Here is a 57,671-nt window from a genome sequence, read left to right as displayed (position 1 = left end):
TAAGCAAATATTAATTAAAATTCAAAAATTTTTAAAAGAAGAGTCAAAAAATATTTTTATGAGTCGCTTACAATATTGATCAGAAATTATGAATATTGAGTTTTCAGTACTAAAAATTCGTTCGATGTTAAATAAATGAGGTGTTTGTCAACCAAATACTAAAATCATTACACTTAATTATAAATTAATTCATTTTGATTATGCTGTAATTGATTATGTTATAATTCATGAGTTAACGCATATAATTCATGCTCATCATAAAAAAACATTTTGAAATTTTGTTGCTCAATATTGTCCAGATTTTCAAGATTGTCAAAAAATATTAAAACAAGGAGTTATGGATGAAACAAATAACCTCACTTAAAAATCCAATAATTCAAGAATTAGTTTTATTACATGAAAGAAAACATCGCAATGTTAAAAAAATGTTTTTAATTGAAGGAGAACATTTAATTAGTATTGCATTATTAAAAAAAAGATTACTTGCAGTATATGTTGATGAGAAGTATTTAGACAAATATGCAAATTTATTAAAAGCTTGTAATAATATTGAAGTTATTGTTGTAAATAGTATGATTATTAAAAAAATTTCACAACAAAAAACACCACAACCAATAATTGGCGTTTGTAATATTGTTAAACCTTTAAATTATTTTTATTCTTCTCATATTATTCTAATTGATACAATTCAAGATCCAGGTAATTTAGGAAATATTTTACGCAGTGTTACTGCTTTTAATATTTCTGAAGTATATTTATCAAATGAAAGCGTTGATTTATATAATCACAAAGTAATTAGTGCAAGTCAAGGAGCTATTTTTTATACTAATGTGTATTATGAAAATTTTGATCAATTTTTATTAAAAGTAAAAAATGCAAATTATATGATTTATGGTACATTTCTACATGAAGATAATAGTACTAATTTATCTGAAATTACCTTTAAGCAAAAGAATGCTTTTTTATTTGGCAATGAAGGACAAGGTATTAATAAAAAGTATAAAGATAAAATTAATAGTAATATTTTTATTCCAACTTCTTTTAATGTTGAATCATTAAATTTAGCAACAAGTGTAGCAATAGTAACGTATTGCTTATTTACTAGTAATATATTAAAATAAATTATACTTATTTTGAATTATAAAATTTAATTATACATATTAACAAATTAATGGAGGAATAGAATGTTAGCGGTTAACGATTTAAAAAAAAGATTAGAAATTATTAGACAGCAAGCATTTAATAATATTGATGAAGTTGCTGATTTACATAAATTGCAAGTTTTAAAATCACAATATTTAGGTAAAAATTCGGATATTAATAATATATTAAAATCTTTAGAAAAGTTTCCTCATAATTTTAGAATTGAAATTGGTCAAGCAGCTAATAAATTAAAAAAAGAAATTAATGAATATATAATAAAAAAATTTAATGAAATTGAGAAAGATAACATTAATGAGCGTCTTAAATCTTCAGAAATTGATTTAACACTACCGGGTATTGATTTTAATATTGGTCACATCAATCCTTTATTAAAAACTGTTACCGAAATATCTGAAATTTTTAAAAATTTGGGTTATCAAATCATTAGTGGTAATGAAGTAGAAAATGAAGAATATAATTTTAATCGCTTAAATTTACCATTTGATCATCCAGCAAGAGATATGCAAGATACTTTTTATCTTGAAAATAATAATGACAAACTTAATCGTTGATTATTAAGAACACACGCTACAAATATGACTGCACGCATTCTTAGCGAGCAAGATAAAAATTCAAAAGAAACCACAGCTATTATTAGTTTAGGAAATGTTTATCGAAAAGATGATGATGATGTTACTCATTCTCACCAATTTATGCAAGTTGATGCGTTTTTAGTTGGATCTAATATTACTTTTGCAAATTTAAAATGAACATTAAATTATTTTTGTCAGCAATTTTTTGGCATGGAAACTAAAACAAGATTACGTCCTAGTTATTTCCCATTTACGGAGCCTTCAGTTGAAGTAGATGTAAGTTGCCCAAAATGTAATACAGAAGGTTGTTCATTATGTAAGTATACTGGTTGAATTGAAGTTTTAGGTGCTGGTATGATTCATCCAAATGTTTTTATTGCTGCTGGTTTAGATGAAACAACAGCAGGTTTTGCCTTTGGTGTAGGCATTGAAAGAATTACTATGATTAAATATGGTATTGACGATATCAGATTATTTTATAATAATGATTTTCGATTCTTAAAACAATTTTAAAAATTAAAAGGAGTATAAAATAAAATGATAGTTTCACGTAAAATCATTTCGCAGTGATTGAATATTAATAGCATTAAAGATTATGAAATCGTTGATGCTTTAAATAGTTTAGGTTTTGAGGTTGATCAAGTAAAAAATTTAATGTTGAGTAATACAAACTTAGTTGTTGGTCAAATTACTAAAATTACTAAACATCCTAAATCAAATAAATTAAATATTTGTGAAGTAACAGTAGGCACTGAAATGTTAACTATAGTTTGTGGTGCAGCAAATGTAGTTATTGGTATTAAAGTTGTTGTAGCAAGGATAGGAAGTACTTTAGGTAATGGTCTTACTATTGTTGAAAGAACAATTCAAGACGTTGTTTCTTCAGGAATGCTTTGTTCATTAACAGAATTAGGATTAAGCGGTATTGTTCAGAATAAAGAAGAATTAAGTGGTATTATTCATTTACCAGATGATGCAATGGTTGGTAATATTAATCCATTACAATATTTAAATTTAGATGATACAATTTTTTTTATTGATTTAACAGTAAATCGTAGTGATTGTTTGGGGATTTATAGTATTGCTAGAGAATTAAGCGGTTATTTTAAAATTCCTTTAAAAAACATGGAAGTTAGTAGTATAGGAAAATTTGATAATAAAAGTCAAGTTAGTGTTCTTAATGGTAAAATTCAAGCTTTAGCAACATTAAAGATTGAATTTGATGATAAATCTGTAATAACACCAATTTGAATTAGAAGAACACTACAACTTGCAAATATTGTACCCAAAACTTTATCAGAAGATATTATTCATTTAGTAATGTTAGAATTGGGTCAACCCTTAATTACTTTTAGTGCCGATGTTTTAAAAAAACCATCTTTAAATATTTCACCTAAATCATACCCAGAAGGTAATTTGCAAATTAAAGAGGGTGATATTTTATTACACGATAAATATTTGGCTTTTAGTGTTTTAGGAGTTAGTCATAATATTGAATATGAAGTTAAACCAAGTTCCAAAGAAGTTTTTATATTTTCAATTAATCCTGATGTTACCTTAATGAGTAAACAAGCAAAGCGACATGGTGCTCTTATTAATACATTATTAGAACGTTTAACAAGACCAGTTGTTCCTGATTATTATTTAATTGCTTTACAACGTTATTTGTTTATTTTAGGACAATTACAAGTTAAATATGAAATTACTGGTTTTAGTAATGATGTTCCTTATCAAGTTAAAACAAAAGTGATCAATTTTAATTTTAATTTTATTAATAAAATTTTAGGTACAAATTTTGGGGTTAATGAAATAATTAATTATTTGACTATTATTGGTTGTCAAATTGAAATTGATGCAAAAAATCAAGAAATTTTAAAAGTAACAGTTCCTAATCATCGTAGTGATTTAAATAATGCTAATGATTTTAGTGAAGAAGTTGCAAGAGTATTTGGATATGATAAATTACCAGTTATTAAACCACAATTTAATGTATCATTTAAGTCACCAACGGCAATGGAAAATTTAATGATGAAGTGAAGACAACATTTAACAAGTTATGGTTTTAATCAAGTAAAAACATATAGCTTAACAAGTATGCAGAGATTAAATGATTTTAATTTTTTTAAATATAAAATACCTGTAAAATTAGAAGCACCTTTGACATTAACAAGAGAAGTTATGCGTTTTAGTTTGACAGATAGTTTATTAAGAATTTGTCAATATAATTATGCACGTAAAGAAACACAATTAAAAATTTTTACTGATGAAACTATTTATACAGGTGATGAAACTGATGATAATCATCATTTAGCTTTTATGATTATGGATAATTTTTGACCAAAAATTAATACTAATAAAATTACTAATAGTACGTATTATTTTATTAAAGGTTTTTTAGATGGTTTTTTAGCAAAAGTTATGCCAAATTTATTTAACTCTATTGTTTATAAAACAAATAATAATTCTTTAATGCATCCGTATTTAAGCGCAGATATTTTTTATGAGCAAGAACATATTGCTACTATTGGCGCACTGCATCCACAAACTGAAAAAATAATGAATGTTGAAAAAATATTCTTAGCAGAAATTAATTGTAGTAAGTTAGTTAAAATCATAGAAGAACAACAAAAAGTAGTTTCTAAATTTAAGCTTTGATCAAAATTTAATGCTTTAAGTCGTGATATATCAATTATTGTTAATAGCGATATTCAATTTTCTGATGTAAAAAATGCTATAATATTTGCAAATATTGATTTTTTAGAACAAATATCTTTGGTAGATTTTTATAATGATGAAAAATTAAAATCACAACATCAACACTCATTAACTTTTAATTTGAAATTTAATAGTCAAGAAGAACAATTAGATGAAACAAAAGTAAGTGGACAAATAAGTATTATTCAAGAAATATTAAAGAAAAAATTTCAAGCAATTATTCGTTAAAAATATAACAAAATATTAAATAATAACATTAATATATTTTTTTATTATATTAAATTTTTAAATTGGGTGAGATAATATGAAAACATTAAACAAAGATAATTTAAACTTTTATAAAATGGCGTTATTATTTATGATTCCAATTTGTGCACAATCTTTAATTGAAACATTAATAAACTTAATGAATAATTTTGTGGTTGGTCAATTTGGAAATGATGATGCTATTGCTGGAGTTGCATCATCAAGTAATATTTATGATATGGTTTGATATATCTTTTTTGCTATCGTTGCTACCGGTAATATTTTTACTGCTCAATATTTAGGTATTAAAGATAAGAAGAAAATTCAAGAAACTACTAATATAAAATTATTTTATACTTTAATTTTTTCAATATTTTTTGTTGTAATATTAGAATTATTTAGCAAACAAATTATGGGAGTAATTCTTGGTGCTGAAGATAATTTTCATCAAAATTCTATTGGTATTGCTGAAGAATATAGTAAATTAATTGCTTGAAATTACCCATTGTTAGGTTTTGCTTTTATTATGTCAATTACTATGAATACATGTGGTAATGTTAAAACACCATTGATAACTTCTATTTGCTCATTACTCTTAAATACATTTTTAGTTTGTATTTTATCATTACCATATAGTGGGGGACCACAATTAGGTATTGAAGGATTAGCAATAAGTTTAATTATTTCAAGAGCAGTAGAATGTTTTATATTGTTAGGTTATTTAATTTATAAAAAACCAATTTATGCTCCTAATTGAAATATTTTTAAATTTACAAAAGATTTACATAAAAAATATATTATTACTTTTATTCCTTTATTTGCTAGTCAAGTATTATTTGGTGTTTCAGTAGTAATGTTAACGGCTTTATATTCTCATTTTGGTGATACTGAAGTTGTTGCCGCTGTGCAAATTGTTGGTAGTGTTGTTGCTATTTTTTATTCTACTTTTAGGGGATATAATGCTTTAGTTGGATATGCTGTTGGTAGCAAGTTAGGTTCAGGAGAACTAGTACTGGCTAAAGAAAATGCTAACAAGATATTAAAATTGAGTTTTGCTATTTCAACTGTTATTGCTTTAATTATTTTGGGTAGTGCTTTTTGAGTTCCAAAAGTATTATTTCCAAATTTATCTAATAATGCTATGAAACTTGCAGTTTGATATATGGCTTTTTCAGCAGTAACTTATTTTTTCATTAATATGATGCAACCATTATTTAGTTTTCTTTATGCTGGTGGCTATACTTTAATTATTAGTATTGCTGATCTATTTTTAATTTGATTTATTGATATTTTTATTACTTTTGCTTTATTGCAGTGAACTGACTTAAGTATTAAAATGGTAATTATGATTTCGTGTTTAAGTAAATCAGCTGATTTTATTTGTGCTTATGTATTTTATAAAGTAATTCCTTGAAATAAAAATATTATTAATTCTAAAGTAGAAAATGTACCTCATCCGACATTTGAACCACATGGATAATATAAAAATCCCTTTTTAATAATAGATTTTATTTTAATAAATTTTGTTTAAAAAATGTTAAAAAAATTCTATTATATTTTAGCAAATAAATTCATATTTATCGTTTTATTTTTATTGTATTTAATATACAATTATTATAGTTACTGGTGTGATTTTAGAGGATGGTAGAAGTAATGCTTTTTTTATTTTTAGTTATAATTAAACTTTTATAATAATTAAATTTTAATTATAACTAAATAAATACGGACATTAAAAATTTTGACATACCTTTATTATAAGAAATTTTTATTTTTTGAAAGAATTTTAAAAATAAGTTTAAGTAAATATATAAAAATAGTAATAACACCAGAACTAATAAAATCATTTTGGAATTAAAAAAGAAATTAAGAAATAATAAAAAAATAAAAAAAGCATGATTGTTTTAAAATTTTTTTATTATTTTATAAAAAGGAGAAAGAAAATGTTAAAGTTTATAAGAAAATTTTATAATAAGTATAGACATATTCCGTAATTAAATTTTTTAAAAGTCAATTAATAATTTTAAAATTTATTTTATAATTTTGTTATTAACAATAAATTTAGAAAAGTGTTGATAAAAATGATTTTTGAAAATTTAAAAAAATTAAAAAATGAAGAATTTTATAGATATTTTGGTATAAAACGTTTTCATTTTAATGAAATGTTAGAAAAATTAATTGAAATAGAAAAATTAGAAAAAAATAAAGGTCGAAAAAATAAACTTTCAGTAGAAGAAAGATTAATGATGACTTTATTATACTGAAAAGAATATTATACTTTTTTTCAAATGAGTATTAAATCTAAAATGAGCCCATCAAGTTGTTTTCGAAATATTACTTGAGTAGAAAATAAACTTAGTAACCACAAAGATTACCAATTTTTAAAAGAAAGATATAAATTAAAAATTGATAAAAAACAAGAAAATTCAAATGAATTTCAATTTTATTTAATTGATTCAACTGAGATTGAAATTGAAAGACCAACTAAAAAAAACTACAGTTAGAATATTTTTCTGGTAAAAGTTGAATGTATTCTATAAAATTTCAAATTGTATATGATTTTTTTAATAAAAAAATTGTTGATATTTTTGCTGATAATGGTAAAGTGCATGATTTTCAAATATTAAAAAATTCAAATCTTGAATTTTCAGAAAAAACAATAATTATTGGTGATTTAGGATATCAAGGTATACAAAATATTTATAAAAATACAATAATACCAATTAAAAGAACTAAAAATAAAAAATTAACTAAACAAGAAAGAAAATACAATAAGATTGTATCTAAAATTAGAATTAAAGTTGAACATGTCTTTGCTTGATTGAAAAGATTCAAAATTTTAGTAAATAAATGTAGAAAATCTAAATTTAGACTTATGTACTTAAGATTTAACTTACTTTGTGAAATTTTTAATAAAATAAAACCATTAAAATAAAAAAAATATTAAAAATATTTTTTTAAAATTTAAATTTTTATCGAGTTAATATAAAAATATTATTAACAATTTTTTGTTTAAAATGTAAACTCATTTTTTAAACTATTTTTTCAAAAAATATTTATTTCTATATTCAATAACACTAAATAGTTTTAAAACAATTTTATTGACAATTAATTAAATTTAATTACGGAATATGTCCTATCTTAAAAAGTACTTTAAAAAGAAAAATAAAGAATTACAAAAATTAAGAAAAGAAATTCTTGATATAGAAGAAGAGATGAAAAAACTAAAAGAAGACAATATTTTTTTATTTAAGACTATTAAAATGTTTTTAAATTATCAAAATAGTTCAATTGATAATCCTTTATATTTTAATCAAGATGATCATATTTATGAAGAAATAAAAGAAAAAACTATTTTTGAAAAATTTATTTATGAAAATGTAAAAGATGAAACAACTTCATTAAGTTCAGTTGGTAATAATGTTCCTCCACAATTACCACCAAGAAATAAAACAAGTGAAAATAATATGAAAGTAACGACCGAAGAAACTAATGAAATTAAACCATCAAATATTACAAAAAAAGTAGAAGAACAACCTATTTATGAAAAAATAAATACGGTAATGTTTAGTAATCTGTGTAACTTACAAAAATAACTATGTTTAATTAGTTCTAGTAAATATAATTAATTTTCTAGAAAGAGTGAGTTACAGATGGCTAAAAAGCAAAATATTAATAAAAATGATCCAATATCAAAAGCAGTAGATTTATTATTAGAAAATACTGAAGATTTAACAACAGTTTTTAAAGAGGGAGGATTGTATAAAGAATTAACAAAAAGATTAGTAGAAAAAATGTTGAATTCTGAGATGCAAAATTATTTGGGATATGAAAAGAATCAACATAGTAATAGTGACAATGCTCGTAATGGTATAAGTTCAAAAAAATTAATAACCCAACAAGGTAAAATTGAAATTGATGTACCAAGAGATCGTAATAGTAATTTTAATCCTGTAATAGTTGCAAAAAGACAAAGAAGATTTGATGGTTTTGATCAACAAGTTCTTTCTTTATATGCAAAAGGTATGACATTATCAGATATTAGAATGCAATTACAAGAGTTATATCATGGTGCTGATATTAGTGAAAGTGTTATTAGTCAAATTACTGATGATGTTATTGATGACGTCAAAGCATGGCAAAATCGACCATTAGATAGTGTTTATCCGATTGTTTATTTTGATTGTATAGTAGTTAAAGTACGACAAGATAAACGGATTATTAATAAATCAGTTTATATAGCTTTAGGAGTTGATTTAGAAGGTAAAAAAGATGTTTTAGGTTTATGAATTAGTGAAAATGAAGGTGCTAAATTTTGATTAGCCAATTTCACAGAAATGAAAAATCGTGGCTTAAATGATATTCTTATTGCTTGTAGTGATAATTTAACAGGCATGTCAGAAGCAATACAATCAGTTTATCCTAAAACCGAACATCAATTATGCATCGTTCATCAAATTAGAAATAGTTTGAAATATGTCTCATATAAGCATAGAAAATCTCTAGTTGCAGATTTAAAACCAATTTATACTGCATGTAGTGAAGAACAAGCAATGCAAGCTTTAGAATCATTTGAAAATAAATGAACTAAACAATATCCACAAATTGCTAAATCTTGATATAAAAATTGAGATAATTTAATGGTTTTTATTAGTTATCCTGCAGAAATAAAAAGGGTAATTTATACCACAAATGCTATTGAATCTGTTAATAGTCAATTACGAAAAGTCATCAGAAATAAAAAAGTTTTTCCTAACGATATGTCAGTTTTTAAAATATTTTATTTAGCAATTGACAATATAACAAAAAAATGAACAATGCCCATTCAAAATTGAAATATAGCAATTGCTCATTTTATGATAAAATTTGAAGATAGAATTAATCTAAACTAGTACTTTGTAAAACAAAGAAACACAGATTATTAAAAAGCCTCATAAATACCGATCCAATTTATGATGAAGTTAAATCAAATGTTAAACCATTTTGTTGTTCTATTTCTTAGGAGGGCAAAACTATGAAAAAAATATTAAGTATATTTACAATAAGTACTTTAGCATCATTACTTTTCACAAGTAACATTATTAATAGTAACATTATTAATAATGATAGTAATAAAATGGATAATAATGTTGTTAAAAAAAATTCCTTACTACCAAAAAAAAAGAATCAACAAATGAGCCCTTAACTCATTTATTTAATAATCAATATAATTATTTAACAAATAGTAATTGAATTACTAATCAATCAAATTTAGATCAAAAATTTTACAGTTATGATACAAATCATGCTAATTATAAGTTGAGCAATGATATTAATGCTAGAGAAGTTTTTTTTGTTGATAATGATGGTAATTTAAATTATGATTCTACACTTATTTTAGAAAAGGATAAGTTAAATATTGAAAATACAAAACAAGAAATGATTAACTATAAAAAAGTGACAAAAACTAAAGATAAAAAAAATATATCTAATGAAAGTATTTATGATAATAATTATTTTGAAGGTGATAATAATGATTGACAATATATTCAATTTGGAGGATTAAATAGTCATATTGATATTTCAAATCAAGTAGGTGCTGATAAAGTTGAACACAGTAATAATCTAAATGAAACATTAGGTTTATATTAGACTTCTTGCAAAACTATGATATTAATCACATTTTTTAAGTTTAAAAATTTATTTTAATAACACTTTTAATATTTTTTAAAAATTATTGTTCAAAATATGTTTTATTTTTTGTCATTAAAATACAACAAAAATTATTATTTCAAATAAAAAAATAAAATATTAAATTATCAAATATATTTAAATTAATAATTGTAAATTATAAATTGAAGCTATTAAATTAAATCTTAATGCAAATTTTTTTCTTCTATTTCGATATTTTTCACTAATAATTTTAAATTTTTTAAGAATCGCAAAAACATGTTCAATAACAACTCTCATTTTTGAAATAGCCTTATTATTTTTCTTTTCTTCTTTAGTTAAAGGGTTTTTCTTTGATTTTCGTTTAGGTAATAAGACATTTTTATGTATGTTTTGTATACCTTGATATCCTAAATCTACTAAAATAGTTGTTTCTGATAAAAATTTCGTTTTTGAATTTTTTAAAATTTTAAAATCATGATTTTTACCATAAGAAAAATAAGAACTTATAATTTTTTTACTATCTTTTTCAATTATGACTTGATTTTTTATTGTATGTTTTTTCTTTTTTTCTGAATAATATTGTTTTTGACTTTTTTTGGGCGTTGAATAGTACTTTCAGTCACATCAATGATAACTGTTTTATTTTTAAAATTATTATTTAACAGTGATTTTTGCCCATCAAGTTGTTGAAAATCAGGATGTTTTATTAAAGTATTTTCTATTCACTTGATATTCCTATAGCAACTACTTTCACTAATTCCATAACTTTTAGCAATATGAAAATAAGTTCGATACTCTCTTCAATATTCTAAAGTCATTAATAAACGATTTTCTAATGATAATTTATTAGGTGTACCACCATTTTTAAACTTTTTTACTTCTTCTGTCTTTAAAATTTTTAGAATTTTATTAAAAATAATATCATTTATACCAGTTAATCTTAATAATTCTGGATTGTTAATAGTTTTTAATTTATCAAACATCATAGATTACCTATCTTTTTTATTTTTAATTTTATTTTAAAAATTTAATTTTTAATAGATAGGTTTTGCAAGAAGTCTATTGAATATGAGCTTTAGCGGTTAATAAAAAAACCGGTATTGTTTATGTTGGGAATGATGATGGTGTGTATAGCATTGATAAAAATAGTAACGTTAATCATATGTTAGGAACACATGATTATATTAATAGTTTAGCAATAGGTGAAGATGGTTCTGTTTTTGCTGGAGCTAATAATCATGGTAAAATTTATAAAAGTAATGGTGTAAATGATTTTCAATTAATTAAAGAACAAAATGATGCTGGGTCAATAAAAAGTTTAGTCGTAGATACTATTGGAACTATTTTTGCTGGTTCTGATAATGGTAATATTTATCAAATTAATAGTGGAAGTATGTATTCTAAAATTTTAAATACAGGTCATCAAATTAAACGATTAATTATTGATAGAGATGGTGTTTTGTTCGCTGGTGTTGATTCAAATCAAATATATAAAAAAGTAAAAAAATCATCTATTTTTTGCAATATGTTAGGAATAGATAATGATAATGAACATATTCTTGCCTTAACAATTAATTCAGAAAATACTTTATATGCTGCAGGAACTGAAGGAATTTTGTATTCAAAAGACATATTCCGTAATTAAATTTTTTAAAAGTCAATTAATAATTTTAAAATTTATTTTATAATTTTGTTATTAACAATAAATTTAGAAAAGTGTTGATAAAAATGATTTTTGAAAATTTAAAAAAATTAAAAAATGAAGAATTTTATAGATATTTTGGTATAAAACGTTTTCATTTTAATGAAATGTTAGAAAAATTAATTGAAATAGAAAAATTAGAAAAAAATAAAGGTCGAAAAAATAAACTTTCAGTAGAAGAAAGATTAATGATGACTTTATTATACTGAAAAGAATATTATACTTTTTTTCAAATGAGTATTAAATCTAAAATGAGCCCATCAAGTTGTTTTCGAAATATTACTTGAGTAGAAAATAAACTTAGTAACCACAAAGATTACCAATTTTTAAAAGAAAGATATAAATTAAAAATTGATAAAAAACAAGAAAATTCAAATGAATTTCAATTTTATTTAATTGATTCAACTGAGATTGAAATTGAAAGACCAACTAAAAAAAACTACAGTTAGAATATTTTTCTGGTAAAAGTTGAATGTATTCTATAAAATTTCAAATTGTATATGATTTTTTTAATAAAAAAATTGTTGATATTTTTGCTGATAATGGTAAAGTGCATGATTTTCAAATATTAAAAAATTCAAATCTTGAATTTTCAGAAAAAACAATAATTATTGGTGATTTAGGATATCAAGGTATACAAAATATTTATAAAAATACAATAATACCAATTAAAAGAACTAAAAATAAAAAATTAACTAAACAAGAAAGAAAATACAATAAGATTGTATCTAAAATTAGAATTAAAGTTGAACATGTCTTTGCTTGATTGAAAAGATTCAAAATTTTAGTAAATAAATGTAGAAAATCTAAATTTAGACTTATGTACTTAAGATTTAACTTACTTTGTGAAATTTTTAATAAAATAAAACCATTAAAATAAAAAAAATATTTTTAATATTTTTTTAAAATTTGGTAATGTTTAGTAATCTGTGTAACTTACAAAAATAACTATGTTTAATTAATTCTAGTAAATATAATTAATTTTCTAGAAAGAGTGAGTTACAGATGGCTAAAAAGCAAAATATTAATAATAATGATCCAATATCAAAAGCAGTAGATTTATTATTAGAAAATACTGAAGATTTAACAACAGTTTTTAAAGAGGGAGGATTGTATAAAGAATTAACAAAAAGATTAGTAGAAAAAATGTTGAATTCTGAGATGCAAAATTATTTGGGATATGAAAAGAATCAACATAGTAATAGTGACAATGCTCGTAATGGTATAAGTTCAAAAAAAATAATAACTCAACAAGGTAAAATTGAGATTGATGTACCACGAGATCGCAATAGTAATTTTAATCCTATAATAGTTGCAAAAAGACAAAGAAGATTTGATGGTTTTGATCAACAAGTTCTTTCTTTATATGCAAAAGGTATGACATTATCAGATATTAGAATGCAATTACAAGAGTTATATCATGGTGCTGATATTAGTGAAAGTGTTATTAGTCAAATTACTGATGATGTTATTGATGATGTAAAAGCATGGCAAAATCGACCATTAGAAAGTGTCTATCCGATTGTTTATTTTGATTGCATAGTAGTGAAAGTACGACAAGATAAAAGGATTATTAATAAATCAGTTTATATAGCTTTAGGAGTTGATTTAGAAGGTAAAAAAGATGTTTTAGGTTTATGAATTAGTGAAAATGAAGGTGCTAAATTTTGATTAGCAAATTTAACAGAAATGAAAAATCGTGGCTTAAATGATATTCTTATTGCCTGCAGTGATAATTTAACAGGCATGTCAGAAGCAATACAATCAGTTTATCTTAAAACAGAACATCAATTATGCATAGTTCATCAAATTAGAAATAGTTTGAAATATGTCTCATATAAGCATAGAAAATCTCTAGTTGCAGATTTAAAACCAATTTATACTGCATGTAGTGAAGAACAAGCAATGCAGGCTTTAGAATCCTTTGAAAATAAGTGAAATAAACAATATCCTCAAATTGCTAAATCTTGATATAAAAATTGAGATAATTTAATGGTTTTTATTAGTTATCTTACAGAAATTAAAAGAGTTATTTATACAACAAATGCTATTGAATCTGTAAATAGTCAATTACGAAAAGGAGGCTTTTATGTAATCTGTGTATCTTTGTTTTACAAAGTACTAGTTTAGATTAATTCTATCTTCAAATTTTATCATAAAATGAGCAATTGCTGTATTTCAATTTTGAATGGGCATTGTTCATTTTTTTGTTATATTTTCAATTGCTAAATAAAATATTTTAAAAACTGCCATATCATTAGGAAAAACTTTTTTATTTCTGATAACTTTTCGTAATTGACTATTTACAGATTCAATAGCATTTGTTGTATAAATAACTCTTTTGATTTCTGTAGGATAACTAATAAAAACCATTAAATTATCTCAATTTTTATATCAAGATTTAGCAATTTGAGGATATTGTTTATTTCACTTATTTTCAAAGGATTCTAAAGCCTGCATTGCTTGTTCTTCACTACATGCAGTATAAATTGGTTTTAAATCTGCAACTAGAGATTTTCTATGCTTATATGAGACATATTTCAAACTATTTCTAATTTGATGAACTATGCATAATTGATGTTCTGTTTTAAGATAAACTGATTGTATTGCTTCTGACATGCCTGTTAAATTATCACTGCAGGCAATAAGAATATCATTTAAGCCACGATTTTTCATTTCTGTTAAATTTGCTAATCAAAATTTAGCACCTTCATTTTCACTAATTCATAAACCTAAAACATCTTTTTTACCTTCTAAATCAACTCCTAAAGCTATATAAACTGATTTATTAATAATCCTTTTATCTTGTCGTACTTTCACTACTATGCAATCAAAATAAACAATCGGATAGACACTTTCTAATGGTCGATTTTGCCATGCTTTTACATCATCAATAACATCATCAGTAATTTGACTAATAACACTTTCACTAATATCAGCACCATGATATAACTCTTGTAATTGCATTCTAATATCTGATAATGTCATACCTTTTGCATATAAAGAAAGAACTTGTTGATCAAAACCATCAAATCTTCTTTGTCTTTTTGCAACTATTATAGGATTAAAATTACTATTGCGATCTCGTGGTACATCAATCTCAATTTTACCTTGTTGAGTTATTATTTTTTTTGAACTTATACCATTACGAGCATTGTCACTATTACTATGTTGATTCTTTTCATATCCCAAATAATTTTGCATCTCAGAATTCAACATTTTTTCTACTAATCTTTTTGTTAATTCTTTATACAATCCTCCCTCTTTAAAAACTGTTGTTAAATCTTCAGTATTTTCTAATAATAAATCTACTGCTTTTGATATTGGATCATTATTATTAATATTTTGCTTTTTAGCCATCTGTAACTCACTCTTTCTAGAAAATTAATTATATTTACTAGAATTAATTAAACATAGTTATTTTTGTAAGTTACACAGATTACTAAACATTACCACGAAAAGTTATCAGAAATAAAAAAGTTTTTCCTAATGATATGGCAGTTTTTAAAATATTTTATTTAGCAATTGAAAATATAACAAAAAAATGAACAATGCCCATTCAAAATTGAAATACAGCAATTGCTCATTTTATGATAAAATTTGAAGATAGAATTAATCTAAACTAGTACTTTGTAAAACAAAGATACACAGATTACATAAAAGCCTCTACTTAACTCCAGTTAAATATCAACAACAAATGTTTACCAAAAAATAGTCCTAAAAAGTGTTGCCATTCCATGTTTTTAGTACCTCATTGTTCACTATATGGTCACCTCTATATAAACTATAACATAATTTTAATGATTCTTATTTATACGAAATAATAATACTAATTACATTGTAAATAATTTTGGTTGTAAACAAAATCCTGGTGTTAATTCATTAGCAATATGAACGTCTTCTCAATTTTCAGTTGAAACTGAAAATTGTTGACCTGTAGGTACTAAAACTGATACTGGTGCAACTACTTCCATCATTTCACTAACTACTAATGTTTTTGATACTATTTTTTTTCAATAACTGGGTTAATATGAATACAAGATTTTATATCATAACTATCAGTAAATGCCACTAAATTTTAATTATACTGTGATAACACTTGTATTTTTTTATTTAAATTTGTCAACTTCTGACTACCTTTTTTATTTAAAGTTTCTAACTTTTCTTTTTCTAAAACTAATTGTTTTTTTCTTTAAGTAGTTTTTGAACTTCTTCAGTTGTTTGATTACAAATCTTTGTTAATTTATCTTCTAGTAAAGAAATATTTTTTTCTTTCTCCTTTATTTGCATGCCATTTTCTTGTTGAATAGTTTCTAGTTTTATTTTTTCTTCCTTTAATTGATTAACTTCCGTAACCAATTTTTGATTTTTATCTTCTACTGTTATTAATGTTTGTTGTGTTTTTGATAATTCTTGATTTAATTTTTCTAAATCTTGGTTATTTTTATAATTTCTACTTTCTAATCTTTCTTTTTCTGAAACTAACGCGAACTCTTTTTTTATTAATCTTTCAATACTTTTATTTTTTTGATCACGAATATTTCTCAATTTTTTTTGCACTTTTTCTAAATTATTACCTATTTGATTTATTTTTAGACTATTTTGTTGTTTAATTTTTTCTAACTTTGTTTTCTCTCTTTCTAAAGTAGCAACTTTAGAAACTAAAAATTTAGTTTCATCAATTAATAGTTGTACTTTTTGCTTTTCTGCTATTAATTGTTGTTCTAATATTGCTGTTTCTTCTGCAGATTTAACTTTTGTTTTATCCAATTCTTCTTGTGTTTGCTTTAATTGTGCTTCTAATTGATTAATTTTTGCTTGTAAAATTTGAACTTGACTTAAAATTTCTGTTTTTTCTTCTTTTGCATCATTTTCTTGTTTTATACTTTGTTCTTTAATGTCCTTTTCTTCTAAAATAGCATTAATTTTAGTAATATCTTTTTCAAGTAAAGACGTTGAACTACTTGTTGTAGATGATTCTGAATTATCTGTTTCATTAGTATTAATAAATTTTAAATGTTCATTTTTTTTGTTGTCTTTTTTCTTATTTTTTCTTTTTTTAACATTTGTTTTCTTTGTTTCTGTTTTATGAGAATTATTAAAACTTTCTACTTGCATTAACGTTTCCTTTTTTGAAACATCATTATCGTTTAAAATTTCTTGCAATTTTTGTTTTAACTTTTTAATCATTTCAATATTACTATCAATATTTTTTCAATTTCGCTTAAATATTGCATTGAATCATTTTCATCAAAAATTTGATTTACAATTTTCGTTAAAGGCAATGAAGAAGTAACTGGTTTTTGAAACATTTCAAAAATAATTTTTGACAAATCAAAAATATTTTGAATTTTTAATTTAATTCCCTTAATTTTTAATTCATTTTTTTTAGATTTATTATTTTTAAAATCACAAATTTTATTTTCATATTCATCGAATAAATTTACAACTTCCTTTTTAAAAATTTTATCAAGTTCTTCAATATTTAATTTATATGGAATTTCAAAATTACTATCTTTAACTAAAATATCCTTAAATTTATTTTCTCTTGACATTATCTCCTTAATTTTTTCATATTCATTACTTGTTAAACTAATTTTATTATCACAATCTTCATCAGTAACAAAATATTTTGATTGATTAGCAATAAAGTTATAAATATTTAATACACCTAATTGATGATTTTCACAAATTGTTTTAAAATGTTTTAATATTTCAAAATTATTATTTAATTGCTCTCTTAATTTATTTAGCTTATTTAAGTCCTTGCACGAACTAATTTTTTTAATAAAAAAAATATTATCATTTTTCAGGATTTCTATTTTTGTTTTCATAAATTCAATATTAGTAATATCTTTTTTAATAAAATCACTAAAATCACTAAATAATAAAGGATGATTAAAAACATTAATTATTAAAATAATTGAAATCAAACTTTTCAAACTGTATAAATTGTCTTGATCAATATATTGCAAAGAACTATGCAATTTTTTTCTAAACAATTGACTATCAAATTTTTCATCTTCTTGTTGATAATATTTGGCAATATTACTAATAGAACTATCAATAGCATTATATTCTGCACAAGTTATATAGATAATATTAAGCGCAGTAATAATGTCTTCTTTAGTTAATGTTGGTACTTGTGATTTTATTTTTTGTAAAATGTTAGTAATTAAATGTTTACCTACTGCCATTATTTTTACTCCTATCTTTTTTAATCAATTAAAAGCTCATATAGCCATTAAATGGTTATATGAGCTTTAGTAGCTTTAATATTATATTGTAATAATCACTTTTAATTATAGATTAACTTTAGTTTTAATATTCAAAGTTGCTGAATTTTGTAACTGTGCCTTTATTGCATTGGCTACATGTTCAACATCGGTACCAATAACAATTTGCAAAGCTTCTTTATTCAAAATTTTAGTACCAAATGCTCCTGCGGCCTTAACTTTTGCCAAATTAACACGTGATGTATCTTTAACAATCAAACGTAACCTAGTAGCACAATTATCAATTTCAACAAAATTATCTGCACCAATTGCTTCAATTAATTTTGTTGCCATTAATGTATATTTATCACTTTTAAGATTTTTATTGCTTAACTCTGATTTTGTTGTTACTTTATTTTCTTCAACACCAAAATCTTCTTCTCTTCCTGGTGTTTCAATATTCATTTTAGTAATTAATGTATAAAATACAATAAAATAAACTCCACCAGCAGCCACAATTAATAATAATACTCATAGTGGATTTGAAGTAATATGATAAGCACCTGTAGCATGATTAGCAAATCCTCATGATTGAGCAAAAGAAATGCAATAGTCAATAATTCCAGCACTAAAACCAAAACCAACTTGAATATGTAATGCTGTCGTTATTGCAATAAATATCCCTGTTAATAAGGCATGAATTACTAATAATAATGGAGCAATAAATACAAATGAAAATTCAATTGGTTCAGTGATTCCACTAATAAAAGAAACTAAAGCAACTCCTCCTAAAAATCCTGATACCATTTTTCTATTTTCTTTTTTAGCTGCCATAATCATAGCTAAGGCAGCAGCGGGAATACCACCCATCATAATAGGAAAGAAACCTGATTGAAAAAATCCAGATCCTTCAATACCTCTAGTAAAAGCATTAATGTCTCTATTTACTCATTCCGTTGTTCCAGATGCAGCACCTGTAATTGGAGATATTATCTGACCATTAATTGGTAATTGAAATCAAAAAAAAGTATTTAAGATTTGATGTAATCCAAAAGGTAATAATAAACGATTTAATATTCCATAAACTGCTGTTCCTGGAATAGCAACTGCTGGATTATTTGGATTAGCAACTAATTGACCAAATTTCATTAATACTAATTGAATTCATGGTCAAACAATAGCAAATGCCAAAGCAGTGGGAATAGTTATTGCTAAAGCCACCATTGGTGCAAATCTTCTACCACCAAAGAATGATAATGCTTGAGGAAGTTTAATTTCTTTATATTTATATTATATAAAACTGCAGATAAACACCCCGCTACAATTACACCAAAAACACCAATGTTTAATACATAAATAACACCGATAATAGTTTTACCATCTGTTATAAATTCTTCTACATAAAATAATGACGAAAATTTTTCACCTTTACTTGATGTAAAAGTTAAAACATTTTTATATAACATTTCTGGTAATGAATGTTCAATTGACGTCATTGCAGATATTGCCAAATAAAATACTGCTCCAACTAATGCAGCTTCACCACGATGATCTTTAGCTAAACCAAATGCTAAACCTAAAGCAAATAATAATGGTAAATTATCAAATACTATTTTTCCTGGTTGTTGAATAATATATGAAATTCAATAACCCACTTCATTAGTAACATGCATAACACCAGCATCAGTTGTAGTAGTAAATGTAAGCCCTAATGCTCCAAATCTGTTTAAAATAGCAGCGAATGGTAATACTGCAATTGGAAATTGTAATGCTTTACCTAAGTCTTGTAAAAATTTTAAAACATTATTTCAAGGACTTTTTTCTTTTGAGGTTTTTAATTCAATATTACTATTTTTTGTTTGATTTTTCTCTTTGGACATATTCCGTAATTAAATTTAATTAATTGTCAATAAAATTGTTTTAAAACTATTTAGTGTTATTGAATATAGAAATAAATATTTTTTGAAAAAATAGTTTAAAAAATGAGTTTACATTTTAAACAAAAAATTGTTAATAATATTTTTATATTAACTCGATAAAAATTTAAATTTTAAAAAAATATTTTTAATATTTTTTTTATTTTAATGGTTTTATTTTATTAAAAATTTCACAAAGTAAGTTAAATCTTAAGTACATAAGTCTAAATTTAGATTTTCTACATTTATTTACTAAAATTTTGAATCTTTTCAATCAAGCAAAGACATGTTCAACTTTAATTCTAATTTTAGATACAATCTTATTGTATTTTCTTTCTTGTTTAGTTAATTTTTTATTTTTAGTTCTTTTAATTGGTATTATTGTATTTTTATAAATATTTTGTATACCTTGATATCCTAAATCACCAATAATTATTGTTTTTTCTGAAAATTCAAGATTTGAATTTTTTAATATTTGAAAATCATGCACTTTACCATTATCAGCAAAAATATCAACAATTTTTTTATTAAAAAAATCATATACAATTTGAAATTTTATAGAATACATTCAACTTTTACCAGAAAAATATTCTAACTGTAGTTTTTTTTAGTTGGTCTTTCAATTTCAATCTCAGTTGAATCAATTAAATAAAATTGAAATTCATTTGAATTTTCTTGTTTTTTATCAATTTTTAATTTATATCTTTCTTTTAAAAATTGGTAATCTTTGTGGTTACTAAGTTTATTTTCTACTCAAGTAATATTTCGAAAACAACTTGATGGGCTCATTTTAGATTTAATACTCATTTGAAAAAAAGTATAATATTCTTTTCAGTATAATAAAGTCATCATTAATCTTTCTTCTACTGAAAGTTTATTTTTTCGACCTTTATTTTTTTCTAATTTTTCTATTTCAATTAATTTTTTTAACATTTCATTAAAATGAAAACGTTTTATACCAAAATATCTATAAAATTCTTCATTTTTTAATTTTTTTAAATTTTCAAAAATCATTTTTATCAACACTTTTCTAAATTTATTGTTAATAACAAAATTATAAAATAAATTTTAAAATTATTAATTGACTTTTAAAAAATTTAATTACGGAATATGTCTTTTATGTTTTTTTCAGAAAACTAAACCCATATTTTAACCCCTTCCTAAAACTTTTTCTTAATTTTTCAAAATTAAAACATTAGACTTCTTGCAAAACTATGATATTAATCACATTTTTTAAGTTTAAAAATTTATTTTAATAACACTTTTAATATTTTTTAAAAATTATTGTTCAAAATATGTTTTATTTTTTGTCATTAAAATACAACAAAAATTATTATTTCAAATAAAAAAATAAAATATTAAATTATCAAATATATTTAAAATAATTGTAAATTATAAATTGAAGTTATTAAATTAAATCTTAATGCAAATTTTTTTTCTATTTCGATATTTTTCACTAATAATTTTAAATTTTTTAAGAATCGCAAAAACATGTTCAATAACAACTCTCATTTTTGAAATAGCCTTATTATTTTTCTTTTCTTCTTTAGTTAAAGGGTTTTTCTTTGATTTTCGTTTAGGTAATAAGACATTTTTATGTATGTTTTGTATACCTTGATATCCTAAATCTACTAAAATAGTTGTTTCTGATAAAAATTTCGTTTTTGAATTTTTTAAAATTTTAAAATCATGATTTTTACCATAAGAAAAATAAGAACTTATAATTTTTTTACTATCTTTTTCAATTATGACTTGAGTTTTTATTGTATGTTTTTTCTTTTTTCCTGAATAATATTGTTTTTGACTTTTTTTGGGCGTTGAATAGTACTTTCAGTCACATCAATGATAACTGTTTTATTTTTAAAATTATTATTTAACAGTGATTTTTGCCCATCAAGTTGTTGAAAATCAGGATGTTTTATTAAAGTATTTTCTATTCACTTGATATTCCTATAGCAACTACTTTCACTAATTCCATAACTTTTAGCAATATGAAAATAAGTTCGATACTCTCTTCAATATTCTAAAGTCATTAATAAACGATTTTCTAATGATAATTTATTAGGTGTACCACCATTTTTAAACTTTTTTACTTCTTCTGTCTTTAAAATTTCTAGAATTTTATTAAAAATAATATCATTTATACCAGTTAATCTTAATAATTCTGGATTGTTAATAGTTTTTAATTTATCAAACATCATAGATTACCTATCTTTTTTATTTTTAATTTTATTTTAAAAATTTAATTTTTAATAGATAGGTTTTGCAAGAAGTCTATTGAACTTATTGAAACTGATAATAGCACAATGGCACCAACTGTTGCACAAAACATTAAAAATATATAAAGAGCTTTATTTCAAAAATGAAAAACTTGATATGTAACTTTTTTTGGTTTAAATAAAAATTGCTCGTTAATCAGGCTCCTTTCTTTACGTAATTTTCTTTTAAATAAAAAAAACACAAGAAAAATAATACCAATACAAATCAAACCAATGATAAACATTATTCACATTGCCAATGTTGATAAACTTTTATTGTGCGACTCTAATGTTAAAAAATTTAGCATAATCATTTACACTTTCTAATCATTAGTTTTTTATCTTAATAAATATTATTATACAATAAATTTTTCTTAAATAAATATAATCACAAAATTTTACACTTTTTTATTATTTATTATACAATGACTTACGCATTCTAAATCTTAATTTAATTGGTACACCCTGAAAACCAAATCGTTCACGAATTTGATTAATTAAAAAACGTTCATAAGAAAAATGACATCGTTGTGGATCATTGACCATTAAGATAAAAGTAGGCGGATTTTTTTCAACCTGTGTTGTGTAATATATCTTTAATCTACCACCTTTAAAGTAGGGCGGCTCATTAATTAATTGAGCTTTATTAATTATTTCATTAAGAATACTTGTTTTAATTCTTAAATTCATATTAACTAATACTTCATTAATAGTAGCAAATAAAGTATGAATTCTAGTATTTTCTAAAGCAGATAAATATACAACAAAAGAATACTCAAGGTATTTAAATTTTTCTTTTATTTTTTTAGTAAACTCTTGCATTGTTTTTTCATTTTTTTTAACTAAATCTCATTTATTAACAATAATAATAACTGGCTTATCTAAATTTTTTGCCATTCCTGCTATTGTTAAATCTTGTTCTTGAATTTCAACACTACCATCTAATAAAAACAAAACAATATCACTACGTTCAATAGCATTACTAGTTCTAATTAAACTATATTTTTCTAAATCTTCAGTAATTTTTCCTTTTCTACGAATTCCAGCAGTATCAATAACACAATATTGTTTTTTATTATAAACAAAATTACTATCAATAGCATCAGTTGTTGTTCCTGCTATTGGTGAAACAATAACTCTATTCTCTTGAAGAATAGTATTAACTAAACTTGATTTACCAACATTGGGACGACCAATAATTGCTAAATTAATATGTTCTTTCTTTTCTGTATGAACCTCTTTTGGTAACTTAGTAATTATCATATCTAATAAATCACCAAAACCAACACCATGACTAGCAGATACTAAAATTGGTTCGCCAAAGCCAACTTTTAAATAATCATAAATTTTATCATTATCGTTTTGAACATTATCATATTTATTTGCAATAATAATAACCGGTTTCTTAGTTCTGTATAATAATTTGGCAATATCTTCATCTTCGTGAGTTAAACCTTCTTGATAAGAACAAACAAATAAAACAATATCAGCCTCAGCTAAAGCAATATTAACTTGTTGATTGATTTGTTGAGTAAAATTAGTAATCGTTTTAGTAATACCACCCGTATCAATAATCACAAAATTTTGTGTTAATCATTCACCAATGCCATAAATTCGATCTCTAGTTGCTCCAGGCATATCTTCAATTATTGCTACTTTTTTTTGTAATATACGATTAAAAATTGAAGATTTACCAACATTAGGGCGTCCTACAATTACTACTTTTGGTAACTTATTCATTTTATTCAAATCCTTATATTTAAAATATTATTTTTTATGACTAAAGTAATTATCATATAAAACTTTTAATTTATCAACGGTCGTTTGTAAATTATAATCACTATTATCTAAAATAACTGCATCTTCAACAATTACTAGTTGACCAGTGCTACGAGTTTTATCAACATTATCACGAATTACCATATCGTTATATACTTGTTCTTGTGTAATATTAATACCCTCTTTAATATACTGTTTATATCTTCTTTCACTACGAGCGTGTAAACTAGAAGTTAAAAAAATCTTTAATTGAGCATCAGGTAAAACAACACTACTAATATCTCTGCCAACGACAATAAAGCCTTGACTTCTAACCATTTCTTGAATTCTAGCAACCATAACTTTTCTAACTTCAGATAACGAAGCAATTATTGGTACTTTACTAGTAACATTTTTATCATAAATTTCTTCTGTTGGTGGTTGATCATTAAATAAAAAATGACCATTAACTCATCTTATATCAAAAAGTTGTAATGCTGCAAGTATTAAATCTTCACTTTCAAAAGCAATTTTATTTTTTAAACAATAATTAGTAAAGCTACGATACATAATTCCTGTATCCATAAATTGATAATCAATTTTTTTAGAAAGCAAATATGCTGCTGCTGATTTACCACTAGCTGCTGGACCATCTATTGCAATATTAATCTTTGGGTACATTGTTTTTCTCCATTCTCTACTTAATAAATAATATTAATGATAATACTAACACGACTATTAAAATTAAACAAATAATGATAATACTAAATACTGTTAAACTTCACTTATAGTTATTCTTAATTTTAACTTTTTGTAATTCATCTTGAAAATTATTATGTTCTTGATTAATTTCTTTTAGTTCTTTATTAAGATCACTATTATTTATTTTATACTTTTTATATTTAAATTCTAAATTTTTAACAAAATTTTTGACATCATGAATTTTACTTTCTAAGTCTTTTTGAAATTCATTTATTTTATTATGCATACTATTAATTAACGTTTGATATTCTAAGTTAGTACTTATTAATGGCACATCAACTATTTCAAAATCAATATTTTCACTATATTTTTTTAAAATATTATTAATATTTTCTAACATATTTTCCAATATTAATTTATCATTATCATCTAAATGTTGTTCATTATTTTTAATAAAATAATTTTCAAAATTAACTAAATTTAAATCAGAATTTAATTTTTGAAAAATTGGCTCAAAATATGATTTATCAATTTTTATTAGTTGCTGATAATAATTTTCTATTTTTTGTTCTTGTTCTCAAAGCTTACTATTTTCTTTAATTTCTTTAGCAATTTGTTCACGTAAACTTTTATATTTTTCCATTCTTGTCATTAAAGCACCCACAAATTAATATTTAAAAAATTCCAATATTGATTTATTTTTAATAGTAATGATAATTTTCTTGATTATAACATAAATATATAAAATCATTATAATATACAAATTTAACTATTGATAATATTGATAATATTTTAAAAAATAATTGTTTTTACTTAGTTTTCTTTTAAACATTATTAAAATAAAATATTAGAAAAATTTATATTTTTATGCAGGCATTATTTTTTTTATTAGACTTCTTGCAAAACCTATCTATTAAAAATTAAATTTTTAAAATAAAATTAAAAATAAAAAAGATAGGTAATCTATGATGTTTGATAAATTAAAAACTATTAACAATCCAGAATTATTAAGATTAACTGGTATAAATGATATTATTTTTAATAAAATTCTACAAATTTTAAAGACAGAAGAAGTAAAAAAGTTTAAAAATGGTGGTACACCTAATAAATTATCATTAGAAAATCGTTTATTAATGACTTTAGAATATTGAAGAGAGTATCGAACTTATTTTCATATTGCTAAAAGTTATGGAATTAGTGAAAGTAGTTGCTATAGGAATATCAAGTGAATAGAAAATACTTTAATAAAACATCCTGATTTTCAACAACTTGATGGGCAAAAATCACTGTTAAATAATAATTTTAAAGATAAAACAGTTATCATTGATGTGACTGAAAGTACTATTCAACGCCCAAAAAAAGTCAAAAACAATATTATTCAGGAAAAAAGAAAAAACATACAATAAAAACTCAAGTCATAATTGAAAAAGATAGTAAAAAAATTATAAGTTCTTATTTTTCTTAAGTAATGTTTAGTAATCTGTGTAACTTACAAAAATAACTATGTTTAATTAGTTCTAGTAAATATAATTAATTTTCTAGAAAGAGTGAGTTACAGATGGCTAAAAAGCAAAATATTAATAACAATGATCCAATATCACAAGCAGTAGATTTATTATTAGAAAATACTGAAGATTTAACAACAGTTTTTAAAGAGGGAGGATTATATAAAGAATTAACAAAAAGATTAGTAGAAAAAATGTTGAATTCTGAGATGCAAAATTATTTAGGATATGATAAGAATCAACATAGTAATAGTGACAATGCTCGTAATGGTATAAGTTCAAAAAAATTAATAACCCAACAAGGTAAAATTGAAATTGATGTACCAAGAGATCGTAATAGTAATTTTAATCCTGTAATAGTTGCAAAAAGACAAAAGACATATTCCGTAATTAAATTTTTTAAAAGTCAATTAATAATTTTAAAATTTATTTTATAATTTTGTTATTAACAATAAATTTAGAAAAGTGTTGATAAAAATGATTTTTGAAAATTTAAAAAAATTAAAAAATGAAGAATTTTATAGATATTTTGGTATAAAACGTTTTCATTTTAATGAAATGTTAGAAAAATTAATTGAAATAGAAAAATTAGAAAAAAATAAAGGTCGAAAAAATAAACTTTCAGTAGAAGAAAGATTAATGATGACTTTATTATACTGAAAAGAATATTATACTTTTTTTCAAATGAGTATTAAATCTAAAATGAGCCCATCAAGTTGTTTTCGAAATATTACTTGAGTAGAAAATAAACTTAGTAACCACAAAGATTACCAATTTTTAAAAGAAAGATATAAATTAAAAATTGATAAAAAACAAGAAAATTCAAATGAATTTCAATTTTATTTAATTGATTCAACTGAGATTGAAATTGAAAGACCAACTAAAAAAAACTACAGTTAGAATATTTTTCTGGTAAAAGTTGAATGTATTCTATAAAATTTCAAATTGTATATGATTTTTTTAATAAAAAAATTGTTGATATTTTTGCTGATAATGGTAAAGTGCATGATTTTCAAATATTAAAAAATTCAAATCTTGAATTTTCAGAAAAAACAATAATTATTGGTGATTTAGGATATCAAGGTATACAAAATATTTATAAAAATACAATAATACCAATTAAAAGAACTAAAAATAAAAAATTAACTAAACAAGAAAGAAAATACAATAAGATTGTATCTAAAATTAGAATTAAAGTTGAACATGTCTTTGCTTGATTGAAAAGATTCAAAATTTTAGTAAATAAATGTAGAAAATCTAAATTTAGACTTATGTACTTAAGATTTAACTTACTTTGTGAAATTTTTAATAAAATAAAACCATTAAAATAAAAAAAATATTAAAAATATTTTTTTAAAATTTAAATTTTTATCGAGTTAATATAAAAATATTATTAACAATTTTTTGTTTAAAATGTAAACTCATTTTTTAAACTATTTTTTCAAAAAATATTTATTTCTATATTCAATAACACTAAATAGTTTTAAAACAATTTTATTGACAATTAATTAAATTTAATTACGGAATATGTCCAAAGAAGATTTGATGGTTTTGATCAACAAGTTCTTTCTTTATATGCAAAAGGTATGACATTATCAGATATTAGAATGCAATTACAAGAGTTATATCATGGTGCTGATATTAGTGAAAGTGTTATTAGTCAAATTACTGATGATGTTATTGATGACGTCAAAGCATGGCAAAATCGACCATTAGAAAGTGTCTATCCGATTGTTTATTTTGATTGCATAGTAGTGAAAGTACGACAAGATAAAAGGATTATTAATAAATCAGTTTATATAGCTTTAGGAGTTGATTTAGAAGGTAAAAAAGATGTTTTAGGTTTATGAATTAGTGAAAATGAAGGTGCTAAATTTTGATTAGCAAATTTAACAGAAATGAAAAATCGTGGCTTAAATGATATTCTTATTGCCTGCAGTGATAATTTAACAGGCATGTCAGAAGCAATACAATCAGTTTATCTTAAAACAGAACATCAATTATGCATAGTTCATCAAATTAGAAATAGTTTGAAATATGTCTCATATAAGCATAGAAAATCTCTAGTTGCAGATTTAAAACCAATTTATACTGCATGTAGTGAAGAACAAGCAATGCAGGCTTTAGAATCCTTTGAAAATAAGTGAAATAAACAATATCCTCAAATTGCTAAATCTTGATATAAAAATTGAGATAATTTAATGGTTTTTATTAGTTATCCTACAGAAATCAAAAGAGTGATTTATACAACAAATGCTATTGAATCTGTAAATAGTCAATTACGAAAAGTTATCAGAAATAAAAAAGTTTTTCCTAATGATATGGCAGTTTTTAAAATATTTTATTTAGCAATTGAAAATATAACAATAAAATGAACAATGCCCATTCAAAATTGAAATACAGTAATTGCTCATTTTATGATAAAATTTGAAGATAGAATTAATCTAAACTAGTACTTTGTAAAACAAAGATACACAGATTACATAAAAGCCTCTATTTTTTATATAAATATAGAAATTTAATTATCAAAATATCAATCAGGATAGTTACCATCTCATTTTATATCATCTTCATGTTTTGGTTTTTTAGAAAAATATAATTCAAAATATCATTCACTGGTATGTGTATTAACTCATATAGTTGTTGTTCCATACACCATTTCCCCATTTCGTTCTTGATAATATTTAACATTATTACCTATATTATGGGTAAGCACCCCCCATGATTAATCCTATTGTTCCAGTTGTAGCACCAGTTAGTGCTAATGCTAATGTTATTTTACTTAAATTTGTTTTTATTCATGTTTTCATATTAAATTACTCCTTTTTTCCTTTATTTTACTTTAAAATTGTACTATTTTTGATTATTTTTACAAGTATGCTTTTAAATGCAAAATAACGCCTAAATGCAAGGGGTTTATTTTGTGATACCTATACTATTAATGATATTCAACTTGTTTATTATATTGCAAATGTGAAGATACTTTTTTTCACACTAGCATTATTTTTACCCCTAATTACATTTTTATATGGATACAGTGCATAAAACAGAGCATCATAAGGGTCTTGGTACATATTCTTATCAGGAATGTTAGTTTTTGTTTCATCATAACGTAATTCTTCTAAACATTGAGTAGTTTTTGGTAAATCATCTTTATTTGCATAAAAGTTTCCATAACTCATAATATTTCTCATTCAAACTACTCTATTAGTTAATCCTGCTTCTTGATTTAAATTTGAAGCATGTTTAATAGCAGTTTGTGTTATTAAAATAGTATTATATTCATCAATTAATTTTTGATTTAATCAATCAATTGCTGTTCTAGCTTTATCATCATAAAAATAAATTGCTTGGTCAAAATTTTCAAAATTATCCATTAATCCTAAAATTTCATTAACATAAGCATTAATTTTTTCATTTTCATTAATAAAATCATTTGGAGTAACTATTAATTCACAAATAACATAAGGGTCATAATATCTACTATTATTATATTCTTTAAACCCAACTACCATAAATACAGTATGGTCTTTTGGTCCCGTAGCTCAATCAATACCAACACTATAAAAATCAAATTTATACATATCTTTTTCTTGATTATAAAATTGTTTTAAATCATATGATTGTCAATATTTTACTGTTTTTTGAAATGGAAAAATTGTTGCATCACTATCTAAAAATTCAAAACCATAATAAACAGTATTATATTCATCTTCATTACTTTTTTTCATTTCCAATAATTTTCTTTGTTGGATATCCGGTAACTTATCTCAAAATGGTTTAATAGTAAATCTTAAAACAAATAAACCTAAACCACTAAACATGTCTTTATTTTCATAATAAACTTTGCCAATTTTTTTAAGATTTTTCATTACTTCATTATTTAATGGTAAAAATGGCGTACAGTATTTTAAATAAAATGGATGATATTTATCATAAGGATTGCATGTAAAAGTCATAAAAAAGTTTTTATAAAAATAACGAGTAATCTTTTTTCCAAAAGTAGGGCTATATATATTTTTATCAATAAAAGTTCAATTTCATTCTTTAATTGGTTCATTTGACACTTTAATTCTGTTACTTCTAAACATAGATATTTCTAATCGCTCATAGCGATATGTTAATTCTTTATCAGTAAGTGTTTCTTTTTCTTCTGCCATGATTATTTCATCTGTTCTTGAACCTAAAAAACTTGAACCACCTGCTTCTTTTCCAAAAATCTTATTACCATTAGCATAACCAATAAAGTCAATTTGTTGATTATTAGGAAAAATAATACAACCACCATCCTTAGTTATTTTTCATTTAATACCATGTGGATTATTAGGTAATAAATTAATATGATATGTATCTAATAAAACTTGACAAACATTCATTAAAGCACCAATTGTAGTTTCACTATGAGTATTTTCATATCTTCTTACTTCTTGGACACTACTATCACTAAAATTACAACATAGGACATATTCCGTAATTAAATTTAATTAATTGTCAATAAAATTGTTTTAAAACTATTTAGTGTTATTGAATATAGAAATAAATATTTTTTGAAAAAATAGTTTAAAAAATGAGTTTACATTTTAAACAAAAAATTGTTAATAATATTTTTATATTAACTCGATAAAAATTTAAATTTTAAAAAAATATTTTTAATATTTTTTTTATTTTAATGGTTTTATTTTATTAAAAATTTCACAAAGTAAGTTAAATCTTAAGTACATAAGTCTAAATTTAGATTTTCTACATTTATTTACTAAAATTTTGAATCTTTTCAATCAAGCAAAGACATGTTCAACTTTAATTCTAATTTTAGATACAATCTTATTGTATTTTCTTTCTTGTTTAGTTAATTTTTTATTTTTAGTTCTTTTAATTGGTATTATTGTATTTTTATAAATATTTTGTATACCTTGATATCCTAAATCACCAATAATTATTGTTTTTTCTGAAAATTCAAGATTTGAATTTTTTAATATTTGAAAATCATGCACTTTACCATTATCAGCAAAAATATCAACAATTTTTTTATTAAAAAAATCATATACAATTTGAAATTTTATAGAATACATTCAACTTTTACCAGAAAAATATTCTAACTGTAGTTTTTTTTAGTTGGTCTTTCAATTTCAATCTCAGTTGAATCAATTAAATAAAATTGAAATTCATTTGAATTTTCTTGTTTTTTATCAATTTTTAATTTATATCTTTCTTTTAAAAATTGGTAATCTTTGTGGTTACTAAGTTTATTTTCTACTCAAGTAATATTTCGAAAACAACTTGATGGGCTCATTTTAGATTTAATACTCATTTGAAAAAAAGTATAATATTCTTTTCAGTATAATAAAGTCATCATTAATCTTTCTTCTACTGAAAGTTTATTTTTTCGACCTTTATTTTTTTCTAATTTTTCTATTTCAATTAATTTTTCTAACATTTCATTAAAATGAAAACGTTTTATACCAAAATATCTATAAAATTCTTCATTTTTTAATTTTTTTAAATTTTCAAAAATCATTTTTATCAACACTTTTCTAAATTTATTGTTAATAACAAAATTATAAAATAAATTTTAAAATTATTAATTGACTTTTAAAAAATTTAATTACGGAATATGTCTATATAAATAAATCAAATGCTAAGCAGTTTCAAGTTTTTCTTGTTCCACGTGCTGTTGGTATAAAACGATAAAAACAATTAGTAGTAAAATATTCTGCTCATTCATCACCAACAAATGCTTTAAAAATATCTCAATTAAAACCATAATTATTATCACTAAAATTAAGATTATATTTTTTATTCAGTTGTGCATAACTACTAATAAAAGCCATATTTTACTCCCTAATTTTTATAAACAATACAATTAAATTATTAACAAACAAAATTTAGAAAGGAACATTAAAAATGTTTATATTACCATTTCCTAATCTTTTTGATTGAGACAAACATGATTTTAATCAAGATGAATTAAGTTTAAAACAAACAGAAGAATTATTTGCAAAAATAGATGATTATTTATGAAGTATATGTGATAAATCTGAATATAAATCATATAGATTTAGAAAAAGAAGATTAAAAGCAAAAAAAGGTTTATTAAATTATAAACGACGTATTTGTACACATTATAACCCAAAAACACAAAAAAAGGAATTTGTTTCATTGTTAGGAACGAATTAATATAACGTATAGGTTTTCTAACTTCAAACAATAAAAGTAGCAAATCTAACATTTGTTAATTAAATTATAACATAAATTTTAAAAATGTTAAAAAATATAATTATAAAATTACATTTAAATAACACAAAAATACTAATTTTAAAATTAGGTTTTAAAAATCTTAAATTGTATTATTTTAAGCACTATTAATATAACTTCTACTATTTAAATAATTAGCTCTAGCCATTAACATATTAATTAACGTTGGATAAGCATATATTTTTGCACCTTTTGTTTGAGATTTAACTAAATGTTGAATATCACTTTCAGCACTACAACCAATATTTCAACTAGCAGGTTGATTAATAATGCCCTTTTTATTATTTTCAAAAATCCTTAAAGTTTCTTTATTTACTTTGGTTTCAATTAAAAATGCTATTAATTCATCATATTGACCCTTACAAAAATATTTTCAAGCCTTTAAAAAGTTTTTTAAATTTTCTGGATTAACTTTATTTTTTCTTTTATCAGGTTTATATGCAGTTCATAAATAATAAAAAGCATGATATTTATCTAATACATAATAAGCACCCAAATATTTTGCTAAATTATATATTCATCCAGCACCATCCCCAGATACTACTAATTTAGAATTTTCAAACTCATAATATTTTTTTAATCCATTTCAAGTAAAATCAACTGTCGGATTTGCTTGTAAATAATCTTCTTTAGGACTATATTTATAATCACCCATAAAAGTATAAATTTTATTTGATAACTTATTTCTATTTTTACCTATTTGTTTTTTACCAGTATTATATGAAATACTACGAATTTTTTGCATTTCTCTTTTATGATTTTTATTTCAAACAGGAACATAACAATCATCAGCATTAATATAAATATATTCACTATTTTTTACTTTAAATTTTTGTTCTGGTAATTTTTCTTGCACTTTTGAATTTTTATGAATTTTACTAATTGTTACTTTTGAAACATAAGTATATTTAAAAATATCTTGTATATCTTGATAATGTTTCTTTCTTCCAATATATGATAATATTTCTTCTTTTAATCAACTAATAATTTTTGCTCTTTTATCAATATTAAATTCTTCATAAACTGGATAATAATATTCTTTTTTTAATTTATCTCAATAAACTCTTTGATTAAAAATCATTTTACCAAATTCAAAAATAATACTACGATTACATTTTTTAGCAACTTTATATCTATCTTTATCTCTATTTTGAAAAAAATATTCATCAAAAGCATGGATTTTATTAACATGATTTGTTATAATTTTATTAATTTCATATTCAAGATTATTTTTATAATTAAACATATTTCAACACCTTTCTATTTATTTTTTATCCTAACTATTCTAGCAAATTTATTAAAATATTGTTGAAAAAAGTTTAATTTTGAAGTATAATAATAAAGAACGATTGAAATAACTAGCAAATCTATTGCAACGTTTAAAGATAACTTTTATTAGTTATCTTTTCTTTTTTAATAAAATAATGTACAATAAAAGAAAATGTAAATAGAAAAGGAAAATAAAAATGGATATCTGAGTAATTATATTTGGTATTTGTTTACCAATTATTATTGTTTTGGGATTACTTGCTTTTGATGGTATAAAACAATGTCAAAAAAATAATATTTTTGGTATTTTAAGATTAACAATCTCTTTAAATATAATTGGTGCTTTAATTGGTTGCATTATTATATATAAAAAACAAAATCCTGAATTTAAATTTTGAAAAAGTAAATGAAAAAAAATATTTAAATTTAAGAAAAGAAATAAAAAAATAGCAGTATAATGCTATTTTTGTTATAATTATATTATAAAAATTAAAGAAATAAATATATGAAGTAATTAATAAAGTTCATAAGTTATTTTTGGTGAAACTTAACTTAAAGATTATATTAATTATATCATAATTTTTTTTGTTTTTAAAGCATATGAAAGGAGATTTTTATGTGCAAGAAGAAAAAATAAGAATTAGATACAATATTAAATCTTTAAAAGAAGAAATAAAAAAATATTTTGAATATTGTACTACTAATGAAGAAATACCAACAAAAGAAGGTATGCAAATGTTCTTAAATATTACTCAAAATACTATAAATGAGTGAAAAAAGAAACAAAAAGATACTTTTTTACAACAAATTAATTGAGCATATGCAAAAATTAAACATTTAAATCTTCAAAGATTTTTAAAAGCAAGTCCTAATTCTTCTGCTTGATATTTAGAAAGAGCATATGTAAAAGACTATAATTTATCTACAAAAATAGATATTAATACTGATAACACACACCCTATAGTAATTCAACTTGAAAATAAGAGTAAGAATAAATGTTAGAACATTTTGGTTATCTTAATGATATTTTAAAGCAAATGTATTATAAAAAACCTTTAACTGTTAAAAGAATTGACCAATTTGGATGGGTTACAATTTATTGGACACTAATTACGTAGACAAGTAAACAAATTTGTTAAAAGAAAGGAACTATAATTATGGCCAATATTAACTCATATACCGATGAATTTAAAAAACAAATAGTAGCTTTATATCAAAGTGGCAAATCAGTATCTTGCCTTGCTAAAGAATATAATGTTACAAGAGCAGCTACTTACAATTGAATTAAGCAATTTAGTAATTCAGGAAGTTTTAAAACTAAAGATAATCGTTCTTTTGAAGAAAATGAATTAATTAAATTAAGAAAAGAATTAAAGCAATTACGAATGGAAAATGATATTTTAAAGCAAGCAGCACTAATAATAGGCAGAAAATAGAAATTATTGTCAAAAATAAAGCTAAATATAAAATTCGCACAATGTGTCGTTTTTTAAAAATATCTAAATCAACATATTATTTTAATTTAAAGAAAAAAGAAAATAAAATCAAAAATAATATTTATGATGAAGCTGTTATTAGTGCTTTTAAAGAAAATAAAGAAGTTTATGGTACTAGAAGATTAAAAAAAATTCTAGAAAACCAAGAAATTTATTTATCGCGCAGAAAAATTAAAAAAATTATGAATGAACATAATTTAATATCAAAATATACTAAATTATCATTCAAAAATCATAATAACAAAGTTAACGATAGTCAAATAACTAATCTTGTTAATAGAAAATTTAAGAATAGGATTAAAAATGAAGTTATTGTTAGTGATTTAACTTATGTACAAGTTAATGGTAGGTGAAACTATATTTGCCTATTAATAGACTTATTTAACCGCGAAATTATCGGACATAGTGTTGGAGTTAAAAAAGATGCATCATTAGTACATCAAGCATTTATGCAATCAAATCGCTGTTTAAAAGATATTCAAATATTTCATAGTGATCGCGGTAATGAATTTAACAATAAAATTATTGATAAACTTTTACTAGCATTCAACATTAACCGTTCTTTAAGTAAAAAAGGTTGTCCTTATGATAATGCTGTTGCTGAAGCAACTTTTAAAACTTTTAAAACCGAATTTATTAATGATAAAAATTTTACATCATTAATCCAATTAAAATTAGAATTATTTGATTACATCAATTGATATAACAATATAAGAATTCACAGCACTTTAAACTACTTAACTCCAGTTAAATATCAACAACAAATGTTTACCAAAAAATAGTCCTAAAAAGTGTTGCCATTCCAATTAGGTAGTCGTAAATCTGGTAAAACTATTCAAGATTTTGATTTTGAATGTAAAACAACTGTATTACCTAATACAAAAGTTAAAACTTATGTTTTTAGAAATATGAGTGAACAATTATATGATACTTGAAAACAATTAAAAAATAGATGAGTATTATTTGCTATTGGTTTAGAATATACAATGTCTGAAACTCGTAAAACTATTAATTATAGAGATAGTGAAATTGAATGTCGTGCTTTATATAAACAAAATAATAGTGAAATTAAATTAACTGGTTTACCAGATAATTCAAAATATGATTATGTAATTAGACATGTTGATGAAGCACATCAAATTGCTGAAAAAGATTGACAAGATATGGCAGATGCTATTCGTGGTTGTAGTCAATTATTAGAAATTAATAGTTGTAATCCTTGAAGTATTTTAAATTATTATATTAAAAATGTAGTTACATATTGTCCTCAAAATGAAAAACAAATAATTAATGAATATGAACAATTTTATTTTAATAAAAAAGATAAAAGAATAGTTCATTATCAAAATTGAAAACTTAATTATTTATTACCAGAACATGAAGGTCAACGATTATTAGAATTAGAAAAACTTGACCCAATATCTGCAAGAGTAAGAAGTCATGGTTTAGTAGGTTATGAATCTGGTGGAATATATACTCATTTAATTCATAAAATATCACGTTTATTACAACCAAGTTATAGATTTAGTGCTGGATTAGATTATGGGTTTAAAGATGATGCTATGGCATGTTTATTAATAGGTTTTGATTATGATTTTAAATTTGTTAATGTTATTGATTGTTTAAAAATAGAAAATAAATTAATACGTTATGATAATAAACAATTAGCAAGATTAGTAGTAGAGTTTTATATTAAATTAGCAAAAGAAAATAATTTGTTATATAGACATATTCCGTAATTAAATTTTTTAAAACTCAATTAATAATTTTAAAATTTATTTTATAATTTTGTTATTAACAATAAATTTAGAAAAGTGTTGATAAAAATGATTTTTGAAAATTTAAAAAAATTAAAAAATGAAGAATTTTATAGATATTTTGGTATAAAACGTTTTCATTTTAATGAAATGTTAGAAAAATTAATTGAAATAGAAAAATTAGAAAAAAATAAAGGTCGAAAAAATAAACTTTCAGTAGAAGAAAGATTAATGATGACTTTATTATACTGAAAAGAATATTATACTTTTTTTCAAATGAGTATTAAATCTAAAATGAGCCCATCAAGTTGTTTTCGAAATATTACTTGAGTAGAAAATAAACTTAGTAACCACAAAGATTACCAATTTTTAAAAGAAAGATATAAATTAAAAATTGATAAAAAACAAGAAAATTCAAATGAATTTCAATTTTATTTAATTGATTCAACTGAGATTGAAATTGAAAGACCAACTAAAAAAAACTACAGTTAGAATATTTTTCTGGTAAAAGTTGAATGTATTCTATAAAATTTCAAATTGTATATGATTTTTTTAATAAAAAAATTGTTGATATTTTTGCTGATAATGGTAAAATGCATGATTTTCAAATATTAAAAAATTCAAATCTTGAATTTTCAGAAAAAACAATAATTATTGGTGATTTAGGATATCAAGGTATACAAAATATTTATAAAAATACAATAATACCAATTAAAAGAACTAAAAATAAAAAATTAACTAAACAAGAAAGAAAATACAATAAGATTGTATCTAAAATTAGAATTAAAGTTGAACATGTCTTTGCTTGATTGAAAAGATTCAAAATTTTAGTAAATAAATGTAGAAAATCTAAATTTAGACTTATGTACTTAAGATTTAACTTACTTTGTGAAATTTTTAATAAAATAAAACCATTAAATTTTTATCGAGTTAATATAAAAATATTATTAACAATTTTTTGTTTAAAATGTAAACTCATTTTTTAAACTATTTTTTCAAAAAATATTTATTTCTATATTCAATAACACTAAAGACATATTCCGTAATTAAATTTTTTAAAAGTCAATTAATAATTTTAAAATTTATTTTATAATTTTGTTATTAACAATAAATTTAGAAAAGTGTTGATAAAAATGATTTTTGAAAATTTAAAAAAATTAAAAAATGAAGAATTTTATAGATATTTTGGTATAAAACGTTTTCATTTTAATGAAATGTTAGAAAAATTAATTGAAATAGAAAAATTAGAAAAAAATAAAGGTCGAAAAAATAAACTTTCAGTAGAAGAAAGATTAATGATGACTTTATTATACTGAAAAGAATATTATACTTTTTTTCAAATGAGTATTAAATCTAAAATGAGCCCATCAAGTTGTTTTCGAAATATTACTTGAGTAGAAAATAAACTTAGTAACCACAAAGATTACCAATTTTTAAAAGAAAGATATAAATTAAAAATTGATAAAAAACAAGAAAATTCAAATGAATTTCAATTTTATTTAATTGATTCAACTGAGATTGAAATTGAAAGACCAACTAAAAAAAACTACAGTTAGAATATTTTTCTGGTAAAAGTTGAATGTATTCTATAAAATTTCAAATTGTATATGATTTTTTTAATAAAAAAATTGTTGATATTTTTGCTGATAATGGTAAAGTGCATGATTTTCAAATATTAAAAAATTCAAATCTTGAATTTTCAGAAAAAACAATAATTATTGGTGATTTAGGATATCAAGGTATAAAAAATATTTATAAAAATACAATAATACCAATTAAAAGAACTAAAAATAAAAAATTAACTAAACAAGAAAGAAAATACAATAAGATTGTATCTAAAATTAGAATTAAAGTTGAACATGTCTTTGCTTGATTGAAAAGATTCAAAATTTTAGTAAATAAATGTAGAAAATCTAAATTTAGACTTATGTACTTAAGATTTAACTTACTTTGTGAAATTTTTAATAAAATAAAACCATTAAAATAAAAAAAATATTAAAAATATTTTTTTAAAATTTAAATTTTTATCGAGTTAATATAAAAATATTATTAACAATTTTTTGTTTAAAATGTAAACTCATTTTTTAAACTATTTTTTCAAAAAATATTTATTTCTATATTCAATAACACTAAATAGTTTTAAAACAATTTTATTGACAATTAATTAAATTTAATTACGGAATATGTCCTAAATAGTTTTAAAACAATTTTATTGACAATTAATTAAATTTAATTACGGAATATGTCCTTTGTCTTTTTGCAACTATTATAGGATTAAAATTACTATTGCGATCTCGTGGTACATCAATCTCAATTTTACCTTGTTGAGTTATTATTTTTTTTGAACTTATACCATTACGAGCATTGTCACTATTACTATGTTGATTCTTTTCATATCCTAAATAATTTTGCATCTCAGAATTCAACATTTTTTCTACTAATCTTTTTGTTAATTCTTTATACAATCCTCCCTCTTTAAAAACTGTTGTTAAATCTTCAGTATTTTCTAATAATAAATCTACTGCTTTTGATATTGGATCATTATTATTAATATTTTGCTTTTTAGCCATCTGTAACTCACTCTTTCTAGAAAATTAATTATATTTACTAGAATTAATTAAACATAGTTATTTTTGTAAGTTACACAGATTACTAAACATTACCCATTAAAATACAACATATTTTGAACAATAATTTTTAAAAAATATTAAAAGTGTTATTAAAATAAATTTTTAAACTTAAAAAATGTGATTAATATCATAGTTTTGCAAGAAGTCTAATGAAAAAAATAATGAATTAAAAGTTTATATTCTTAAAAATGATCAACTTGCTGAAAAATATACTTTAAGTTCACATCAATTATTAGCAATGACTTTTGACAAAGAAAATAATATTTATATAGGAACAAATCAAGGGGTATATACTAATTCAAGTCCAACAACTGAATTAAAAAAAATAGATGGGGCAATAGGTAACATTACAGTTTTAAAAAAAACTAAAAATGGTTTAATTTATGCTGGTAATACAGAAGGAATGATTTTTAAAAGTATTGGGGGTAATCCTTTTAATTTAGTTGACCAACTAAAAGATGGTGGTATTACAAGTATTGCTGTTGATAATAAAGAAACAATCTTTGTTACTAACAAGAGTAAACAAGTTTATTATAAACGTATTACTATTGCTAATTTTTTACCATATAAGCAAACTTTAGAAACAATAAATACAACAGTAATAACTTTTGGAACAGGGGTTTTAGTTGGTGATAAAGATGGTAATATATGAAAAAGTTATCAAGAAAAAAACTTCACTTTATTCTATGAAAATAAACTTAATTCAATTAATCAATTGATTTATAATTCTAATAATTTTACTATTTATGCAACAACTACTGATCGAATATATAAAAATAAATAATCTAATTTAAAATAACTAATTTTAAGTTAGTTCTTTTTTTAAAAAAATTGTAATACTTATTGAAAATTTAATAGTAAAATTATAAATAATTTTAATTTTTTATAATTTTGTTTATTCATAAAACATCTCTAATAAAATATTAGAGATGTTTTTAAAGATACTTTATAAATATATTAAACTTATATATTTGCTTATAAATTTGATTTATATAAAAAACTATTACTATTTTTTAACTTTAATTTTATTTCTTTAAAAAAATCAAATTTTTCTTTTTCTTTATAATCATTAGAAAATATTTCTAAAGTTTCAGCATCAGATTTTTCATAAAAATGATATATATTATTGAATACTTCCTCTTGTGTTTCTTCTTCTTTTATTACTCGATATATAAAATTAAGAACTGAACACATTTTTCGATATTTATTATCTTTTCTTAAAGCATTATTAAATTTTTCTTTTTGTTTAGTATTCATTTTGGATATTTTAGGACTATTTTTAACGTTTGTTATATCAATTTCTTCATCCACTAAATAAACTACTTGATCTAAAAAATTTAATACTAATTCATCTACATCTTTTGATTTATATTTTTTTAAGGTTTCTAAATAAGTATCTGCTAAATTAATTGCTAATAAATTTAAAAAATTATTTAAAACTTTTGTTTTTAAATTTTTGTTGATATTTAAATCCATTATCAAAACTCCTTAAAATCACCTTCAATAGAGTGATTATATCAATTTTAACCTCATATTTTTGTAAATACAATATTACTTTATTTTTTTACCTTTAATTCGTTTTCTTTTAAGTTCCAATTCTAATTTAGGATTATTATCATGTTTTAAATAATAATTTTGTCTATTTATAATTAATTTATTTTCTAATATTAACCCTAATCTTTTAGTTTTTTCTTCAGCTAATTCTTCTTGTAATTTTCTGTCTTTTTCATTTTCAAGTGATTCATGTTTAAATCTAGAATCTTGTAAATCTTTTTCATGTTGTCTTTGCTTTTCTTTATCAATTAATTTTGCTTCAATCTTAGCTCTATTTTCTATATACTTTTTAATACTTTTAAAAATAGAAATTGGGTTCAAACAATCAATTATTTTTAATAAAATTTTCACATAACCCCCTACTCCCCATTTAAGTAATTATTATTAATATACTTATTATAAATTAAAATTTTATCAATTTCTTAGGGAATTGTTTTTTTATTATATCATTTTATTTAAACTTGCTTTTAATTTATTTTTCTATGAATACTAGATTTATTATAGAAAATTATATCATTTTATTTATAAAAATTATAAATAAAATGATATAATAAAAAATATAAATAAATTATTTATAAAACTTTGAAATGGGGAATATAAAATGATTAATAACATAAAAAATATGATTAAAAATTACTCTAGAGAAATTGAGTATCACGCAATAATAAAAAATAATTTAGAAAATAATCATTTAAAAAGTCAAGAGAATTTAATTAATATTGAAATGCAAAAAAATTACATAAAAATTAAAATGGAAATAATTGCAGAATTAAAAAAAATACTATATATTTAACATAAAATTGTGAGAAATCTCATTTTTATTTCAAAATATGCTTTATGAAAATAAAAAATTAATTGACTTAAATAGATCAATTAATTTTTTATTTTCAAATAATCCAATTTAGAAAAAAACAAATCAAATATTTATAACTTTTTTATTAATTTTCTTCATCTATTTTTAAAACAGCACGAAATGCTTCTGGTGGTAATTCAACATTACCAATCGATTTCATTTTTTTCTTTCCTTCTTTTTGTTTTTCTAAAAGTTTTCTTTTTCTTGTAATATCACCACCATAACATTTAGCAATAACATCTTTTCTAACTGCTTGCACAGTTTGACGAGCAATAATTTTATTATTAATAGCAGCCTGAATAGCAACTTCAAAATTTTGTTTTGGAATTAATTTTTTTAATTTTTCACATAAAACACGCCCACGATCATAAGCAAAATCCTTATGAACAATAACAGATAATGCATCAACAATATTACCTGCTAATAAAATATCCATTTTCACTAATTTACTTTCCTGATAACCAATTAATTCATAATCTAATGAAGCATAACCTTTTGATATTGATTTTAATTTATCAAAAAAATCAATGACAATTTCATTCAGTGGCATATTATAAATAAGAGTTCTTCGTAAATTATCAGCATATTTTAAATCTAAATAAGTTCCACGTTTATCCTGACATAATTGCATCAATGCACCAACATATTGTTCTGGTGTCATTATTGTTACTTGCACAAATGGTTCTTCTACACTTTTAATTGTCTGCACAGTTGGTCATTTTGCTGGATTATCAATTATTAACTTTTCACCATTAGTTAAATTTACTTCATAAATTACAGAAGGAGCTGTTGAAATTAAAACTAAATTATATTCACGCTCTAAACGTTCTTGAATAACATCCATATGTAATAACCCTAAAAAACCACAACGAAAACCAAAACCTAATGCTTGTGATGTTTCAGCAGTAAAAATTAATGAGGCATCCGATAATTGAATTTTATATAATCCATCCTTTAATTCTTGATATTTATTAGTATCAATTGGATATAAACCACAATAAACCATTGGTTTTAAAGTTTTATAACCCGGTAATGGTGCATCAGCAGGATTAATAACACTAGTAATCGTATCACCAACATGAATATCACTAATTATTTTAATTGCACCACTAATTCAACCAACTTCACCAGCTGTTAACATTTCTCTCTTTTCTTCTTTTGGTGTGCGTACTCCTAATTCAGTAATTTCATATTCGGCACCAGTTGACATCATTCTTACTTTATCGCCAACTTTAATTACACCAGTTTTGATTCTAATAAATGCCATCACTCCACGATATTTATCATATAATGAATCAAAAATTAAAGCACGCAATGGTTCATTATCATCAGCATCAATTGGATAAGGAATATATTTAATAACTGCTTCTAAAACATCGCGAATATTAATACCTGTTTTTGCAGAAATTAAAGGCGCATAATCAGCAGGTAAACCCAATACTTTTTCAATTTCTTCCTTAACTTTTTCTGGTTCAGCACTTGGTAAATCTATTTTATTAATAACAGGAATAATTTCTAAATCATTATCTAATGCTAAATATACATTTGCTAAAGTTTGTGCTTCAATACCCTGAGCAGCATCAACTACTAAAATGGCACCTTCACATGCTGCTAAACTACGCGATACTTCATAAGTAAAGTCAACATGACCTGGAGTATCAATTAAGTGAAGCAAATAAGTATGACCATCTAATGATTGATATTTAAGTTGTACACTATTTAATTTAATTGTAATGCCACGTTCACGTTCTAAATCTAGTGAATCTAACAATTGATTTTTCATTTCCCTTTTTGAAACAGCATTAGTTAATTCTAAAATACGATCAGCCAAAGTTGATTTACCATGATCAATATGGGCAATAATTGAAAAATTTCTAATGTATTTTTTATCGATACTCATAATATTATTTATTCACCTATCTTTTGCTTATAAACTATTTACTATGTTTTAGTATACCAAAGTTTAAATAAAATTAAATCGAAAGTTGCAGATAATGTTATAAATATATTAAACTATCACTTAACAATATATGAAAAGATATATACATAAATAACTAGTTTTTAAAATCATGTAAAATTATAATAACAAAAAATAAAGGAGGGAGGTTGTTAATAATATGAAAAAAATATTAACAACATTAAGTATTTTAGCAATTACAATTACTGTTGGAAATGTAAATAATGTTAATTTAAATAGTAGTTGGCAACAAAATGTACATATAATAATTGCATTAAGTACTTCTATAAACTTTACGGGTTAAAAAACGATAAATATAAATATTAAAACCACACAAGAGAAAAAAGACTTAAATTTACTTATAGCAAATCAAAACCTAGGATTTATTAAAATTTTAGCAAAAAATTTAATTCCAACCAAAGAGGAACTTTTAATTGGTATCAAAAGCATAAATTATGATTCTAGTATTTTAACTATTAATGATTTTAATATTAAAGGGTCTATTAATACTACAAGTGCTATAATTGAAGGAACTGGTGACTATAAAGGTTAAATTACTTTAAGTTATAGACAAGAATTTGATTTTAATATATGAAATTTTCTAAATATTCTTGTAATGGGTCATATGAAAAATAAAGGTTATTGATTGGAAAATATGAAACTTAATATTAAAAATAATGAAATTTTATCATTTGATAAAATTTCATTAATAAATTTAACTAAGACCTTTGAAACTTCTGAACAAACAGAACTTAAAAATAATACAAACTTTGAACAACAACTTAGTACACAAGAATACGATAAAGAAGTAACAAATACTTATTCTGTTACTAATACATATGATGTTGGTATAAGTGAAAAAATATCAATACCTTTTGAAGAAACAACCTTTAATTTTAACTTTGGTCATAGTACCACAAATACAAATTCTGAATCAGTAACATTAAAATATCCATCTCAAAAAATAAATAGACTTCTTGCAAAACTATGATATTAATCACATTTTTTAAGTTTAAAAATTTATTTTAATAACACTTTTAATATTTTTTAAAAATTATTGTTCAAAATATGTTTTATTTTTTGTCATTAAAATACAACAAAAATTATTATTTCAAATAAAAAAATAAAATATTAAATTATCAAATATATTTAAATTAATAATTGTAAATTATAAATTGAAGCTATTAAATTAAATCTTAATGCAAATTTTTTTCTTCTATTTCGATATTTTTCACTAATAATTTTAAATTTTTTAAGAATCGCAAAAACATGTTCAATAACAACTCTCATTTTTGAAATAGCCTTATTATTTTTCTTTTCTTCTTTAGTTAAAGGGTTTTTCTTTGATTTTCGTTTAGGTAATAAGACATTTTTATGTATGTTTTGTATACCTTGATATCCTAAATCTACTAAAATAGTTGTTTCTGATAAAAATTTCGTTTTTGAATTTTTTAAAATTTTAAAATCATGATTTTTACCATAAGAAAAATAAGAACTTATAATTTTTTTACTATCTTTTTCAATTATGACTTGAGTTTTTATTGTATGTTTTTTCTTTTTTCCTGAATAATATTGTTTTTGACTTTTTTTGGGCGTTGAATAGTACTTTCAGTCACATCAATGATAACTGTTTTATCTTTAAAATTATTATTTAACAGTGATTTTTGCCCATCAAGTTGTTGAAAATCAGGATGTTTTATTAAAGTATTTTCTATTCACTTGATATTCCTATAGCAACTACTTTCACTAATTCCATAACTTTTAGCAAATATGAAAATAAGTTCGATACTCTCTTCAATATTCTAAAGTCATTAATAAACGATTTTCTAATGATAATTTATTAGCTGTACCACCATTTTTAAACTTTTTTACTTCTTCTGTCTTTAAAATTTCTAGAATTTTATTAAAAATAATATCATTTATACCAGTTAATCTTAATAATTCTGGATTGTTAATAGTTTTTAATTTATCAAACATCATAGATTACCTATCTTTTTTATTTTTAATTTTATTTTAAAAATTTAATTTTTAATAGATAGGTTTTGCAAGAAGTCTAATGTATTACCTCATAAAAAGGTAAATATAGATTATGATATATTTTTAAATAATACTAAATCTGACTATATTCTAACTTTAAAATTAGATAAGAGTTCAACTTTTTCTGGAAATTTATATTATTGAGAAGATAATGTTAATAAAGGTTGACAAACATATAATTTCTATGAGCTTCTAACAGAATTAAATAAAAATCAATTTGCTAATAATTGTTTAATGTATGCTAACAATAACGAATTATATTATTCTATTCCATTAACCTTATATGGTAAATCTAATGAATTAGATGTTACAGTCAATCCAGAACAACCAATTTAAAGTTTATAAAAATATTTAATTCAAAAATAACATTTGGAATGGCAACACTTTTTAGGACTATTTTTTGGTAAACATTTGTTGTTGATATTTAACTGGAGTTAAGTAGTTTAAAGTGCTGTGAATTCTTATATTGTTATATCAATTGATGTAATCAAATAATTCTAATTTTAATTGGATTAATGATGTAAAATTTTTATCATTAATAAATTCGGTTTTAAAAGTTTTAAAAGTTGCTTCAGCAACAGCATTATCATAAGGACAACCTTTTTTACTTAAAGAACGGTTAATGTTGAATGCTAGTAAAAGTTTATCAATAATTTTATTGTTAAATTCATTACCGCGATCACTATGAAATATTTGAATATCTTTTAAACAGTGATTTGATTGCATAAATGCTTGATGTACTAATGATGCATCTTTTTTAACTCCAACACTATGTCCGATAATTTCGCGGTTAAATAGGTCTATTAATAGGCAAATATAGTTTCACCTACCATTAACTTGTACATAAGTTAAATCACTAACAATAACTTCATTTTTAATCCTATTCTTAAATTTTCTATTAACAAGATTAGTTATTTGACTATCGTTAACTTTGTTATTATGATTTTTGAATGATAATTTAGTATATTTTGATATTAAATTATGTTCATTCATAATTTTTTTAATTTTTCTGCGCGATAAATAAATTTCTTGGTTTTCTAGAATTTTTTTTAATCTTCTAGTACCATAAACTTCTTTATTTTCTTTAAAAGCACTAATAACAGCTTCATCATAAATATTATTTTTGATTTTATTTTCTTTTTTCTTTAAATTAAAATAATATGTTGATTTAGATATTTTTAAAAAACGACACATTGTGCGAATTTTATATTTAGCTTTATTTTTGACAATAATTTCTATTTTCTGCCTATTATTAGTGCTGCTTGCTTTAAAATATCATTTTCCATTCGTAATTGCTTTAATTCTTTTCTTAATTTAATTAATTCATTTTCTTCAAAAGAACGATTATCTTTAGTTTTAAAACTTCCTGAATTACTAAATTGCTTAATTCAATTGTAAGTAGCTGCTCTTGTAACATTATATTCTTTAGCAAGGCAAGATACTGATTTGCCACTTTGATATAAAGCTACTATTTGTTTTTTAAATTCATCGGTATATGAGTTAATATTGGCCATAATTATAATTCCTTTCTTTTAACAAATTTGTTTACTTGTCTACGTAATTAGTGTCCAATAAATTGTAACCCATCCAATTTTTTAAAATAAAACTGCTCAATTGAGCAGTTTTATTAAATATTTTTTTATTCAACTTTAAAATTATTAAAACAACACTAACAAAAGAAAATTATTTTTAATTAATTACTAAATTATTAAAAATAACTAAAATTTTTCTAGATTTAAAAGGAGAAAGAAAAAATATGAAAAATATAAAAACTTTATTTAAATTAATGACAGCAGTTATTTTAACAACAGTTAGTACAGGCTCACTCATTGCATGTCAATCAGATGATATTCTAAAAATGAATATGCAAGTACAAAAAGATTTTAATTTTTTAGATTCAAATAATAATTCAACAATCAAATTAGATATCTATCAAAATAATATAACTAAATTAACAAAATGAAACTCTATTCAACTAAACAATATTACTGCCAGCAATTTATTAGAAAATGATAGCGAAACTACTAAAGCTAAATCTGCTGATGCTGCTAACTTTTTAGTTGATATTTTAAAATTAAAAGCAGTTAGTGGTCAAGGAAAATATAGACTTTTTAAACATAGTGATACACAATCCATTAAGATGAAAGTTAAATCTTACTCACCAATAATTAATAAAAAAATAGATCATACAGATTAGACTTCTTGCAAAACCTATCTATTAAAAATTTAATTTTTAAAATAAAATTAAAAATAAAAAAGATAGGTAATCTATGATGTTTGATAAATTAAAAACTATTAACAATCCAGAATTATTAAGATTAACTGGTATAAATGATATTATTTTTAATAAAATTCTAGAAATTTTAAAGACAGAAGAAGTAAAAAAGTTTAAAAATGGTGGTACACCTAATAAATTATCATTAGAAAATCGTTTATTAATGACTTTAGAATATTGAAGAGAGTATCGAACTTATTTTCATATTGCTAAAAGTTATGGAATTAGTGAAAGTAGTTGCTATAGGAATATCAAGTGAATAGAAAATACTTTAATAAAACATCCTGATTTTCAACAACTTGATGGGCAAAAATCACTGTTAAATAATAATTTTAAAGATAAAACAGTTATCATTGATGTGACTGAAAGTACTATTCAACGCCCAAAAAAAGTCAAAAACAATATTATTCAGGAAAAAAGAAAAAACATACAATAAAAACTCAAGTCATAATTGAAAAAGATAGTAAAAAAATTATAAGTTCTTATTTTTCTTATGGTAAAAATCATGATTTTAAAATTTTAAAAAATTCAAAAACGAAATTTTTATCAGAAACAACTATTTTAGTAGATTTAGGATATCAAGGTATACAAAACATACATAAAAATGTCTTATTACCTAAACGAAAATCAAAGAAAAACCCTTTAACTAAAGAAGAAAAGAAAAATAATAAGGCTATTTCAAAAATGAGAGTTGTTATTGAACATGTTTTTGCGATTCTTAAAAAATTTAAAATTATTAGTGAAAAATATCGAAATAGAAGAAAAAAATTTGCATTAAGATTTAATTTAATAGCTTCAATTTATAATTTACAATTATTAATTTAAATATATTTGATAATTTAATATTTTATTTTTTTATTTGAAATAATAATTTTTGTTGTATTTTAATGACAAAAAATAAAACATATTTTGAACAATAATTTTTAAAAAATATTAAAAGTGTTATTAAAATAAATTTTTAAACTTAAAAAATGTGATTAATATCATAGTTTTGCAAGAAGTCTATTATATAATTACAGGTGGTACAGTAACTATATTTTTTTTAAAAAATAATAAACAATTATCTGACAATTATTTATTAAATATTTTATCCAAACCAAATGATGGTCTTGTATTACCTAAATTACCAACCACATCTAACGTATCATTAAATAATTTTAATGATATTCCAGAATTTAAAATTGGACAACCTAAATCAAAATTATTAGTTGATACAGATTTAACAAACTATCTAAAAAGTCCAATTTATTCTTTAGGAGAAAGAATTGCTGATCTTATGAAACAAGGTGACCACTTTAAAGTTAAAGTAAGTAAGTCCGTAAATGATGGAACTTATTTTGCAAAAGGTGATGTTATTAAAGTAAAATTTTCAATTGGTGAAATTCAATTTAATAGTGAATATACGCTAACTATTATTTAAAATAATATTTCATTATATTAATTTATCTATATTACTGATGTTAATCTTTTTGTTTGAGATTTACTACCTTCAATAACACTATTATTTTCTGATTCATTTATTTTTTCTACTATATATGTAATAGCAGAAACCGTTCCCACTGCAATAATACCACCAGCAAGTGCAGGAACAATAACAGGCGCACCACCAGCTCCAATCATAATACCACTAATAGCAGCAGCAGAAAGAACAGTAGTTCCAATAACTGTTTCAGATGGTGTTGGATCGATTATATGATTTTTAATTGCTTTTTTTTAACTTAGATATTTTTTTAAAACTTTTTTTAATTTTTTTATTCATAAAACCTTTTTCTCCTTATTTTAATTAAAAACCCTTTACCTTAAAACTTAAGTAAATGGGTATAAACTTATATTAAGTTTATAAAATTATACCATATTGTCTATATTAGATATAAATAATGGATAATAAGTAAACTATTCTAAAACAGTTATTTTTTTATTTTTTAAATAATCAAATTCTTGATCATTTCAAAAACTATAATTTGATCTAATTTTATTTTTACTAAGAGGATAATAAAGTGGAATAGCAACAAAATAAGCAAAGATAGCTTGAATACTATCAGTAATTAATTCATTAACTGTAATAGCATAATCTGGATAAATTACTAAATAAGACAATGGGTAAATAAGTAGTAAAATAGCAGCAAAAAAGAAAGTATAAACAGTACTTCATCAAGATTTATTAATTAATAACTTAATAACAAAAAACATTAAAATTCTAATAAAAATTGTAATAGGAATAACCACAATTTTAACACCACTAATTAAATCAAAAATGCCACCCGCAATTGGTCCTGCAAATAACAGCATTGGTCCTTCAAAAAAAGCACAAAATGGAATAAAAACAGCATCAAATAATTGCAAAGTAGAATTTCCACCAAATAAACTAGTAATTGCTCAACCAAAAAGAAAAGTTGAACAATAACCAATTGTTACTAATAAACCAGTAATAATACCAGTCATTGCTAAATATTTAATTGAGCGAAAACGATACATCTTTTCCTCCTAGATTACCAAAAAATATTAGTTATTTTTTTATTATTTAAAGATAAAACCAATTGCAATTGGATTAATTTTAGAACCATAGTAACAAGCTGCTATAATTTCTTTTTTACCTGCTGGTTGAATAACTTTAATTACTATGTTATTAGTTTTAGTGGCAACAATAATACCTAATTTATTTATTGCAACAATTGTTCCTGGCAGAGCATTTGATAATTCATTAGTTACTGCTACTTGATGAATTTTGTATATATTATCATTCAACGTAGTATAAGCAATTGGTGTATTATACAATCCACGAACATGACATGAAATTAATTGTGCTGAAAGATTTCAATTAATTTTTTCATCACTTCTTTTAATATTTAAACCAAAAGTTACTTTATTTTCATCTTGTTCTTGTTCTTCAATTTCATTATTAATGATTTTTAATAAATATTTTATTAACATATTTTGTGCTAAAGTTATCAACTTATTAACTAAAGAAGTATATGTATCCTCAATACCAATTGAAACTTGTTCTTGAACATAAATTGCTCCTGCATCCATTTTACTTACCATTTTCATTAATGTAATACCAGTAGTTTGTAATCCATTAATAATTGCTCATTGAATAGGGGCACCACCACGCAATGATGGTAATAATGAAGCATGAATATTTAAACATTTATATTTTGGTAAATTTAAAATTGCTTTTGGTAAAAATTGACCATAAGCACAAGTAAGAATAACATCAATATTTAATAATTGTAAATCTTTTAAACTGTCAATAATATTTTCGGGTTGGAAAACAGGGATTTGATATTCTTGTGCCAATTGTTTAATTGCTAAAGGAAGAACTTCTTGTTTACGACCAATTTTACGATCTGGCTGACAAACAACACCAACTATTTCAATTTCATTTTTCATTGTTAATAACAATGTTTTTAAAATATTTTCAGAAAAAAAAGAAGAACCCATAAATAAAATTTTAAATTTTTTCATAATTTTCGCCCTCAATTTTTGCTTTGTACATTTCAATAATATTTTTTACATGTCAGAATAATACTACCATACCTAAAGTATCTTGAGCACAATATTTTAACATATTTTCACGACAATTATGAATTCAATTAGTTAAACTAATGTTATTTTCAACTCTTCTACGAAAAACTTCTGATGCCATATCTCCTTTTTTAATAACTAATCCTTCATAAGAAAAGGAAGGTTCAAATGCTGGTAAAGTTTTTTTAATTGAAAGAGAACCATAAAACTGTTCTTTATAAATTTTAAATTCTTTAAAAAAATCTTGTAAATCAATAGTACCATCATGAATTAATGATAATTTATTTTTATATTGAGGGTAATAATAAGCTAATTTTTTAAGAACAGATTTCTCAAATGATTGATTATAAGCAACATACGTACCCTTACCATGAATATTAATTAAATCATGACATAATTTTTTTGTTAACATTTCTCTTGGATCATCATTGCCATCTGCTAAAAATTCATAATGTTTAATTGATTTATAAGTTTTAAAATCAAAATCTGGTGCTAATAATACATGGACAGAATATTGAAAAGGAATTTGTTGATATGGTTTACTATTTTTAAACTTAGGTATTGCAGATTTCATAGTCTCAAAATCATACATATAAATTGGATATTGGTACTTTTTGTATTCAATTTTTAAATCAACAAATTTATTGCCATCAATTAATTTTTCACCATTTTTAATTACATCATATTGTCTTAAATGTAAATTAGACTTTGTTAAAAATGGTAATAATCTTTCATCATTAATTTCTAAGAAATCTTCTTCATAATATCACAATGCTTTCTTAGTTTTTCTTAAACGATATAATTCAAAAATAGTATTATGAATAGAAAAATATTTAAAAATATGAGGACAAAATTGATTACTATGTTCATGACAATAAGGTAAAGTTAATAATTTAACTATTTCGTCAATATCACTAATCTTAATAATATTCTTAATATTTTCATATTGTAATTTCAAATTATTATTTAAAATTTCATCTTGAATTGATTCAAAAAGACTAAAACTTTTTTTAGTATTTGGACTTTTTTGCCAAGTTGATCCATTAACAATAAATAATTCATTTAAATCTATTTTTTCTTTCTTAACATAATTATTATTTAAATACATAATATAAGTATTAACTACTTTAATTCCACATTTGGTTAAAATATCATACTGATAAAGTAAATCTCACATATGTTCTTCTTTAACTCAAGTTACTGCTTTTACTTCAATTAAATCCCAACCATCATTATTTCGTTTTAAAATATCACACTTAGTAACACAGCCCTGATATTCAAATCTTGGTTCAAATAAAACATCATACTCTTTATTATTAATAATTTCTATAACATTATTACCCGGTTCAGACTCAAAATTAAAACAAGAATATTTTACTTTAAAATATTCTTGAGCATAGTGCCCAGTTTCAATACCGTCTGCAATTGTTTCACCAAGATAAAATTCAGAATCATCTTCTTCATTATAATTATTTTCAAATGTATCATCGTCTAAATCAGAAATAGTAATTAAATTAGATTTAAATTTACTACTTGTTTTAGTATGCGTTAGTTCAACAAAATTTATTATCTTTTTCTCTTCAATTAAATGCTTAGCTAAAGCATAATTTTTTGCATTTAAAAATCACGAAAGTTTTCGACAAATACGGAAATGCTTATAATCATCTTTATAAATTTTCATTACATATCACCCAATTGCCTACTTAAAAATAAAGATTTATTTATCTTTTCATCCAGAAAATTTATCATGAATTGCAATTTTAAGTTTTTCTAAATTTTTAGCACGTTTTTTATTTTCTTTATTTTGTAAACGTTCTTCTTCAATTGCAAGTTTAACGGCTTCATTTTCTTTTTTAATTGCTGCTTTTTCTTCTGCTGTCTTTCTTTTTATTTTAATTTTACCACTACGTTTTTTTGACATTTCAATTTTCTTAAGTGTTTCTTCTAAATCTAATTCACAATTTACTTTTCAAATTGTTTCAAATTCTTTCTTTGATAATTGTTTAGTAAACCCTTCTACCTCAAATGCTTTAGTTGCAAATAAATCATTTTTCTTAGAATCATATAATTTTACAATTACATCAAAAACATCACGATAGCGATATTCTTTACTACTACGTGAAACTACTTGTTCAAATTCTACTGTTTTATGTTGCAATTTTAATTCATCACGCATAAAGGATTTAATAATATTTTTTACTTCTTTTTTACGTTGTTTTTTCTCTTCTTTTTTCTTCTTTTTTGCTGAAATGGTTGTAAAAATAAAAATTATTAAAACTACTCCTATAAGCGCTAACATTCATCATTGACTAGATAAATTTCCCATTTTTTATTCCTCTTTTTTGATTTATAAATTTTCCTCGATTACTGCTAATAGTTTAGTTGGACTCATCGGTGAAATTGTTAAAATTAAATTAACATCTTTTTTAATTACAAAATAAAGATGTGTTTTATTTACTCTAATATATTTAAAACTTTTTGTCTCTTCAATATCATAAGAATCATTAATCAATTTTAAACAATATTCACGTAATTGGATATCATTTAAGTCTTGCAATTTTAATCTTGTTCTAATCCTACCAATACTATGGTAAGAAAATTGATAAGGGTTACGAAAATAGTAACTCATTTATTTACCACACCTACATTTATCATTAAAGTTTTTAAACAAATAATTTACATTAAAAGTGTAAAAAAATTAAAATATACTATTAACAAAAAGCTAACACATTAATTATACTGAAAAAATAAAAAATATTATACAACATTTATGATTTTTGTTATAATTATTTTTGTTGTAATTAATCTATAAAACATGTTCAAAACAAAAAAGGAGAAAAAATGGCTAACATTGCATCACAAATTAAAAGAATTAAAACAAACCAAAAAAGAAATGAAATTAATAAAAGTTATAAATCTAAAGTTAAAACTGCTTTAAAAAAAGCTGAAATATCAATAAAAAACAAAGCAGAAAATGCTGCAGTACTTGTTAATGAAGTATGTAGTTTAATTGATAAAGCTGTTGTTAAAGGCATTTATCACATTAATAAAGCTGCTCGTCAAAAATCTAAAATTATGACTAAATTAGCAAAAGCAAAATAACTATAATTTATTTTAAAAAGAGACACTATTAATAGTGTCTCTTTTTAAAATATAATTGATATTTTTAAACTAAATTTTTGTTTTAATAAAATACCAAATTTAAAAACTATTTAGCTAATAATGTAAAGTTAGAACTTGATGCTCTAATCTCAGCAAAAATTTTATTTTTTTGAAATTCATCTGATGTATCCATAACTATAAAAATACTAAAATTACTAATATCTAATTTATTACGATCAAATGTACTGTGAATTTTATAAATAGAGGCACCATTTTTAGTAATAATATTAATAATTTCGCTAATAGTACTATTATTAATTTTACCGTTAACTGAAAAAGGAACTCGTCGATGTGAACTAATTAAGGCGCTATTAATAATTGTTCCTAATGTAGTAATATCAACATTACCACCACTAATTACACAAACAACATTTTTATCTTTACCAATGATTTTATCTAATTTACCAGAAAGAATAGCAGCAACACTAACAGCGCCACTACCTTCAGTTACAATTTTACATTTTTCTAATAAAATAACATTGCTTGCGCAATTTCTTCTTCGCTAACAGTAACAACTTTATCAACATTTTTCTTTAAAATATTAAATGTTAATTCTCCTGTTTGTTTAACAGCAATTCCATCAGCAATTGAACTTTTACCTTGAATTTTAAATGGTTTTCCTTGTTTTAAAGCTTGATTATAAGAATCAACATTTTGTGCCTCAATCCCAATAAATTTAATATTTGGATTTTTACTTTTTAAATAAATTGAAATACCACTTAAAAGTCCTCCTCCACCAATTGGAACTAAACAATAATCAATTTCTTTACCCATTGCATTCATTTGCTCATATATGTATAAACCAATTGTACCTTGACCAGCAATAACAAAATTATCATCATATGGATGAACTAACGTTAACCCTTCTTCTTTTTCAAGTCTTAATGCTTCAGACATTGCATCATCAAACATATTACCACAAAGTTTAAGAGTACATTTAGCACCACCAAATTCTTTAGTAGCGGCAATTTTGGCTAGTGGTGCTGTTACAGGCATAACTATCTTGGATACTAAATTTAAACTTGAAGCTGCTAAAGCGACTTCTTGTGCATGATTACCAGCACTAGCAGCAATTAAACCCTTTGCTTGCTGTTCCTTTGATAAATTAAGAATTTTATTTAAAGCTCCTCTAATTTTAAAACTACCTGTTTTTTATAAATTTTCTAACTTTAAAAATATATTATTACCAGAAAATGAAGAAAGTTTATCTGCTTTTATCAAACTTGTCTTACTAATTTTATCTTTAATTTTTGAATACGTTTCTTCAATTACTTCTTCACTTACTAAATTTTCCACAATGGTTCCTCCTGAGTTTCTATCTAATTTCTCAAATATAATTAATTATAAAATAGACTTCTTGCAAAACCTATCTATTAAAAATTTAATTTTTAAAATAAAATTAAAAATAAAAAAGATAGGTAATCTATGATGTTTGATAAATTAAAAACTATTAACAATCCAGAATTATTAAGATTAACTGGTATAAATGATATTATTTTTAATAAAATTCTAGAAATTTTAAAGACAGAAGAAGTAAAAAAGTTTAAAAATGGTGGTACACCTAATAAATTATCATTAGAAAATCGTTTATTAATGACTTTAGAATATTGAAGAGAGTATCGAACTTATTTTCATATTGCTAAAAGTTATGGAATTAGTGAAAGTAGTTGCTATAGGAATATCAAGTGAATAGAAAATACTTTAATAAAACATCCTGATTTTCAACAACTTGATGGGCAAAAATCACTGTTAAATAATAATTTTAAAGATAAAACAGTTATCATTGATGTGACTGAAAGTACTATTCAACGCCCAAAAAAAGTCAAAAACAATATTATTCAGGAAAAAAGAAAAAACATACAATAAAAACTCAAGTCATAATTGAAAAAGATAGTAAAAAAATTATAAGTTCTTATTTTTCTTATGGTAAAAATCATGATTTTAAAATTTTAAAAAATTCAAAAACGAAATTTTTATCAGAAACAACTATTTTAGTAGATTTAGGATATCAAGGTATACAAAACATACATAAAAATGTCTTATTACCTAAACGAAAATCAAAGAAAAACCCTTTAACTAAAGAAGAAAAGAAAAATAATAAGGCTATTTCAAAAATGAGAGTTGTTATTGAACATGTTTTTGCGATTCTTAAAAAATTTAAAATTATTAGTGAAAAATATCGAAATAGAAGAAAAAAATTTGCATTAAGATTTAATTTAATAGCTTCAATTTATAATTTACAATTATTAATTTAAATATATTTGATAATTTAATATTTTATTTTTTTATTTGAAATAATAATTTTTGTTGTATTTTAATGACAAAAAATAAAACATATTTTGAACAATAATTTTTAAAAAATATTAAAAGTGTTATTAAAATAAATTTTTAAACTTAAAAAATGTGATTAATATCATAGTTTTGCAAGAAGTCTATTATATATACATGAAAAACAAAAATTAAAAAATATTTTTCCAAAATATTTAGAATTAATACTGTTTA

The 57,671-nt window shown here is 22.4% G+C and carries 66 protein-coding genes and 7 pseudogenes (1 of these 73 running past the window's edge); 39 read left to right on the top strand and 34 right to left on the bottom strand.

The annotated features are described in order from the left end of the window. From AACL24_RS10400 to AACL24_RS10350, 11 genes are all read left to right on the top strand, one after another. Positions 1 to 364, top strand: the 3' portion of a protein-coding gene (locus AACL24_RS10400) for a SprT family zinc-dependent metalloprotease (protein ID WP_339046671.1). 344 nt of this gene lie to the left of the window's left edge; 364 of the gene's 708 nt are visible here — the last part of the coding sequence; its start codon lies off the left edge, out of view; the stop codon is at positions 362 to 364. Continuing rightward, positions 342 to 1,121 carry a TrmH family RNA methyltransferase gene (locus AACL24_RS10395; RefSeq protein WP_338988307.1) on the top strand — a complete coding sequence of 260 codons (780 nt, stop codon included), beginning with the start codon at positions 342 to 344 and terminating at the stop codon, positions 1,119 to 1,121. The genes AACL24_RS10400 and AACL24_RS10395 overlap by 23 nt, the downstream gene beginning before the upstream one ends. 63 nt (positions 1,122 to 1,184) lie before the next feature. Beyond that, positions 1,185 to 2,249, top strand: a complete 1,065-nt coding sequence (gene pheS / locus AACL24_RS10390; RefSeq protein WP_339046669.1) for a phenylalanine--tRNA ligase subunit alpha — start codon at positions 1,185 to 1,187, stop codon at positions 2,247 to 2,249. Positions 2,250 to 2,273: 24 nt separating this feature from the next. Then, positions 2,274 to 4,679: a phenylalanine--tRNA ligase subunit beta gene (gene pheT / locus AACL24_RS10385; RefSeq protein ID WP_339046667.1), complete on the top strand. Its 2,406-nt coding sequence runs from the start codon at positions 2,274 to 2,276 to the stop codon at positions 4,677 to 4,679. A 76-nt stretch (positions 4,680 to 4,755) separates the two neighbouring features. Continuing rightward, entirely contained in the window at positions 4,756 to 6,177 is a 1,422-nt protein-coding gene (locus AACL24_RS10380) for an MATE family efflux transporter (protein WP_339046665.1), read from the top strand. A gap of 598 nt (positions 6,178 to 6,775) precedes the next feature. Beyond that, a complete protein-coding gene (locus AACL24_RS10375; RefSeq protein ID WP_339045912.1) occupies positions 6,776 to 7,198 on the top strand; it encodes a transposase family protein in 423 nt (140 codons plus the stop codon). Between the two features lie 23 nt (positions 7,199 to 7,221). Then, the gene (locus tag AACL24_RS10370; protein ID WP_339045908.1) at positions 7,222 to 7,629 is read left to right on the top strand and encodes a transposase family protein; all 408 of its coding nucleotides are present in this window, start codon (positions 7,222 to 7,224) and stop codon (positions 7,627 to 7,629) included. A 196-nt stretch (positions 7,630 to 7,825) separates the two neighbouring features. Then, entirely contained in the window at positions 7,826 to 8,290 is a 465-nt protein-coding gene (locus AACL24_RS10365; RefSeq protein ID WP_339046663.1) for a hypothetical protein, read from the top strand. A 57-nt stretch (positions 8,291 to 8,347) separates the two neighbouring features. Further along, a complete protein-coding gene (locus AACL24_RS10360; protein ID WP_339046661.1) occupies positions 8,348 to 9,586 on the top strand; it encodes an IS256 family transposase in 1,239 nt (412 codons plus the stop codon). Positions 9,587 to 9,708: 122 nt separating this feature from the next. Beyond that, positions 9,709 to 9,879: a hypothetical protein gene (locus AACL24_RS10355; protein ID WP_339046659.1), complete on the top strand. Its 171-nt coding sequence runs from the start codon at positions 9,709 to 9,711 to the stop codon at positions 9,877 to 9,879. 113 nt (positions 9,880 to 9,992) lie between these two features. Continuing rightward, on the top strand, positions 9,993 to 10,325 hold the full coding sequence (locus tag AACL24_RS10350; protein ID WP_339046657.1) for a hypothetical protein: 333 nt from the start codon (positions 9,993 to 9,995) through the stop codon (positions 10,323 to 10,325). Between the two features lie 177 nt (positions 10,326 to 10,502). Here AACL24_RS10350 and AACL24_RS10345 read toward each other — a convergent pair. Beyond that, positions 10,503 to 11,332, bottom strand: a protein-coding gene (locus AACL24_RS10345; RefSeq protein ID WP_339046656.1) for an IS5 family transposase whose coding sequence is annotated in 2 segments (ribosomal slippage) — positions 10,503 to 10,936 and positions 10,936 to 11,332 — 831 coding nt in all. Because the reading frame shifts where the segments join, the coding sequence is not laid out codon by codon here. 62 nt (positions 11,333 to 11,394) lie between these two features. Between AACL24_RS10345 and AACL24_RS10340 the strand changes: the two genes are divergently transcribed. From AACL24_RS10340 to AACL24_RS10325, 4 genes and pseudogenes are all read left to right on the top strand, one after another. After that, entirely contained in the window at positions 11,395 to 11,991 is a 597-nt protein-coding gene (locus AACL24_RS10340; protein ID WP_339046654.1) for a hypothetical protein, read from the top strand. A gap of 83 nt (positions 11,992 to 12,074) precedes the next feature. Further along, positions 12,075 to 12,497: a transposase family protein gene (locus AACL24_RS10335; protein ID WP_339045912.1), complete on the top strand. Its 423-nt coding sequence runs from the start codon at positions 12,075 to 12,077 to the stop codon at positions 12,495 to 12,497. Positions 12,498 to 12,520: 23 nt separating this feature from the next. Then, complete coding sequence (locus AACL24_RS10330) at positions 12,521 to 12,928, top strand: transposase family protein (protein ID WP_339045908.1); 408 nt, start codon at positions 12,521 to 12,523, stop codon at positions 12,926 to 12,928. 125 nt (positions 12,929 to 13,053) lie between these two features. Then, positions 13,054 to 14,127 (top strand): annotated as a pseudogene (locus AACL24_RS10325) (IS256 family transposase); the annotation flags it as partial. Between the two features lie 42 nt (positions 14,128 to 14,169). On the opposite strand, the gene AACL24_RS10320 reads toward AACL24_RS10325, so the two are convergent. After that, positions 14,170 to 15,408, bottom strand: coding sequence for an IS256 family transposase (locus tag AACL24_RS10320; RefSeq protein WP_339046650.1), 1,239 nt, complete (start codon positions 15,406 to 15,408; stop codon positions 14,170 to 14,172). Between the two features lie 95 nt (positions 15,409 to 15,503). Here AACL24_RS10320 and AACL24_RS10315 point away from each other — a divergent pair. Next, positions 15,504 to 15,674, top strand: a pseudogene (locus AACL24_RS10315) (IS256 family transposase); the annotation flags it as partial. A 207-nt stretch (positions 15,675 to 15,881) separates the two neighbouring features. Here AACL24_RS10315 and AACL24_RS10310 read toward each other — a convergent pair. From AACL24_RS10310 to AACL24_RS10260, 11 genes and pseudogenes are all read right to left on the bottom strand, one after another. Then, positions 15,882 to 16,022 carry a hypothetical protein gene (locus tag AACL24_RS10310; RefSeq protein ID WP_339046648.1) on the bottom strand — a complete coding sequence of 47 codons (141 nt, stop codon included), beginning with the start codon at positions 16,020 to 16,022 and terminating at the stop codon, positions 15,882 to 15,884. A gap of 202 nt (positions 16,023 to 16,224) precedes the next feature. Next, entirely contained in the window at positions 16,225 to 17,238 is a 1,014-nt protein-coding gene (locus tag AACL24_RS10305; protein WP_339046646.1) for a hypothetical protein, read from the bottom strand. Next, positions 17,223 to 18,293: a hypothetical protein gene (locus AACL24_RS10300; RefSeq protein WP_339046644.1), complete on the bottom strand. Its 1,071-nt coding sequence runs from the start codon at positions 18,291 to 18,293 to the stop codon at positions 17,223 to 17,225. The genes AACL24_RS10305 and AACL24_RS10300 overlap by 16 nt, the downstream gene beginning before the upstream one ends. 57 nt (positions 18,294 to 18,350) lie before the next feature. Continuing rightward, positions 18,351 to 18,728 (bottom strand): glucose PTS transporter subunit EIIB, encoded by a 378-nt coding sequence (locus tag AACL24_RS10295; protein ID WP_338988493.1) that lies wholly within the window; start codon positions 18,726 to 18,728, stop codon positions 18,351 to 18,353. Between the two features lie 276 nt (positions 18,729 to 19,004). Further along, positions 19,005 to 20,143, bottom strand: a pseudogene (locus AACL24_RS10290) (PTS transporter subunit EIIC); the annotation flags it as partial. A gap of 196 nt (positions 20,144 to 20,339) precedes the next feature. Beyond that, positions 20,340 to 20,747 carry a transposase family protein gene (locus AACL24_RS10285; RefSeq protein ID WP_339045908.1) on the bottom strand — a complete coding sequence of 136 codons (408 nt, stop codon included), beginning with the start codon at positions 20,745 to 20,747 and terminating at the stop codon, positions 20,340 to 20,342. A gap of 23 nt (positions 20,748 to 20,770) precedes the next feature. Further along, on the bottom strand, positions 20,771 to 21,193 hold the full coding sequence (locus tag AACL24_RS10280; protein ID WP_339045906.1) for a transposase family protein: 423 nt from the start codon (positions 21,191 to 21,193) through the stop codon (positions 20,771 to 20,773). Positions 21,194 to 21,555: 362 nt separating this feature from the next. After that, positions 21,556 to 22,380: pseudogene (locus AACL24_RS10275) on the bottom strand (IS5 family transposase). 468 nt (positions 22,381 to 22,848) lie between these two features. Then, the gene (gene der, locus AACL24_RS10270) at positions 22,849 to 24,177 is read right to left on the bottom strand and encodes a ribosome biogenesis GTPase Der (protein ID WP_339046642.1); all 1,329 of its coding nucleotides are present in this window, start codon (positions 24,175 to 24,177) and stop codon (positions 22,849 to 22,851) included. A gap of 27 nt (positions 24,178 to 24,204) precedes the next feature. Beyond that, a complete protein-coding gene (gene cmk / locus AACL24_RS10265) occupies positions 24,205 to 24,876 on the bottom strand; it encodes a (d)CMP kinase (protein ID WP_252320710.1) in 672 nt (223 codons plus the stop codon). A gap of 16 nt (positions 24,877 to 24,892) precedes the next feature. Next, positions 24,893 to 25,549, bottom strand: coding sequence for a hypothetical protein (locus AACL24_RS10260; RefSeq protein ID WP_252320708.1), 657 nt, complete (start codon positions 25,547 to 25,549; stop codon positions 24,893 to 24,895). A 313-nt stretch (positions 25,550 to 25,862) separates the two neighbouring features. On the opposite strand from AACL24_RS10260, the gene AACL24_RS10255 reads away from it, so the two are divergent. The 5 genes and pseudogenes from AACL24_RS10255 (at position 25,863) to AACL24_RS10235 (ending at position 28,855) form a co-directional block, all read left to right on the top strand. Then, entirely contained in the window at positions 25,863 to 26,303 is a 441-nt protein-coding gene (locus AACL24_RS10255) for a transposase family protein (protein WP_339046640.1), read from the top strand. Between the two features lie 152 nt (positions 26,304 to 26,455). Next, positions 26,456 to 26,785, top strand: a pseudogene (locus AACL24_RS10250) (transposase); the annotation flags it as partial. Positions 26,786 to 26,879: 94 nt separating this feature from the next. Continuing rightward, positions 26,880 to 27,302 (top strand): transposase family protein, encoded by a 423-nt coding sequence (locus AACL24_RS10245; RefSeq protein WP_339045912.1) that lies wholly within the window; start codon positions 26,880 to 26,882, stop codon positions 27,300 to 27,302. Between the two features lie 23 nt (positions 27,303 to 27,325). After that, positions 27,326 to 27,733 (top strand): transposase family protein, encoded by a 408-nt coding sequence (locus tag AACL24_RS10240; RefSeq protein ID WP_339045908.1) that lies wholly within the window; start codon positions 27,326 to 27,328, stop codon positions 27,731 to 27,733. 177 nt (positions 27,734 to 27,910) lie between these two features. Next, a complete protein-coding gene (locus tag AACL24_RS10235; protein ID WP_339049440.1) occupies positions 27,911 to 28,855 on the top strand; it encodes an IS256 family transposase in 945 nt (314 codons plus the stop codon). A 65-nt stretch (positions 28,856 to 28,920) separates the two neighbouring features. On the opposite strand, the gene AACL24_RS10230 is transcribed toward AACL24_RS10235, so the two are convergent. The 5 genes from AACL24_RS10230 to AACL24_RS10210 form a co-directional block, all read right to left on the bottom strand. After that, positions 28,921 to 29,118: a hypothetical protein gene (locus AACL24_RS10230; protein WP_339046636.1), complete on the bottom strand. Its 198-nt coding sequence runs from the start codon at positions 29,116 to 29,118 to the stop codon at positions 28,921 to 28,923. A 244-nt stretch (positions 29,119 to 29,362) separates the two neighbouring features. Beyond that, a complete protein-coding gene (locus AACL24_RS10225; RefSeq protein ID WP_339046634.1) occupies positions 29,363 to 30,778 on the bottom strand; it encodes a hypothetical protein in 1,416 nt (471 codons plus the stop codon). Between the two features lie 285 nt (positions 30,779 to 31,063). After that, entirely contained in the window at positions 31,064 to 31,471 is a 408-nt protein-coding gene (locus tag AACL24_RS10220) for a transposase family protein (RefSeq protein ID WP_339045908.1), read from the bottom strand. A gap of 23 nt (positions 31,472 to 31,494) precedes the next feature. Beyond that, complete coding sequence (locus AACL24_RS10215) at positions 31,495 to 31,917, bottom strand: transposase family protein (RefSeq protein WP_339045912.1); 423 nt, start codon at positions 31,915 to 31,917, stop codon at positions 31,495 to 31,497. Between the two features lie 100 nt (positions 31,918 to 32,017). Next, complete coding sequence (locus AACL24_RS10210; protein WP_339046632.1) at positions 32,018 to 32,230, bottom strand: hypothetical protein; 213 nt, start codon at positions 32,228 to 32,230, stop codon at positions 32,018 to 32,020. A gap of 73 nt (positions 32,231 to 32,303) precedes the next feature. Between AACL24_RS10210 and AACL24_RS10205 the strand changes: the two genes are divergently transcribed. Then, positions 32,304 to 32,576: a hypothetical protein gene (locus AACL24_RS10205; RefSeq protein ID WP_339046630.1), complete on the top strand. Its 273-nt coding sequence runs from the start codon at positions 32,304 to 32,306 to the stop codon at positions 32,574 to 32,576. 175 nt (positions 32,577 to 32,751) lie between these two features. Here AACL24_RS10205 and AACL24_RS10200 read toward each other — a convergent pair whose 3' ends face one another. Continuing rightward, a complete protein-coding gene (locus AACL24_RS10200; RefSeq protein WP_339046628.1) occupies positions 32,752 to 33,900 on the bottom strand; it encodes an Mbov_0401 family ICE element transposase-like protein in 1,149 nt (382 codons plus the stop codon). Between the two features lie 220 nt (positions 33,901 to 34,120). Here AACL24_RS10200 and AACL24_RS10195 point away from each other — a divergent pair, with 220 nt between their 5' ends. The 9 genes from AACL24_RS10195 to AACL24_RS10155 all read left to right on the top strand — a co-directional run bounded on the left by AACL24_RS10195 (position 34,121) and on the right by AACL24_RS10155 (position 39,163). Next, the gene (locus AACL24_RS10195; protein WP_339046626.1) at positions 34,121 to 34,381 is read left to right on the top strand and encodes a hypothetical protein; all 261 of its coding nucleotides are present in this window, start codon (positions 34,121 to 34,123) and stop codon (positions 34,379 to 34,381) included. 160 nt (positions 34,382 to 34,541) lie between these two features. Beyond that, on the top strand, positions 34,542 to 34,925 hold the full coding sequence (locus AACL24_RS10190; RefSeq protein ID WP_286640968.1) for a terminase small subunit: 384 nt from the start codon (positions 34,542 to 34,544) through the stop codon (positions 34,923 to 34,925). After that, on the top strand, positions 34,919 to 35,041 hold the full coding sequence (locus AACL24_RS10185; protein WP_339046623.1) for a hypothetical protein: 123 nt from the start codon (positions 34,919 to 34,921) through the stop codon (positions 35,039 to 35,041). The genes AACL24_RS10190 and AACL24_RS10185 overlap by 7 nt, the downstream gene beginning before the upstream one ends. A 39-nt stretch (positions 35,042 to 35,080) precedes the next feature. Then, positions 35,081 to 36,201, top strand: a protein-coding gene (locus AACL24_RS10180) for an IS3 family transposase (RefSeq protein WP_339046622.1) whose coding sequence is annotated in 2 segments (ribosomal slippage) — positions 35,081 to 35,324 and positions 35,324 to 36,201 — 1,122 coding nt in all. Because the reading frame shifts where the segments join, the coding sequence is not laid out codon by codon here. A 12-nt stretch (positions 36,202 to 36,213) separates the two neighbouring features. Continuing rightward, positions 36,214 to 37,158, top strand: a complete 945-nt coding sequence (locus AACL24_RS10175; protein WP_339046620.1) for a phage terminase large subunit — start codon at positions 36,214 to 36,216, stop codon at positions 37,156 to 37,158. Between the two features lie 87 nt (positions 37,159 to 37,245). Beyond that, positions 37,246 to 37,668, top strand: coding sequence for a transposase family protein (locus AACL24_RS10170; RefSeq protein ID WP_339045912.1), 423 nt, complete (start codon positions 37,246 to 37,248; stop codon positions 37,666 to 37,668). Between the two features lie 23 nt (positions 37,669 to 37,691). Next, positions 37,692 to 38,162 (top strand): transposase family protein, encoded by a 471-nt coding sequence (locus tag AACL24_RS10165; RefSeq protein ID WP_339046618.1) that lies wholly within the window; start codon positions 37,692 to 37,694, stop codon positions 38,160 to 38,162. 147 nt (positions 38,163 to 38,309) lie between these two features. After that, positions 38,310 to 38,732, top strand: a complete 423-nt coding sequence (locus AACL24_RS10160) for a transposase family protein (protein ID WP_339045912.1) — start codon at positions 38,310 to 38,312, stop codon at positions 38,730 to 38,732. Positions 38,733 to 38,755: 23 nt separating this feature from the next. Beyond that, positions 38,756 to 39,163, top strand: a complete 408-nt coding sequence (locus tag AACL24_RS10155) for a transposase family protein (RefSeq protein WP_339046616.1) — start codon at positions 38,756 to 38,758, stop codon at positions 39,161 to 39,163. 253 nt (positions 39,164 to 39,416) lie between these two features. Here the strand turns inward: AACL24_RS10155 and AACL24_RS10150 are convergent. After that, positions 39,417 to 39,746 (bottom strand): annotated as a pseudogene (locus tag AACL24_RS10150) (transposase); the annotation flags it as partial. Between the two features lie 298 nt (positions 39,747 to 40,044). On the opposite strand from AACL24_RS10150, the gene AACL24_RS10145 reads away from it, so the two are divergent. Beyond that, positions 40,045 to 40,590 (top strand): hypothetical protein, encoded by a 546-nt coding sequence (locus AACL24_RS10145; RefSeq protein WP_339046612.1) that lies wholly within the window; start codon positions 40,045 to 40,047, stop codon positions 40,588 to 40,590. A gap of 191 nt (positions 40,591 to 40,781) precedes the next feature. On the opposite strand, the gene AACL24_RS10140 is transcribed toward AACL24_RS10145, so the two are convergent. The 3 genes from AACL24_RS10140 to lepA all read right to left on the bottom strand — a co-directional run bounded on the left by AACL24_RS10140 (position 40,782) and on the right by lepA (position 44,107). Beyond that, positions 40,782 to 41,282 carry a hypothetical protein gene (locus tag AACL24_RS10140; protein WP_339046610.1) on the bottom strand — a complete coding sequence of 167 codons (501 nt, stop codon included), beginning with the start codon at positions 41,280 to 41,282 and terminating at the stop codon, positions 40,782 to 40,784. 75 nt (positions 41,283 to 41,357) lie between these two features. Continuing rightward, a complete protein-coding gene (locus tag AACL24_RS10135; protein WP_339046608.1) occupies positions 41,358 to 41,711 on the bottom strand; it encodes a hypothetical protein in 354 nt (117 codons plus the stop codon). 587 nt (positions 41,712 to 42,298) lie between these two features. Next, positions 42,299 to 44,107, bottom strand: a complete 1,809-nt coding sequence (lepA, locus tag AACL24_RS10130) for a translation elongation factor 4 (protein WP_422398095.1) — start codon at positions 44,105 to 44,107, stop codon at positions 42,299 to 42,301. A gap of 223 nt (positions 44,108 to 44,330) precedes the next feature. Here lepA and AACL24_RS10125 point away from each other — a divergent pair, with 223 nt between their 5' ends. Beyond that, entirely contained in the window at positions 44,331 to 44,474 is a 144-nt protein-coding gene (locus AACL24_RS10125; protein ID WP_339046604.1) for a hypothetical protein, read from the top strand. 321 nt (positions 44,475 to 44,795) lie between these two features. After that, a complete protein-coding gene (locus AACL24_RS10120; protein ID WP_339046602.1) occupies positions 44,796 to 45,167 on the top strand; it encodes an ETX/MTX2 family pore-forming toxin in 372 nt (123 codons plus the stop codon). A gap of 152 nt (positions 45,168 to 45,319) precedes the next feature. Here AACL24_RS10120 and AACL24_RS10115 read toward each other — a convergent pair. The 3 genes and pseudogenes from AACL24_RS10115 to AACL24_RS10105 form a co-directional block, all read right to left on the bottom strand. Next, positions 45,320 to 45,754, bottom strand: a pseudogene (locus AACL24_RS10115) (transposase family protein); the annotation flags it as partial. A gap of 177 nt (positions 45,755 to 45,931) precedes the next feature. Continuing rightward, complete coding sequence (locus AACL24_RS10110) at positions 45,932 to 46,150, bottom strand: transposase family protein (protein ID WP_339046600.1); 219 nt, start codon at positions 46,148 to 46,150, stop codon at positions 45,932 to 45,934. 450 nt (positions 46,151 to 46,600) lie between these two features. Next, positions 46,601 to 47,721, bottom strand: a protein-coding gene (locus tag AACL24_RS10105) for an IS3 family transposase (RefSeq protein ID WP_422398049.1) whose coding sequence is annotated in 2 segments (ribosomal slippage) — positions 46,601 to 47,478 and positions 47,478 to 47,721 — 1,122 coding nt in all. Because the reading frame shifts where the segments join, the coding sequence is not laid out codon by codon here. Positions 47,722 to 47,993: 272 nt separating this feature from the next. Between AACL24_RS10105 and AACL24_RS10100 the strand changes: the two genes are divergently transcribed. The 3 genes from AACL24_RS10100 to AACL24_RS10090 all read left to right on the top strand — a co-directional run bounded on the left by AACL24_RS10100 (position 47,994) and on the right by AACL24_RS10090 (position 49,902). Beyond that, positions 47,994 to 48,404 (top strand): hypothetical protein, encoded by a 411-nt coding sequence (locus tag AACL24_RS10100; protein WP_339046596.1) that lies wholly within the window; start codon positions 47,994 to 47,996, stop codon positions 48,402 to 48,404. 73 nt (positions 48,405 to 48,477) lie between these two features. Further along, positions 48,478 to 49,307, top strand: a protein-coding gene (locus tag AACL24_RS10095) for an IS5 family transposase (RefSeq protein ID WP_339045885.1) whose coding sequence is annotated in 2 segments (ribosomal slippage) — positions 48,478 to 48,874 and positions 48,874 to 49,307 — 831 coding nt in all. Because the reading frame shifts where the segments join, the coding sequence is not laid out codon by codon here. Between the two features lie 166 nt (positions 49,308 to 49,473). Beyond that, positions 49,474 to 49,902 carry a hypothetical protein gene (locus tag AACL24_RS10090; protein ID WP_339046594.1) on the top strand — a complete coding sequence of 143 codons (429 nt, stop codon included), beginning with the start codon at positions 49,474 to 49,476 and terminating at the stop codon, positions 49,900 to 49,902. Between the two features lie 26 nt (positions 49,903 to 49,928). On the opposite strand, the gene AACL24_RS10085 is transcribed toward AACL24_RS10090, so the two are convergent. From AACL24_RS10085 to AACL24_RS10060, 6 genes are all read right to left on the bottom strand, one after another. Beyond that, the gene (locus AACL24_RS10085) at positions 49,929 to 50,102 is read right to left on the bottom strand and encodes a hypothetical protein (protein ID WP_252320554.1); all 174 of its coding nucleotides are present in this window, start codon (positions 50,100 to 50,102) and stop codon (positions 49,929 to 49,931) included. A 273-nt stretch (positions 50,103 to 50,375) separates the two neighbouring features. Next, complete coding sequence (locus AACL24_RS10080) at positions 50,376 to 50,957, bottom strand: hypothetical protein (protein ID WP_339046592.1); 582 nt, start codon at positions 50,955 to 50,957, stop codon at positions 50,376 to 50,378. Positions 50,958 to 50,999: 42 nt separating this feature from the next. Then, positions 51,000 to 51,947 (bottom strand): methionyl-tRNA formyltransferase, encoded by a 948-nt coding sequence (fmt, locus tag AACL24_RS10075; protein ID WP_339046589.1) that lies wholly within the window; start codon positions 51,945 to 51,947, stop codon positions 51,000 to 51,002. Then, positions 51,934 to 53,688 carry a DUF2779 domain-containing protein gene (locus AACL24_RS10070; RefSeq protein ID WP_339046587.1) on the bottom strand — a complete coding sequence of 585 codons (1,755 nt, stop codon included), beginning with the start codon at positions 53,686 to 53,688 and terminating at the stop codon, positions 51,934 to 51,936. Before AACL24_RS10070 ends, fmt begins: the two co-directional genes overlap by 14 nt. A gap of 36 nt (positions 53,689 to 53,724) precedes the next feature. Continuing rightward, positions 53,725 to 54,333: a hypothetical protein gene (locus AACL24_RS10065; RefSeq protein WP_339046585.1), complete on the bottom strand. Its 609-nt coding sequence runs from the start codon at positions 54,331 to 54,333 to the stop codon at positions 53,725 to 53,727. Positions 54,334 to 54,354: 21 nt separating this feature from the next. Next, positions 54,355 to 54,564, bottom strand: coding sequence for a hypothetical protein (locus tag AACL24_RS10060; protein ID WP_339046583.1), 210 nt, complete (start codon positions 54,562 to 54,564; stop codon positions 54,355 to 54,357). Between the two features lie 284 nt (positions 54,565 to 54,848). On the opposite strand from AACL24_RS10060, the gene rpsT reads away from it, so the two are divergent. Next, positions 54,849 to 55,109 (top strand): 30S ribosomal protein S20, encoded by a 261-nt coding sequence (rpsT, locus tag AACL24_RS10055; protein WP_252320564.1) that lies wholly within the window; start codon positions 54,849 to 54,851, stop codon positions 55,107 to 55,109. A gap of 525 nt (positions 55,110 to 55,634) precedes the next feature. On the opposite strand, the gene AACL24_RS10050 is transcribed toward rpsT, so the two are convergent. Beyond that, a complete protein-coding gene (locus AACL24_RS10050; protein ID WP_422398094.1) occupies positions 55,635 to 56,273 on the bottom strand; it encodes a pyridoxal-phosphate dependent enzyme in 639 nt (212 codons plus the stop codon). A 48-nt stretch (positions 56,274 to 56,321) separates the two neighbouring features. Then, the gene (locus AACL24_RS10045; protein ID WP_339046581.1) at positions 56,322 to 56,465 is read right to left on the bottom strand and encodes a hypothetical protein; all 144 of its coding nucleotides are present in this window, start codon (positions 56,463 to 56,465) and stop codon (positions 56,322 to 56,324) included. A gap of 129 nt (positions 56,466 to 56,594) precedes the next feature. On the opposite strand from AACL24_RS10045, the gene AACL24_RS10040 reads away from it, so the two are divergent. Further along, a protein-coding gene (locus AACL24_RS10040) for an IS5 family transposase (RefSeq protein ID WP_339045885.1) occupies positions 56,595 to 57,424 on the top strand; the annotation gives its coding sequence in 2 pieces (ribosomal slippage) (positions 56,595 to 56,991 and positions 56,991 to 57,424; 831 coding nt in all). The last annotated feature ends 247 nt before the right edge of the window (positions 57,425 to 57,671 follow it).

This window comes from Spiroplasma endosymbiont of Colias croceus (assembly GCF_964020095.1).
Taxonomy (GTDB): domain Bacteria; phylum Bacillota_I; class Bacilli_A; order Mycoplasmatales; family VBWQ01; genus Spiroplasma_E.
Note: the sequence above shows the minus strand (reverse complement) of the source record. Positions and strands in the feature narration are given on the sequence as shown.